Raw genomic sequence first — 57671 nt, 5'->3', positions numbered from 1 at the left:
ATACACGCACAACGATTCATGGGGATATATCAGTCATGACATGAACTTTAAGTCTCCCAAAGAGATCATCCAGTTACTTGCGACCGTAGCTTCCAAAGGCGGCAACCTTATGCTAAATGTAGGACCCGATGGAGACGGAAACATTCCTCCTTATTCTGTGAAATACCTAAGAGAAACGGGTAAATGGCTCCAAACAAATGGCGAAAGTATTTATGGAACTACATATGGCTTAATCCCCGCTCAACCCTGGGGTGTTACCACATCTGCGCCGGGCAAACTATACCTTCACGTACTAAATAATCCAAGAAACGGAAAAATCAGAATACCAGGCATAAATGTGGCAGTAAACAAAGTCTATCAGCTTGCAAACAAACAACCAGTTAAATGGATAAAACAAGGTAACGATATTATTGTCGACATGCCTAAATCCTTAAACGATCACAACACAGTGCTTACAGTACAGTTCAGTGGCAATCTTAACGATGGTTACGCTGCATCAATACCACAAGTTTCATTACAGTACGAATTCAACACAATAGATGCAGTAAATGCCGAAGTCAAAGGAAATGCAAAAATACAATCACTCACTTACAGTCATTATTTTGGCGACTGGAAACACACCACCTGCGTAACAAACATGAGCAGTCCGGAGGACGAAGCATCCTTTAAGTTTTCGGTGGCAGAACCCGGCGATTATAAAATATTACTGGAATATTCATGTCCGGAAGCAAGCAGTAAACAAGAAGGGCTAATGAGCTTTAACAACACAATCTATAAGTTTCAAACATTAAGAACATCAGAGTTCAGTGCAGGAAAACCCCTGTTATTTATTAAACATCCGGTTGCCATTGTTTCGGTTGATAAACCGGGTATTTATACCATAAAACTAACCCCGGATACTGATGGAAAGGCATTATTTAGTTTAAAATCTGTTATCCTGCAACCCGTATTGTAAAACAACTCTTGGCAGCTATATCTTGGTAAAGAAATTCAGGAATTCCTGTTTTTTTGTCCTGCTTAGGTTGATGACAGTGTTGTTGGTCATAACTACCTCCCCTCCTTCGCCCCGGATATAGTGTTTTATATAATCAAGGTTAATGATAAAGGATTTATGCGCTCTAAAAAATGAGTGGTCACCCAGTGCCTCTTCAAATGAGGAAAGTGTTTTACTTACTAAATGAACCTGCCCGTCGTTCATTATAATATTGGTATAACAACTTGTAGCTTCAAGATATAGTATTTCTTTTATCTTGATGAAGTGAAGTCCCTTACTGCTGGATAAGGCTAGCGTATCCATAATTCTGGTTTGTGTAAAGTGCTTAGCCATTTGAAACTGTTTCTTGGAAGCCGCGGTTTCATTGTCTAAAAACCTATCTACAGCATCCCTTAGTTCAGTTTTATCTATTGGCTTCAGCAAATAATCTAATGCATTTAACCTCAAAGCAGCAATTGCATACTGATCATATGCAGTAGTAAAAATTGTCTGAAAGTTAAACTCATCAAATTGCTCCAGTATATCCAAACCGCTCATTACAGGCATTTCTATGTCCATAAAAACGATATCCGGATGGCTTTCTTCAATAATTAATTTAGCCTCAGTACTTTTCTGACAAGTAGCAACCACCTCAATCTCTTTACAGCACTGATTTAACAGGTGCTGTAGCGTTATTATACCATGCTTCTCATCATCAACGATAATAGCTCTGATTGCGTTCATATCTAGATAGTTTTAGGTCTATAACTTTTAGTCCTTGCCAATAAATTTAATTCATTAATTCTTAAAACACGAAAACCAATTAGTAAACGGTAAGTTTTAACTATCAAATGGTTATCTCTTGAAAAAATTCTTTTACAAGTTTAATAAATCATGTTAAGATAAATATGAACAGCAGTACCCATTGCTTCATTGTGTTCGTTATACAGGTCCTCAATTACAATCTGACTGTCGCTACTCAACAGCTTCAGTCTGCTCGATGTAATATCTACCCCATAAGATTTATGTTTAAACTGACTTGGCATAAAAGATCCTGCAGCAACACGGCCAATGCCATTGTCTTTTATTGTGATATGTAATATGTTCTCATCATTTTTTTCTATCAATATTTCCAAAAGCCCCATCCCTTTTTTATTTCTTAACCCATGCCAAATGGCATTTTCAGCAAAGGGTTGCAAAATAAGCGGAGGTACTCTTAAAGATTCCGGATGGATATCCTTGCTGAACTTAATAATATACTCAAAACAATGCTCCAGGCGGACTGCTTCCAAATTCAGATAAAGCTTCAGGGTATCAAGCTCTTTATCCAGAGAAATAGCGGTGTGTTTAGAATTATCCAATATATTTCTCATCAGTTTAGAGAAGGTGGTAATGTACTCACTTGCCTCCTCCGTTTTATGTTCAATAACAAAGCTATTTATAGAGTTGAGCGTATTAAACATAAAATGGGGATTCATTTGAGATCTTAAAGCCTGCATCTCAGCATCTTTTAGCTTTCGTCTATATTGTTCTTCTAGCTTATGCTGATGAAACAAATACCTGTAAACGTAAACAATACCCAATATAATAAGCCCGAACATCAGGAACAAAAACCACTGCGTTTTATAAAATGGAGCTGGCAAATATACTTTTACCAATAGCCCTTTTGATTGCCAGTTCTCCATGTTGTCCCCAGCCTCAATTAATAAACTATAATCGCCGGGAGCAAGGTGTCTTAAAGACAATTCGGCCTTATTGCCTAAGTAATTCCATTTGGTCTCATCCTTAAATTTATAGCGGTATATTATTTTTCGCTTATCAATATATGTAAGTGAAGAGAAAAGCAGTTCCAGTTCTGTTTCCCCTTTCTTCAGCTCAATATTTGGATCATTGGTATTAATTGTTTTTCCATTTATCTTAATGCCACATAGTTCCAGTTTGTTTACCAATTGGGATCTTACAATTTTACTTACGTCAATAAAAGATAAACCATTCTCAACCCCAACAACAAGATTTCCATTTTTCAGTTTTCTAAATCCATAAATCAAATCGTCGCCTGGTAATCCATCTATTTGCGATATTCTGATTACTTTATCCGTATTCTTGTTGTAAACGTTCAACCCTTCCTCTGTCGCAAACCAAATATTTCCATTGTGGTCTTCTGTAATCCCTTCAACTCTATCATTTGCTACATCGTAGGTTTTAGTATTCAACAGCTTTTTTATCTCTCCCTTAGCATTAAGCAGGTTCCAACCCCCATATCCCGAAACCAGTACATTATTATTTGCTGCCGGGGCAATCCGGTTGTAATAATCGCCAGAAAACATAGAATGATTGGCATTTGCTTTAAACTTGCTTACCTCAGTAAAGGCCTTTTGCGATTCACTGTAAATGGTAATTCCGAAATCTTTTGGCATCCAGCCGATCAACCAGATCTTACCATCATTGTGAACATAGATATCATTCCACAAATTGTCCGACCAAAACTGCTTATCATTGGTCACCAAGCCATCCTGTTTTTCAAGAGAAGGCCATTTATAAACCTGAACCGGCTGTCCGGCAGGCAATACCCAAAGTTGTTTATTTTTATAAAGAATACATTTTCTTATTGCCCCATTTAAGGGTATTGCCAGCTTTTTAGCCTTTCCGTTATCAACTAGGAAAACACCAGTATTTGTACTTAAAAAAAGTTGACTGCCATTAAGGTGTAGGCTCTCGCATTTGGCATTTTCATCAGGTAGCGGCAGTCTGCGCCACCCCAATGCCTTATTGTAGATCCATAGTAAATTTTCCCTGCCACAGGTATAAATATCTCCATTGGGCATTTCAGCAATATCCACCAACATATTTCCCGGTTTTTGGAAATCAACGGGCAACATCTCATTACTTATCGAGGTGTACCGATTAAACAGCTTCACCAGCCCCTTATTTGTCGCTATCCAAATAACTTTGGTTTCGTTATTTACAATAACTTCATTAATGATCTGTCCTTGTGTTTTATAGAGCAATTTAGGTGTTAAGTCGGTATCGCTTATCAGATATACGAACTGATCTGAATACAATAACCTCTGGTTAACCCCATCAAATACTATTTTGCTTAATCCAATAATCCGGTCATCGTTGGGTAAAGACGGTAGTTGCTTAATCTCCTGCGTTACCAGATTATACTTTGCAAGCGATCCGTTAGTTGTACCAAAAAGGATTTCTTCTTTGTTGATTCGCAAAGCTGAAATATAGTTTAGGCTCCTTAATTTAGCATCGGGATGAATACTAAGTTTATCTGTACTCTTTTGCCAAACATATAGTCCGCGATTTGTAAACACCCAGATTTCGCCTTTTTGTATTTCTAAAAAAGCGATATTCCTCTTTATCTTATCAGGATTTTTATCGGTAAAGAATACCTTTCCCCTGGCACTGTTCGCATTATAATATTTAATGTTGTTAAAATCACTGCACCATATCTTATCCTCCGAATCAACAAAAATATTCTCAAAATGATCGTTGTTTGGATCGGTATCATGGTATTTATTGGCCACAACGACCTTTGGATTATCATAAAAGCTCTTTAATAAGCACAAGCCATTATAAAAATCATGATAATAAATAACGTCGTTCTTAACTAAAAGTGAGGTAATATTAGTAAGGGCTGCCGGATGCTCTAAGAAACGATAACCATCATATTGAGATAAGCCTCTCCTGGTTGCCAGATACAGATAACCATTTTTACTTAAAGTTAGCTGTCTCACAAAATCAGAGGGTAGTCCCTCATCAAATCTGATAATTTCATCCTTTAAATGACTTTGTGTCTTGCCATAAAAAGGCAAAATACAAAGCCACAATAAAATATAATTAACAGATGCTTTAATGCCCATTGTATATTAAACTTATCAATTTGCAACGTAATTTGCAAATGATCAGTTTATAACAATAAAGTCATCGTCTCTATTTGGCCACTGGGGGTTTCACTTCGGTTGTATCTTTTTCAAGAGTAGGCACAACATAGCCACCAAAATCCAGGGTCACTTTAGGAAATACCTTTTTAAGCGTTACCTCATCATCTTTAGTTATGCCTGTCTGATAGAGGTAAATACTATTTAACTCTTTTAAACCTTTTAACTGTTCAACTCCGGCAGCAGTAACTTTAGTACCAACAAGATTTACATATTGCAGATGACTTACCCCTTTAATCAACGTTACCCCTTTATCCGTAACCGCCGTTCTGCTTAAATTAAGACGGATCAGGTTATCGAGTTTGGCAATAGCCTGCATTCCTTTATCATCTAAAGCAGTATTGGCAAAATTAAGCCAAACCAATTGTTTATTTAATGGTTCTAAAAGCTTTAACACGTCAGCAGTTGCCTTTGCTGTCACAAAGCTGGCAGATAAATAATTACTGGTACTTAGCACAGGGATAACTACTACACCCGCCTGTTTAAGTTTCTCAATAGCAGCAGCGTCTGCTTTTCCAATTTCTTTTTCAGGAATATCTGCCAATTTATTTTCTTTTTTAGCAGCCCCGGTCTGGAAACTTAACAGAAGTGTCTTTTCCTTCTCCGATTGCTTAAAATCCTGCACCTTTTTGTTAAAGTCTGCCCCTTGCTTTACCCACCACTGCAGCAATTCAATCTCTTCAGCCGTAAGCTGGGGTTTTTCTTTTGGAGGCATATGATCTTCATTAGAAGGCGGTAAAAGCAATCTTTTAATCAGCTCGCTTTCTTCAGCACTTCCCGGAACCAATGTTTTACCATCCTCCCCCCCTTTTAATATAAAGTCCTTTCCGTCGAGTCTCAGCTTTCCTTTCTGTTTTTCTGCACCATGACAATTATAGCATCTGTTTTGCAACAGGGGTTGAACTATATGGGTATAGGCCATCGCCTGTTGTACATTTGCAATTGGTGGTATCGCAGCTTTTCCTTTCCCATCATCTTTTAACGCAGAACTGATATAATCAGATCCATGAGTAAGTGAGCCCCCATAATGCCCGGTAATGGTTATCAGAACAATTAGAACTACTGCTACCAGATTTAACAAGCCATCTTTAGCCTGCTTTTTGTACAAGGTATAAACAAGCAGCGAAATAACCGACACGCTAATGCCTAGCCATTGATGGATGCCAACCATATTGCTATCGTAATCTCCACTTTGCGACAATAAATAACCGCTTACTGATGAGAAAACAGCGCCCAGTCCTCCAAGTAAATAAATAAGAGGTACTGCCGGTCTTAATGCAGAAAACTTAACATTTGTAGTAAGCAGTTGAAAAAGACAGCCCAGCAATAAAATACCTATTGGTAAGTGAACAAGAATAGGATGAAACCGGCCGATAAGGTCGGGAATTGATAGTAATGTCATCTTTTACAACTGATAACGCTTGCGCAGCAGGTTCATCATATAAACATTTATCGCCCATTGGTCTGCCACGGGTTGTCGGGTGTAGGGTAAGGTCTGTAAGTAATCAGGTGGGCCAAATTCTGTTAAAATGGTCATCCTTTCTCCTTTCAATTTCTTACGTTCTATAACCTTATCCCACCATGCAAGATGTGCTTTTATAGCGCCATCCCATTCTGGCGCCCGCGGATCGTTAACCTGTGCTCCTTGCGGATGTCCAACTCTGGAATGAATATGACTTACCCTTTCAAGTGCAATATCAATAGTGGCTTTCTGATCGGCCAGCAGACTTTCATGTACCACACACCAGTGCGATATATCCAAAGTTAACCGCAAATCAGGATTTTTCTCAATAAAGTTTCTTGCAATAGGCGCACAGAAAAGCATTCGTCCACGATGCGTTTCATGATAAATCGGAACACCAGTTTCTTTGCTCTTCTTTGTAGTATAATCTATGAATAGCTTGTTCTCCTCATAGGTAAAATAATCTTTACCAGAATGACAATTCACATAAACAGGCTTCTGAAAGCTATTGCCTGTTGCTGCATCCAGATTTTTCTTAAAAGTATTTAAATGTGCTGTTGGCTCGCTCTGGCTGCCACCGCACAGAAAACCAACCTGTAGTCCATGTTTCTTTAATGCAGTAAATAAATTCGCCTGTGCTTTGCCGTCATCTCCCGGCCACCAAACCTCAATTCCCTCATACCCTTCCTTTTTTGCTAAAGCGCAAAACTCATCAGTAGTACCCGGAAAACCCCAATCGGTAGCCATAAATAACAATTCATAACCTGCCTTTGCTTTAACGTAAGGAATTTCCTGAGCAGCTATTTCGCCTAGTGGAATCAATAATCCGGCAGCTGTTGCCGTTGCAGTAGTTTTTAAAAAMKGWMGWSYGTYKTGKTGCATTTATAATTGCGGTAAAAGTTCTTTAAGTAAATTAATTAAGCAATAACATCATGGATAACCTTGCCTGCCACATCCGTAAGCCGGAACGGGCGACCCTGAAAAGGATAAGTGAATTTCTCATGATCAAAACCCAGTTGATTCAGTATGGTGGCCTGTATATCAAAGGCATCTACCTTACCGCTTATGCCGCTATATCCGATCTCATCAGTTTCTCCATGGGTAAAACCTTTTTTAACGCCACCTCCGGCCATCCAAATGGTAAAGGCATCCGTATGATGGTCTCTTCCATTATAAGGGTTCTGAACCCCGTTACGGTTCTCCATCATTGGCGTACGGCCAAACTCACCACCCCAAACAACCAGGGTTTCTTCGAGTAAGCCTCGCTGTTTCAAATCCAGCAATAATGCTGTAATAGGTTTATCAATACTGCGACATTTATTCTTCAATCCTATATTTAAAGAATTGTTAGGCCCATCGCCATGCGCATCCCAGCCCCAGTCAAATAACTGCACATACCTTACCCCTTTTTCTACTAATTTACGGGCAAGCAGAACATTATTTGCAAAGCAAGATTTGCCTGGTTGAGTTCCATACATTTCATGGATGTATTCAGGTTCATCATTAATATTCATCACCTCTGGTGCTGAAATCTGCATCCGGTAAGCCATCTCATATTGCGATATACGCGATAATATCTCAGGATCATTATAAGCGGCGTACTCTTGCTCGTTAGATGCATTAATGGCATCTATAGAAGCCTTACGCAAATCACGGCTCATTCCATGAGGGTCTTTGATAAACAGTACCGGGTCTCCCTCACTTCTGCATTGTACCCCCTGGTATACAGAAGGCAAAAACCCACTGCCCCATATGCTTTTACCGGCATCAGGAAAGCTTCCACCGCTGGTAAGCACCACAAACCCCGGAAGGTTCTGATTTTCGGTACCTAATCCATAAGTTGCCCAGCTGCCCATACTTGGCCTGCCCAAACGAGGGCTCCCTGTGTGGATTAATAACTGTGCAGGAGCATGGTTAAACTGATCTGTCGAAACTGCCTTTAAAAAACTAACGTCATCTACCATTGTAGAGAAATGCGGAAGGTTATCGCTAACCCATGCTCTGCTTTGGCCATGCTGTGCAAACTTTGCCTGCGGACCAAGCATTTTAGGCACTCCGGTAATAAAAGCAAATTTCTTACCTGCCAGCAAAGATTGCGGACAATCCTGTCCATCCATCTTCATCAGTTCCGGCTTATAGTCAAATAATTCCAGCTGAGAAGGCGCACCTGCCATATGCAGGTAAATTACACTCTTGGCTTTACCTAAAAAAGGTGGCGCCTTTGGCAATAAAGGATGCACCGGATCATACAAAATGTCATTATTGGTTTTACCCCCTAAACCACAGCTGCCTAACAAGGCGCCCATGGCCACCGCCCCAAGTCCCATTGCACTTTCTTTAAGGAAATGCCTGCGTGTAAAAGCCCTAAGTTCAGTTTCCTGAGCTTCCTTTACCAGGCGATGTGCGTTCAATTCATCTCTTGTCATTACAATTAGTTTTTTGTTACCGCTTCATCCAAATTCAACATTGCATTTGCCACAACCACCAGAGCAGCCGTTTCCGGATATTTATCCGTTTGCTGGCCTCCCAGAATTTGCTTTGCCTTATCCGGGTGCACTTTATAGTCATTTAGTGCAGTCAGATAAAGATTATCTAACACCTTAAGTTTAGCACCTGATATAGGCTTATACATCATCCACTCATATCCTTTGGCTATTTGGCTTTTTATTTCTTTTCCACCCTCCTTCTTCATTCTTAAAGCAAAATATTTAGCCATATCTATATACGCCGAATCGTTAAGCGTAACCAATGCCTGCAAAGGTGTATTCGTTCTGATCCTTCGTGGACTACAAACTACTCTTTGCGCACCATCAAAAGCAATCATAGAGGGGTATGGCGAACTTCTTTTCCAATAAGTATAAATCGCTCTTCTGAATTGATCTTCACCTGTAGCATTATTCCAGGTCGCTCCAYKSTMWKSCGAKYTYMRAATACCATTTGGCTGCCATGGCATTACACCGGGGCCATACATCTTGGCACTTAATATTCCACTCACAGAAAGGTGCTGGTCTCTGATCTGCTCTGCGGTTAGCCTCATTCTCGATCCACGTGCATAATACTTATTAAACAGATCTTTCTTTTTTGTATCCTCAGTAACTTTTGAATCTTGTCTGTATGTTGCACTCATCACCATTTCCTTAATCAACCGCTTCATGCTCCATTTATAATCGTTCATGAGTTGCCACGACAAATGATCCAGCAATTCTTTGTGAGTAGGGTTCATTCCCTGCGTGCCCATATCTTCAAGTGTTTCTACAATACCAGTCCCAAACAGCTGCTCCCATAAGCGGTTGGCCATCGTTCTTGACAGCAAGGGGTTCCTTTTATCAGTAAGCCACATGGCAAGCCCTAATCTGTTTTTTGGGGCATTGGCCGGCATGGCATAGGCTAAAGATTTAGGAACGCCTGCGTGTACTTCTGCTCCTGGTGTAATCCATGCGCCACGCTTAAACACAAATGTTTTACGCGATCTGTCAGACGGATTCTCGACCATAATAGGTATCGATTGTACATTGGCATTCAACAGCGTCCAGAACGATGCTTTATTTTCTTCATAACCTGGTTTACCTTTCCCAGGAAACTGTGGCGAAAAGCGGAACCAATCAAAATATACAATAACCTCGTCCTTATTAGTTGATGTTGGATTAGTATAAGTTAGGTAAACATCATGCACGCCTGTTTGAACCTTAAAATCAACAGCCAGATTACGGTAGCCAGGGCCCTCAGGAACTTTCCACGAGGCAATTACCGGTCCGCCAGGTTTATCTAACCTTAATTGCATACTTCCACCCGGCTTCCCAGATGAATATCGATAGATCAGCTGATCAACCTTATTAAGGTTCACCGCAGGAATCCTTGCTACAGCATTATTTTTAAAGAACAGTGCGATGTTGTTATTACCTATAATCGCATTTACCATACTATCAGCGATAACAGAGTTGATAACCGGTTGACCCGTTTTTAAGAATTTATGAATCTCTTTTGATTTCTCAGGCGACACATTGACCTTTAACCATTCAGTTAATGAAGTCAATTTTGTTTGTAAGGAATCGTCATACTGTCTTAACAAAGGATATTCCGACGAAATATCTTCATCCCTTGTATTGTTAAAATAGGCCATGAATTTATAAAATTCATCATGCTTAAAGGGATCATACGGATGGCTGTGACATTGTACACACGCAAATGTTGTACTCAGCAATCCTTCCCAGGTAGTATTAACACGATCCAACACCGCAGCAACCCTAAACTCTTCATTATTTGTACCACCCTCATCATTGGTCATGGTATTTCTTTGAAATGCTGTAGCTATATATTGTGCGTCCGTAGGATCTGTAAAAAAATCACCTGCTATCTGTTCAGTAACAAATTCATTGTAAGGCATATCCCTATTAAATGCACGGATTACCCAATCGCGGTACTGCCAGATGTTTCTACCAACATCAGCCTCGTAGCCTTTAGTATCTGCATATCTGGCAACATCTAACCACATGGATGCCCATTTCTCTCCAAAACGTTGAGAGGCCATTAATGAATCTACTAAGATTTGATAGGCTTTATCGCCATCTTTGGCTGCTAAGTATTGTTCTGCAAGTTTTTTTGGAGGTGCCATACCGATCAGATCCAGACTGGCTCTTCTTAATAAAGTTGGTCTGTCAGCCTCGGCAGATGGTTTTAATTCCTGTTCATCCAGTTTTTCAAGGATGAACTTATCAATATCATTCTTAGCCCAGTCGCCACTGACATCTGGTATTTCTACCTCTTTTACTGGCAAATAAGCCCAATGGTCACCCCATTTTGCACCTTGTTTTATCCACCTTTTAAAAATGTCTATCTCATCTTCATTGAGTGCTTCATGTTTGTAAGGCATGCGCTCTTCAGGATCTTTGCTTAGCAAGCGTTTTATCAGCTCACTTCCATCGGGATCTCCAGGAATAATAGCAGGCTTACCACTTTTAGTAGCAGCAATTGCTTCTTCATGGAATAACAAGCTAAATCCTCCTTGTTTTTTCACGCCTCCGTGACAGGAAATACATTTTTTGTTAATAATAGGTTTTACTTCAGTATTGAAATCCACTTTCTTATCATACGACATCAGCAGTGAACATACAATCACTACAGCAAAAAGGACAAGCAGGACCAATAGTTTCTTGTTGCGAAAAAATTTCATAACGACATTACAATATTTGGCTTCAGTGTGTTAATGTAAATTACCTATTATTTCACATAAAAACCTAACAGCCAGTGCAAAAGTTTCTAACAAGAGGAATCAAAAACAAGCAAAAAACCCTTTTAATTAGCAAAACAAACCTTTGCGCAAAATTTTCAATGTCGATGCAACTTTTTCAAAAATTTGGCCTAATGATTAAAAGCGAATCCAAAGGGGGTATCGTCGTCATCCTGAGTTTATCTCAGGATCTCGCAATCACTATTCAAAACCTACCTAAAATTTAATATTCTGTATTCTCACGGCATTCAGAATAGCAAGCAGTGCCACACCCACATCAGCTATCACCGCTTCCCACAATGTAGCCACACCACCGGCACCTAAAATCAATACAGCAACCTTCACAATCATAGCCAGAGCGATGTTTTGCCAAACTATACTGCGTGTAATCTTACCAATCTTTATTGCAGTTACAATTTTTGATGGCTGATCGTTCTGTATTACAATATCGGCAGTTTCGATGGTAGCATCACTCCCCAATCCACCCATAGCAATTCCGGCATCCGCCAATGCCACAACAGGCGCATCGTTTACACCATCACCAATAAAAGCAATCTTTAAATTCTTATCCTTAAGCGCTTGCACTTTCTCCACCTTATTTTCAGGTAAAAGATCACCAAATGCCTCATCAATACCTAAAAAGGCAGCCACCCTGCTCACCACACTTTGCTTATCACCACTTAGCATTACTGTTTTTATACCCAAGGCATGCATATCCGTAATGGCCTGTTTCGCATCTTCTTTTACTTCATCCGCAATAGTGATATAACCGGCATATATCTTATCAATGGCTACAACTACTACACTATCGGTAATGTCATTGATGGCATTATCATAAGCTATATTAAACTTTTTAAGCAATTTCGCATTACCTGCAAGCACTTCCCTGCCATCAATAATTCCTTTTAAACCATGACCGGCAATCTCTTCAACCTGCGCTATTTTTATTCCTGAGATTCCATTTCCAGCATATTCCTTAACTGCTACAGCAATTGGATGGGTTGATTTACTTTCAAGTGCAGCAGCTATCCTTACAAATTCTTTTTCATTATATCCGTTAGCCACAACTACCTTTTGCACATCAAAAACTCCTTTGGTAAGCGTTCCTGTTTTATCCATTACTACCGTATTTACAGTAGTAATTACATCCAGAAAATTAGACCCTTTAAACAATATACCATTCTTAGATGCCAGGCCAATCCCGCCAAAATACCCCAGGGGGATAGAAACCACCAATGCACAAGGACAACTAATTACCAGGAATACCAGCCCCCTGTACAACCAATCGCTAAAGTTATAATCGGCTACAAAAAAATAAGGGACTGCAACCACAAGAACAGCCAATAAAAACACTATTGGAGTATACACTTTGGCAAAGCGCGAAATGAATAATTGTGTTTGAGATTTCCTGGCCGTAGCGTCTTGCACCATTTCAAGAATTTTACTCAGCTTACTATCTTTAAACAAGGCGGTAACCTTTAATTCGGCAAGTTGATTCAGGTTAATCATACCGGCAAGCACAGATTCCCCTTTTTCTTTATTATCCGGCCTGCTTTCGCCAGTCAGGGCAGCAGTATTAAATGTTGCCTTATCCGATGTCAACACCCCATCAAGCGCTACCTTTTCTCCCGGTTTAACCTGTATAATTTCATCAATTTGAACCTCAGCAGGCAGCACATTAACTACCTTTCCATCTCTAATCACATCCACACTCTCCGGCCTGATATCCAGCAAAGCCTTAATACTCCGTTTTGCGTTACTAACTGCCGAGTCCTGAAACCATTCTCCTATAGAATAGAATACCATTACGGCAACACCCTCACTATAAGATCCAATTGCAAAGGCTCCAATAGTAGCCACACTCATCAGAAAAAACTCATTAAAAAAATCAAGTCGTATTGCTTTTCGAAATGCCAGGGCAAGCACGTCATATCCCGCCAATAAATAAGCAGGAATAAAAACTGCTAATTGAATAACATTGCTAAACACAATCCCGAACCCATACTCCAACACCATCATAACAATGATAACAGCCAGCGCTGTTAATAATGGCCAATGTCCTATTATTCCTGACGGTTCCTCGGCGCCATGGTTGTGCCCGTCATCATCAGCATGTTCGTGTTGATGGTTCTCTTTATGGGCGTGTGTTGCTGCTTTTTTGGGTTCCTCAACCGCACAGCAATCCTTATGATGATTTGATAATTGCATAACTCTAAATATATAGCCAAAGGTACAGGCTACAGCTATGCAATGCTATTGCAAAGGTATAGAAGGATTACACTGATCGCATATTCCTTTAATAATGAGGTTCATCTCCTGACGAAAGAAATTAATAGGCAGTGAGATATCTGGTATTTTGGTATTTGGAAGACAAAATGTTTCCTTACATGTATTGCAATAAAAATGAACATGAAGGTCATGATGGTTTTTTCCATCACAATCTTCTTCGCATAAAGCATATTTTGTGGCACCGGTGCCGTCCTCAATACTATGCACAAGCCCCTTTTCTTCAAATGTTTTCAATGTCCGATAAAGCGTAATCCTATCCGATGGAGCCATCCCTCTTTCGAGATCGTTTAAACTGATGGCCGCATTTTGCCTGGTTAAAAACTCCAGCACTAACAAACGCATAGCGGTGGGATTCACATCTTTTACCTTTAATTTATTCTCAATGTCTATTATCATAAGCCTTGCACTTTTTATTGAAAATCATGTTATTTATGATCGTCGTTCACTTCAAGCCAATGGCCATCCGGATCTTTAAAATAAACTTGTTTTATACCATCAACCCTTAAAGTAACTGCCTTACGTGTTCCCGCCCAGTCTTCAAATTCAATTTTCTTAACATTTAGCAGCGTAATGAACTTGTCCACAGAAGGCACACTAAAACATAAATGTTCATTCTTATCATGCTCCACGCCTGCTTTTGCACCTTGAATTAAATGCAGGTGTCCGGCTGGACCTATCGAGAACCAAGTATGTCTGCCGTCTTTAAATGGCTCAGGTATGATTTCCAGATCAAAAACATCTTTATAAAATGCTGTAGACTTAGCCAGATCAGTAACATACACTGCAATATGATTTAGAACTGCTCCTTGTTGCTTCTTTTCTGCTTGCGCCATTGACTTTTGGAACGGGGTTAACATTATCAGACTTAAAACGATTATTGTAAGGGTTTTCATATAGAATGATTAGGATTTCTTGAACAAGATGGTTAAAATTCTTGGAATATCTGTTCTGTTATTGTCATCAAAATACTCCTCAACATCAACCAATGTCAGTCCATGCTTTTTACCAGCCTGAATAAAATCAGATATATTATGGTTAAAACAATCTACAATCTGCTTGCCGTCTTCCGTGTCAAATCTGGCTTTAGTACCTGTATATTGCTTAAAAGGGTGCAGTTCACCGATGTACACATAACCCTCAGGATTTAAAGATTTAGATACCTGATTAAAAACATAATCCAGGTTATCGATGTGTTCTAATATCAAACTAAAAGTCACCAGATCATATAAGCCATCTCTAAAATTCCAGCGGGCAGTAATATCTGCTTGTTTAAACTCAACCCTGTTAGATGTTATTTTATCTTTTGCTCTGGCAAGCATTTGATCTGAAAGATCAACCGCTGTAATCATTGCGGCTTTTCCAATCAGCCATTCTGTATTTTTCCCTGTTCCACAACCAATCTCCAAAACTTTATTAAATGGAACACGGGCAAGGCATAATTTTAACGCCAAACCCTCCAGATCTCTTGTTTTATTATCGTTAGTATCGTATTGCGCAGCCCAGATGTTATAAGCTTGTTTAGTATTCATAAAGCAAAAATAATAAAAATCCCTCTTTTTCTTAAGCTATTGGTATTCGCTGCTGTTGAATTTCGTATCCAGCCAGTCTATATGCCTAGTCAGGAAATTTTTCAGGTATGCAACTTCTCCTTCATATGATCCCGACACCTGGAGCTCTAAATACGACTGCTTCTTTAAAATATCCCATGTGGTAAAATTCCTGACCTGCGAAACTGCCAGTTTCTTAGAAAGCGGTATTGTTGCATCAGGCAATGTTTTTATTTTGGCTTTCAGCTCGTTCCATCGTTCTCTTATTCTCTGCCTGAAGGCAGGATCCTCCATTAATCTCTTAAACCATATCTTAGGTTCAAAGGCTGAATTAGACATTAACCCATTTACCTGATCACCCAAGCGATTATCGTTATTTGCCGCCTTATCAAAATCCCACACAGGTCCAACATAAATCTTATCGTCGTTACGTTTTTTAAACATATAGGTGCTCCTAAATGCGTCGGGATTACCAATTACTTCATTTACAATATAAAAATCGACATAGCTATTTACGTCAAAATACTTTCTGTAACCATTTACCGGATCGGTAAAATCAGCCGAATACAAAGCGTCTTCCAGTTTCTGGAAGTGGTTTTTGATATAATCCTTTTGCTCCTTATTGATCTTATCTTCATCAGGATACTTAATTACAAAAGGCATATTCTTTTCTGTCTTAAAATATACTGGCTCGCCACTAGCAAATAAGTCCTGCTCTATCAAATATCCTCCTGTAAGATCAGGCAAGGCGGTGGTACCATCAGGTTGCTCTTCAATATCAACCAGTCCCTTGCCTTCTTTAATCTGTTCAGTTAGCTGATAATTACCAATAAACAATCCGTTTAAATATACTTCAACATATCTCGAATTTGTAGTAAAAGCACGCCCCATATTTCTGCTCAGTGTAAAAGCGAGTTCATTGCGCATCAAAGTTTTGTCGGCATAATTAGCTAAAAGCGTCCAATTCTTACTTTCTGCCATACCCAGCAGACCTGCTTTTTTATCGAGTTTAATGCGATAAGGCTTCTTAGGCATATCATACCAAGTCGAATTGCCCCTTCCCTTTATTTCCGTCTTACCTTCGTAAACTACATCTTTAAAATTGCTGACTAACTTTAAGGAACCCGTTACATAAGTATCCTTACTGGTGATAGGAACATTATTTGTATTGATGTAAAGTGCCGCAATACCATTATCAGTGAACTTAACAACATAGGTCTTTTTGGAATTATCTTCAGCTACTACACTGTAACTTACCAAACGTGTAAAGTCATTAACCGTTGTATCGCTTTTCTGGGTTACCTCGCCAACAACGATCTTTGCCCCGTCATAAGTAAAAGACGGTATCAGCTTACTGATATCCGTTCCGGCAAATGCCCTGGCATATATGGTATCGCCTACAATCTCGCCGTTAACATCATTTACCAGAACATGGTTCTTCTTGGCGCTAAAGCTAAATGTTTTTAACTGCTTGTCGGTTTTTGGTATTACCTGCGGATCCTCATGCTTATCATCCTTCTTACAGGAAGAAATGACCACAAGCGCTGATACAAAAAAAATCCATTTGCACCAGTTCTTACCGGATTTTAAAGTTATACAGATCATAAGCCTTAGTATATTTGGCTAATCAAGATAAAGATTATTTCTGATAACTACTCAGATATAGAAGCCCTTATGAAACACCGCTAAACCCTAATACTTAAAATATCATGAATAGCGTGTTTTGCATTAGGAAACTGAAATACAAAACCTGCTTCAAGCAAACGCTTCGGTGCTACCCACCTGCTCTTTAAAACCAATTCTGTTTCTGAACCTATCAGAAACATACCAATTTCCAATAACCACTGCGGACTAGGCAATCCAAAAGGAATACCGTAAGCCTTGCGGATCAAGCGCATCAGCTCCATATTTTTAACTGCCTGCGGGGCAACACAATTAACCACACCTACAAGTTCTCCGTTATTTGACAACCATTCCGTGCATCTGGCTACATCATGTTCATGAATCCATGAAACGTATTGCTGTCCGTCGCCCTGACGTCCACCTAAACCGAATTTAACAAGGTTAAGCAGACGAGGGAACACACTGTCATTTCTACCCAAAACAATCCCCATCCGCAAGGCAACTTTACGTGTTAAAGCTGTTTCTGTTTCAAAGAATGAAGCTTCCCATTGTTTACAAACATCTATAGAAAAGCCATAACCAATTTCTCCTGTATATTCATCCTGTTGATGGTCTTCCGCATGGCGATAAATTGTGGCAGAAGTTACATTGATCCAAAGTTTTGGAGGGTTGGTCATTTCGGCTATTACTTTATTTAACAGTCTGGTGGGTACTGTTCTTGAGGCGATGATCTCTTCCCTGTTCTTTTCATTATAACGGCAGTTTACATTTTTCCCGCAAAGGTTGATGAGCATATCTGCATCCTTAAGGGTTTCGGTCCACGGCCCTCCAGTTCTTCCGTCCCATAAAACTGTTTCCACATTATCTTCAGCAGCTTTATTTTTTCTGCTGAGGATCACCACCTGTCTGGCAATAGTTTTATAGTAGTTGGCTAAAACATTACCCAGATAACCGTTACCCCCAGCCAGAACTATTTTTGCGTATTTCATATTCTTTAGATAAAAAGGATCAGTAAAAGAACAATTATTCTGTACAGCACCCAGGTTAAGGTAGGCATATATCCTAACTTTAAAATGCCCATTCGCCTAAAGTGTTCCAGGAACATAACACCGGCCACCCCCATAAAATAAGCAGCATAAAAAAGCGCAGGCAACGCCAAAAAATTAGCCATCAACAAAGCAGGCAACAGCAATAAAGAACCTGCAAAAGATATCGTCATCATATTTCCCAGGTACGCCCACTTTTTATCCCATGCCATGATGCTTACCACCACTGCCTGAAAAATAATTTGTCCGCCACAAATAAAATACTCTCTGTAAGCACCCCCAACAGGCATCAGCTCTTTTAATAAACCTGCATAATGTGTAAGTATAAAACTGGCCATAAACCAGGTGAATACTAAATATGCAATGCGATACCTCAATTTAAAAGTAGGCTGGATTGCAAAGCTATCTTTTGTAATTTCCGCAGGGATAATTACTTTTCTGTTGTAAGATACAAAAGCGTATACCTTACTCATTATCCAGATAAAAGGTTTAAGAGAAAATAATGGGCCCAACAGGGGGATTGAATTTGCAAGCACTTTAAACAGGCTGTTTATGCCATAAGTTACCTGCCCTGTTTCGGTATCAACCAGTGCAATTTCATTAACTGCCCGCTGCTGGTCCACATATGGACAAACATTTTGCGGCATGTTCTGATAAGGTTGCGCTCCTGTCGGTTCAAGCATTCCAACCTTAGTAAAGCCTTTGGTATACAGCTTGCACATAGGGCATTCTGCATCAAAAAGGATCAAGTGGTTTTTTAAGCTTTTCATAAATCAAATGTAAGAACAAATTATTAAACTTTCAAAACTTATTGAAAGTTTAATTTCAAAAGTCAATACTATTACTTGAACCTAATTAAAATTCAAAAATCGATGACATCGAAAATTCTTTGCAATATTATACTTCGATTCCTAATAAATTAGACCATTTCATTTCTGTCGACAAAAAACTTCAGAAGACTGGAGTTCCGATTTTATCAGTATTTACAGCAGATCATTTCCTGAATGGAATTTATAAAGATTAAAAACGAATTAAAGCTCAACAGGAATAAGTAACAACAGATTTCAATATTACAATTTACCGGAAAGTTCTTTTGCTTTTTCGTAATTCGCTGTGCCTTGGGGAATTTTGGATAACCAAATTAAGGCCTCTTTTTTGTTGTCTTGTTTGATATAACTCAATGCCACATAATAGGCAGCGTCATATTTAAACGCTGACTCTCCTTCGTACAATTTCTTAAGCACAGTTCTTGCCTCATGTTCCTGGGAATTCTTTATCAGTGTAATAGAAAAATAATAAGACAACAGTGGATCCTGCGGGTTACTCATATATTCTCTTTGCATGATCTTACGTGCAGCGGTGTAATCGCCAGAGTTATATAGTTCAGCCGCTTTATTAAGCACTCCGGCACTTTCACCACGCTCTGTTACCGACATTTGTTTGCTGATCTCATATTTATCATACAGGCCTGAAGACCATGGTGCCCAAATAAACAAACCAACACCTAAAACTACAACGATACCAATCCATATGATAAAAGTTTTATAGTTTGCTTTCTTAAGAGGAGTCCCTGCTTGTTTGCCTTCTTTTGAAAAATCTGTACTAGCCATTAACGAGTTATAATAAAATACTGAAATAAGATTATTTAGCCTGCTTTAAAACCAATGCTCCCAATGGGGGGATATTTAAAGAGATAGAATACTCCCGGCCATGGCAGTTCTCTTTTAATGGTAATAAAACTGCTTCATTCAACTTTCCACTTCCAAAAAACTCCTCGGCATCCGTATTGAATATTTCTTTCCATTTAGCCTTAAACGGCAAACCTACAAGGTAGTTTTCGCGGAAAACAGGAGTAAGATTCAGAATTACAATAAGCGTATCTTTTGCTTTTAACCCTTTCCTAAGGTAAATGTAAACGGAATGCTGGGCATCATCGGCATTGATCCATTCAAAGCCCTCGTGCGAAAAGCTGTGTTCGTATAGCGCCGGTTCAGATTTGTATAGCTTATTGATGGCCCTAACGGTTTTCTGCATTCCTAAATGAGGAGGATGCTGCAATAGGTGCCAATCTAATGAATTCTTAAAATCCCATTCATGTGTTTGAGCAAACTCATTACCCATAAAAAGTAACTTGGTACCCGGTTGGGTAAACATATAAGCATACAGCACACGCAGGTTGGCAAATTTTTGCCACTCATCGCCTGGCATTTTATAAATCATTGAAGATTTGCCATGCACTACCTCATCATGAGAAAAAGGTAGCATAAAGTTTTCACTAAAAGCGTAAGTAATGCTAAAAGTGAGTTGATGATGATGATATTTCCTGTTAAGCGGATCGTTTTTAAAATATTTTAACGTATCGTTCATCCAGCCCATCATCCATTTCATTCCGAAACCAAGACCGCCGGCAAATACAGGATGTGTTACCCCCGGATAGGTACTGCTTTCTTCCGCAATGGTATGTACCCCCTCAAAGGCACCATACACGGCTTCATTAAGGTCTTTAAGGAATAATGTTGCACCAAGGTTCTCACTTCCGCCAAACTCGTTGGTAGCGGCTTCTTCGGCCTTTCTGGAGAAATCAAAGTAAAGCATGGATGCCACAGCGTCTACACGTAGTCCATCTGCGTGGAATTTATCCAACCAGTACATTGCATTACTGATCAGGAAAGACCTTACCTCGTTTCTGTCGTAATTAAAGATGTATGATTTCCAATCGGGATGAAACCCTTTGCGCATATCGGCATGCTCATACAAATGGGTCCCATCAAATTTGAAAAGCCCATGAGCATCGCCGGGAAAATGCGAAGGAACCCAATCCAGTATAACCCCGATATTGTTTTTATGCAGTTCCTCGATCAAAAACATGAGCTCCTGCGGAGTTCCATGTCTGGAGCTTGCTGCAAAATAACCTGTAATCTGATATCCCCATGATGGGTAATACGGATACTCCATAATAGGCATCAGCTCTACATGGGTAAAGCCCATGTCCAATACATAAGGCACCAGGCTTACGGCTATTTCTTTGTAGGTTAATACCCTTTTTGGTTCTGATGGATCGCGCTGCCACGAGCCAAGATGTACTTCATAAACCGACATAGGTGTATTCAGTGCATTTGCTTTTGGGCGCTTATTTAGCCATGTTTTATCCTTCCAGGTGTAATCTGTATCCCATACAATAGAAGCGGTTCTTGGTGGATGCTCCCATTTGGTAGCAAAGGGATCGCCTTTTTCTATATCGCTGCCATCAAAACCTTTAATGGCGTATTTATAGACTTCGCCTTTACCGATGTTTGGGATAAAACCCTCCCATATGCCAGAGGAATCTAATCGCCTGTTAAGCTGGTGCGATGTTTTGTTCCATTGGTTAAAATTTCCGGTAACATTTACTGCCTGGGCATTAGGTGCCCAGACAGCAAAGTAAGTTCCATCCGTTTTATTGTGTTGTATTAGGTGTGCACCAAATTTCTCATACAACCGAAAATGCTTGCCTGAAATAAATAATGAGATATCAAAATCGCTAAATAAACTGTAGGCAAGCACTTCCATTAATTATAGATTTTTATTGTGGTGAAATTCTTATTTGATTTAAAACGCAAGCAATTACGCTCATCCAAAGTATAATCGGTGATTTCATGATCATCAACCGTGATTTTATTTACGTTGAACGGCAAGCCCACAATATTGTAATTATACAGCTCGTAATTAGGAGTATACAACCCACTTCTCGACTGCTCAATGGTTAGTGCGTACTGCGTTCCTTTGACACTGAATTTTTTCTCTGAATAGATGTCCTGCTCATAGGCAAATGTATCACCATGATCTTCGTACAAGAACGAATTCACTTCATAATCAGAAAAATAAACGTTAAGCAATACCTCATCAATGTCCTTTTCTCCAACATATTGCATTACAGGATATTCCGGAATTACGGAACCTGCTCTAACAAATAGGGGCATATGATCTAAAGGTGTAGCAATACTGTGCTCGCTCTCTCCGGTTAATACTTCATGCGTCCAGAAGTTATACCATTTTCCTTTTGGCAGATAAACCATACGGGAGGCTGCACCTTGCTCTAAAACAGGGCAAACCAATATTTTATCACCAAATGTAAACTCATCCTGGCGGTAACCGTTGCTGATATTTTCTTGCTCAAGCATTACCAATGGTCTTAAAATTGGGAAACCATAACGGTGATGCTCCCAGAATACCGAATACAGATAAGGAAGCAACCTGTATCTTAATTCAATGTATGTTCTGTTGATACTGGTATATGGCTCTCCAAAACTCCATGGTTCTCTTTCAGCTGTATCGCCGGCAGAGTGTGCACGCATAAACGGAGAGAAGGTTCCTAACTGGATCCATCTTGTAAATAATTCCGGATCTGGCTCTCCACTGAAACCTCCTATATCGGTTCCGCAAAAAGGTACACCTGAAACGGACATACGCTGACATTGGATGTTACCAATTTTTAAATGTTCCCATGTAGCTACGTTATCACCCGTCCACACACAACCATAACGCTGCATACCAGAATACCCCGCACGGGTAATGGTAAACGGACGTTTATTGCGCATTAGCTTTTTCAAGCCATCGTAAGTTGAGCGTACCATTTGCATACCATAAACATTATGGGCTTTACGGTGCGAACCCCTATAGCCATCGTAGTTATGTCTTACATCGTTAGGGAATGTTCCCGAACCAAATACTGCCGGCTCGTTCATATCGTTCCATACTCCTGCAACGCCTATATCTACTAATTCTTTGTATAAGTTACCCCACCACTCTCTTACGTTTGGGTTGGTAAAATCAGGGAACTGACATCTTCCCGGCCAAACATGGCCTTCCATAAAATAGTCGTCGCTACGGCGACAGAAATAGTTGTTTTCCTTACCTTCTTTAAATACCCAGTAGTTATCATCAACTTTAATACCCGGATCTATCATTACAACGGTTTTGAAACCATCGTTTGCCAATTCCTTGATCATCCTTTTAGGATCAGGGAAATGACTTTTGTTCCAGGTAAAGCAACGGTAGCCATCCATATAATCTATATCCAGATAAATGGCATCGCAAGGGATATTACGGGACCTAAAGCCTTCTGCTATTTCTTTAACCTTCTTTTCAGGATAATAGCTCCACCTGCACTGGTGGTAACCCAAGGCCCATTTTGGAGGCATTGGGTGCGTTCCTGTTAAGGTTTGATATCTTTTTACCACGTCCATCATGTGCGGTCCATGGATGTAATAGTATTGCAATTCACCACCATCGGCCCAGAAGCTGGTTTTCGAGTTGTCTTCTCTTCCAAAGTCGAAATAAGAACGGAAGGTATTATCGAAGAAAATACCATAAGCCGCCTGCTCGTTTACACCAACGTAAAATGGAATGGTACGGTACAAAGGATCCTGATCCCAACCAAACGAGTATGCATCGGTATTCCAGTTTTGGAAATGACGCCCTCTAAGGTTCATGTTTCCTGATTTATCGCCAAGACCAAAGAAGTTTTCTTCTGACCCACATTTTTTAGTGGCATATACATAGTAGCCACCAAATTCTATATTTTCTTCCCAATGCATTGGTGTAGCATCTTCACTCATCACCTTCTGGTTCAGATTATCTGTGAAAGAGATGTGGAAATCGCCCTTTCTTACTTTACAGGTAACGGTATTGGTTGATATCGCGTAATATTCTGGCAGTTCTTCGAATTTAAAGGTGGTTACCTTTTGGTCCACCACCGGAACCGCATAAGAGAAATCATCCAGAAAAACACCATGTGGTGCCAGTCTAACTCTGATAATTTCGTCGCTTACTATTCTAATTTCAACTTTAGCATCCCCATCAGCAAAGAAAAACTTATTTCCAACTGTAGTAACACTTTGTACCGGACTAAGGTATTTTTTAACTATTGGTTTTATATCCGTTACCGGATTGTTTAAATGCTGAACTTGCTCCTCAACAATTTCCTTTGTGATTATATTATTTATTGTTTCTTTATTTTCTTCCATGAAAAATCGCTTTAGTAAAAATTTGCCCCCCTTTTGATCATGTAATAGATCGTGTATTCTGTACATACTAAAGTGTTAAATTTTCTATTAAAACCAAAGGATTATTATCATATAAAAATATGCGCATAAAAAAGGCCCTGACATTACTGTCAGGGCTCTTTTATAAAACTAATTAATTGATGAAGAGCTGTGTTAATTTGATTTTATGGGTTAAATGTAAATCCTATGTAGTAAAGTGCGCCTATTGAAGGGTTACCATAGGAAGTAAAGTAATATTTATTTAATATGTTTGAGCCTCCAAGTTTAACCATTGATTTTACTGAAGGTATTTTTAAGTTAACCTGTGCATCAATTGTATTGAATGAAGGAACATCTCCTGAAGCAAATGATGAGTTCCAGTAAAACTTATCTTGCCAGCGGTAATTAACATTAAAACCAAAGTTTTTAATGATCTCTTTGTTACCAAGACCTAAATTATAACGAATCTCTGGAGTGTTAAAATCATTGATATAATCTGTAGGAAGGTCACCTAATTTGTTGTAAGATACGTTACCACTTAAGTTATAACCGCCTATTAAATAATCCAAGCCCAACGCGCCTCCGTAAGAAGTTACTTTACCAGTTGCATTTACAGGTACGCCAAATTTAGAGAAGGAGTTGTCGTCGTTTTGCTGAAAAACATCCACTGCTGTAATGAAATTTTTATAGGTATTGTAGTAAGCGTAGGCATCTATCAGGAACCTTGAACCTAACAATCCTTTATAACCTACTTCGTAAGCCTGAACACTCTCAGGACGAACTCCCCTTGGATCAAAATTATATTGTTTTAACAAAGTGGGATTAGGTGCACCGGCTGCTACAGAACCTAAGAATGCACGATAACTTACATCTGTGTAAGGAATATCTGTGGTAAGCATGTTATACTTATTGAGCATACTTGGGATACCACCGATAAGTCTTTGTCTGCCACCTGCTACTGACAAATCAATGTACTGATTCTGGGTAGTTGGATTCCGATAACCGGTTTGGTATGATACCCTGATATTATTGTCTGGAGCGACTGTAAGCACTCCTGATATTCTTGGTGTAAAACGACCGTCAAAGTTGGAGCTTTTATCATATCTGCCAGATACAGCCAGTTTGAATTTATCATCAAACATTTTTTTAGCGATCTGGGCAAATGCACCATATTCATTTATATCAATTTTATCGTTAAGGTCGTCAAAAATAGTTCCTCCTGAACGCAATTGGTAAATGCGGTATGAACCCCCAACCTGTAATTCAACTACGTTATTAAGCGCATTTGAGAAATTATACATGCCCTCATAGTGGTATAGATTGGTTTTATCGTCGAATTTCGCACCTTTTCCTGATGAAATGGTATTATTCATGATGTTCTCTTTCACCGCGTCAAACTGTGGGGTGCCAGGCATTAGCCTCCCCTGATCTGCAACTCCCCGTGCTGCAGCATGAGCTGCTTCATCAGAACCTCCTTTAAGAAGTGCGGTGGAATACGCAAGGGCATATTGTGCATACCATCCCGATAAAGGGTTTGTTGCAGGGCCCTGACTTGGGCGATATGCTTCATTAATGAATGATCCAAGGATCGAAGAAATATAAGAATCACCTGAACGCTCCTGAGTAGTATATCCTCTAACAAAGAAGTCCTGCCCTTTCAGCTCCAGTTTATATTGTCCGATGCTAAAATTGCGTAGAGAATAACGATCCGACCCGGTATATACGGATGTACCTGTACCCCAGTTGATCTGCGCAATAGCCTCTATTGTAGGGGTAAAGCGATAATGAAGGGAGCCTGAGGTTTTCAATGATTTTGTGTCATAATCCACCAGATTAACTTCATTGTATCCCGTTCTGGAAACATCCTGATTGGCTATTGCATTGTTTTTAACTCCTTTCACAACTCCCAGATAAGGAATTGCTGGTGCTAACCCTGCAAATGGAGAACCCGGAGCCGTTATCGTAGCTACATACTGATCGAAGTTGTAATTAGGGAAGGTGTTTATCAAGGCTGTCATCCCAGCAAAACCTGCAGGTGACTGGCTTTGAAAACCTGCCTGCAGACTTCTTGCTACCGTTAATAGATTCGCATTGATCTCATCACCATAAACGTTTATACCATCATAATTAGGATCTGAGGCTCTATCACCAGATTTAAAAGTACGTCCTGTACGATCAAAGTTGCTATAGTTATCCGCCTGCCAGTCTTTTGCCTGAAGGAATGAGAAAGTAGCTTTTACAGCGAACTTATTATTCCAGGCTTTTGCCAAACGTACATCCAACTGGTTATACTGCTGATTTCCGGTATTGTTATCATTTACATGATTAATTCCTGACTTATAAGAAAAGCTTGCTCCCTGGTAATCAAAAGGGCTTTTTGAGGTCATCAGCATGGTACCGCTGATGCCACCCGCACCGTATAGCGCTGAAGATGCTCCCGGCAATAACTCTACATTATCCAGATCAAGATCTGAAATGCCTATAATATTTCCTACAGAGAAATTTAATCCTGGTGCCTGATTGTCCATTCCATCAACAAGCTGATTAAAACGGGTATTGCCATTTGAATTAAAACCTCTGGTATTTATAGATTTAAAAGTTAAACTCTGCGCACTGATCTCAACGCCTTTCATATTGGTTAGCGCGTCATAAAATGAAGGTGCAGAAAGCTCTTTTAATACGGCGGGACCCATTCGCTCTACAGACACAGGAGATTCCAGAATTCGTTCCGGAGTTCTGGATGCCGAGATGACTACCTCCTGACCTAAAACGGTGGCAGTTTCTATCTCAAAGTCCAGATTCGAAGTATTTCCGGTAACTTCTTTCTCAATGGGAGCATATCCAACATAAGAAATAACGATTGTAAATGGAGCGGCTTGCTTAACAGTAAGTGTGTATTTACCACTCATATTAGTGGCTGTGGCTATTGTAGTTCCTTTGACAGTAATCCCAACACCTGGTATTGGTTCCTTAGTGGCTTTATCAGAAACAGAACCGCTAATGGTTACATTTTGAGCCTGCGCTACCAAACCGGTAATACATAGCAATAAAAATGCAAAGATTGCTTTAGTAAAAATTTTATTCATGCAGTTAATTTATATAAGGTTAATTTATTATAAATATAATACATTTATTTAATTTTCCAAATCCAATTTTGATGAATATTTCATTACCAAAATCTGATTTTGATTGCAATTGATTTAACTTTTATGCTAACTTGCAAAGTCAATTTAAATTCAAGGGAAGTAGTAACCAAATACTTTCATTTATGTTTTAGATGCGCCTTTAACTAAGCTATGATGAATAAAATAAAAGCCCTCATTTGCATTGTTATCCCAATACTATTAACATATGCTCTCAATACAAAATTCGGCGATACTCCTCCTCTTCTCAAGTTCCTGAATCCCTTTACCGGTTTTTGGCAAAACGCAGAAAAAACAACAGTAAATCCAAATAGAAAAATAACCCTAAAAGCTACGTATCAGAATGTTGATATCGCATTCGACGACAGGATGATTCCGCATATTTTTGCGCAAAACGATCACGATGTTTATTATGCTCAGGGTTACGTAACGGCAATGCATCGTTTATGGCAAATGGACTTCCAAACACGTTTTGCTGCCGGACGCATATCTGAAGTGGTAGGTAAAAAAGCCATAGAGCTTGATAAATATCAACGTCGCATGGGTATGGTTTACGGTGCAGAGAAATCCATGGAAGGAATGATGGCCGATCCTAAATCAAAAGAAATGATACTGGCCTATACCGCCGGTATCAATGATTATATCCATTCTTTATCTCAGGCAAGTCTACCGATTGAATATAAGTTATTGGATTTTAAGCCTGAAGACTGGACCCCTTTAAAGTGTGCATTGCTGTTAAAACAGATGTCGGCAGTATTGGCAATGGGTTCCGACGAATTTTATATGACCAATATCAGAAAGAAATTTGGTACTGATGTGGTTAAGGATTTATTTCCCGACTACCCTTTTAAAGAAGATCCAATTATCCCTGTGGGCACCAAGTGGGATTTTAATCCGCTGCCAGTACCTACTCCGCCTGCTGATGCCGTAAAGGAAATGGTAACAGGAAATGTAGAAACCAAACAAAAAGAAGAAGGAATTGGAAGTAATAACTGGGCCATATCAGGCGCAAAAACAAAATCAGGTTACCCGATTTTAGCCAATGATCCTCATCTTGATTTAACCCTTCCTTCTATCTGGTATCAGATTCAGCTTCACGCTCCTGGATTAAATAGCTATGGCGTATCACTACCGGGAGCACCTGGCGTAATTATAGGCTTTAACCAAAATATTGCCTGGGGAGTTACCAATGTGGCCGCAGATGTACTGGATTTTTATGAGATCAAATTCAAAGACAATACCCATAAAAGCTACTGGTATAATAATGAGTGGAAAAATACGAGCACCCGACTCGAAAAGATTCTGATAAGGGGTGGTAAAACTGAAATCGATACGGTGTATTATACCCATCAAGGTCCGGTAGTTTATCTGCAAAAGCCCGAAAAGTTTTCTAAAGCACAGAATATTCCTATTGGTAATGCACTAAGGTGGATTGCTCATGATAAATCTAATGAGCTTAAAACTTTCTATTTACTAAACCGCGGCAAAAACTATAACGATTACCGCCAAGCACTTACTTATTATACCGCTCCGGCGCAAAACTTTGTATTCGCTTCAGTTGACAATGATATTGCCATTACCGCAAATGGCAAGTTCCCGCTAAAGTGGAAAGATCAGGGTAAATTTATCATGGACGGCTCTGATCCTAAAAATGATTGGCAAGGGTGGATTCCTGCTTCTCAAAACCCTACCGTTAAAAACCCTCCAAGAAATTTTGTGAGCTCGGCCAATCAATCATCAACCGATCAAACTTATCCTTATTACATTAACTGGGAGTTTAGTCCGTATGAGCGGGCAAAACGCATAAACGACAGGTTAGCGGTTATGACTAACGCTACTGCCGACAGCATCAGAACGATGCAAACTGACACTTACAGCATTCATGCTCAGAATATTTTACCGGCTATTTTACCTTTGGTAGATGGCAGTAAGTTAAATGCAACACAAAAAGAAGGATTCTCTTTGGTATCAGCCTGGAATAAACACTATGATGCAAAAGAAGTTGCAGCAAGTATTTTTGACCTGTGGACCAAACGCATTCAATACAACATCTGGGACGATGAATTTAGTATTGATGGTGTTCCAATGCGCTATCCTTCCAGAGATAGAACTGTACAACTGATTTTAACGCAGCCAGATTCTAAATGGGTCGATAATATCAAGACACCAGAGAAAGAAACGCTAAGCGATCTTGTAAATGAAGCTTTTAAGTATTCATGTGATAGTCTGGAACGTAAATACGGTCCTATTGGCGAAAGATGGCAATGGGCGAACTTTAAGCATAGCAATGTTCCACATCTGGCAAAAATACCGGGATTTGGTTCTAAAACCTTAATGATTGGTGGTGGTAAAATGACCATAGATGCATTAAGCGAAAGCAACGGTCCATCCTGGCGAATGGTTGTTGAATTAGGGAAAACACCTAAGGGACATGGCGTATTTCCGGGTGGACAATCGGGCAACCCCGGCAGTAAATTCTATGACAATATGATCGATACCTGGGCCAACGGAGAACTATATGATCTTTTCTTTATGCAATCTGTTGATGACCCATCGGCCAAAATAATCTCTAAATTAAAAATATCCAAAAAATAGCATCATGGTATTTATTGTAATTTTAATAGCCTCTTATTTACTTCAAATGGTTTTACCCTGGTGGATAATCGTAGTGATTTCGTTTGCAACATGCGGTTTAATCGGCAAAACAGGAAGAATATCTCTTTGGTCGCCATTTTTTGCGATCCTACTCTTATGGACAGGAATGGCTTTATTCAGAAGCCTACCTAACAACAATATTTTAGCGCTAAGAGTAGCGGGTATGCTTGGTGTAAATTCATGGATATTGGTACTTGCATTAAGCGCTTTGTTAGGTGCATTTATAGCCGCAGTAAGCGGCTTTTGTGGTTATCATTTCAGAAAAGCTGTGCTAATCAAGAAAACCAATTCTTAATTAAATCTTTGTTGTGTATTTTTGCACACGTGAAAGATTTAATCAGGCAAATTTTCTCTATTGAGACTAAAGAACAGTTTGAAAAAGTATCCCTTGAAGTATTTATGCATCAGGCCAAAAATTGTTCAGTGTATCGTGAATACATCTCTCATTTAAGGATTAAGCCTGAAGAGATTACTTCATCGGATCGTATTCCTTACTTACCGATCAGCTTTTTTAAAAGCCATGAGGTATTAAGCTCTGCTGACGAAACTGAAATTGTTTTTAGCAGTTCAGGCACCACCGGCATGTCACAAAGCAGACATTTGGTTACCGACGTTCAAGTATACGAGCAAAGCTTTAACCTTGCTTTTGAACAGTTTTACAGCAAACCCGAACAAACTTGTTTCCTTGCACTACTCCCTTCTTACCTGGAACGTGATGGGTCATCTTTGATCTACATGGTTGACGCGCTGCTAAAACAAAGCAAACATAAAGACAGTGGCTACTTCTTGCACAATCATGATGATTTGTTTCAAAAACTAAAGGAGCTGCAAGCCTCTGACCAGAAAACAATTCTAATTGGCGTTACCTATGCCCTGCTTGATTTTGTTGAGCAGTACAAAATAGATTTCCCCGAACTGATTGTTATGGAAACAGGTGGCATGAAAGGAAAAAGAAAAGAAATGGTGAGAGAAGAACTGCACGAAATACTTCAGAATGGCTTTGGTATAAATGCCATCCATAGCGAATACGGTATGACAGAGCTTTTATCGCAAGCCTATTCTTACGGAAATGGAATATTTAATTGCCCACCCTGGATGAAGATTAACCTTAGGGATACCAATGATCCTTTAAGTCTTATCGCAAACAACAAAACAGGAGGAATCAATGTTATCGATCTTGCAAACATCAATTCCTGTTCTTTTATAGCGACCCAGGATCTGGGCCGCCTATTTGAAGATGGATCTTTTGAGGTTTTAGGCCGTTTTGACAATGCTGATATCAGAGGCTGCAACCTGTTGGTTAATTAGCTAGCTGATTATCTCGCAATTATCAGATAGTAATTCTTTTTGCCTTTTTGTACGATGATAAATTGATCATTCAATAGGTTTTCCGTATTAAAAACAGCCTGAGCATCACCAACCTTTTCTTTATTTACAGATACTCCGCCACCTTGTATCAATTTCTTCGCCTCGCCTTTAGAAGCAAAAACACTCGATTTTTCGGCAAGCAGTGTAGCGGCATCAATTCCTTGTTCCAGTTCCGATTTTGAAATTTCGAACTGAGGGATACCTTCAAATATCTCTAAAACCTGGGTATCATTTAGGGTTTTGAAAAACGCTAATGAACCGTTTCCGAATAAAAACTCAGAAGTTTTAATTGCAGTTTCCAATGCCTCAACAGAATGCGTTCTGATGGTTATGTCCTCGGCCAATGCCTTTTGAAGAACGCGCAAGTGCGGTGCAGTGTCGTGCTCTGTTTCAAGGCTTTCTATTTCCTCACGCGATTTAAGCGTAAAAATCCTGATCCATTTTTTAGTATCATCATCAGAAGCATTAAGCCAAAACTGATAGAATTTGTAAGGCGACGTTTTTGCTGGGTCTAACCATACCGCTCCGCTTTCAGTTTTACCAAACTTTGTACCATCAGCTTTTTTGATCAGGTTTGTAGTCACGGCAAATGCAGTACCCCCATCCTTTCTTCTGATAAGTTCTGTTCCGGTAACAATATTGCCCCACTGGTCTGAACCACCCATTTGCACCAGGCAATTGTGGTGTTTCCACAAATAGTAAAAGTCATAACCCTGGATCAACTGGTAGCAGAACTCGGTAAAAGAAAGTCCGGAATCACCTTCCAGTCTTCTTTTAACACTATCTTTTGCCATCATGTAATTTACAGTAATGTGTTTACCTACATCCCTGATAAAAGTAAACAGGTTCATATCTTTAAACCAGTCATTATTGTTCACCATCACCGCACCATTACCTGCAGCTTCAAATGTCAAAAACTTAGAAAGTTGTTTTTTCATCCCGGCAAGATTATGCTCCACTATGGCCTCGGTTTGAAGATTTCTTTCGTCAGATTTACCAGAAGGATCACCTACCATACCGGTAGCTCCGCCTACTAATGCATATGGCTTATGGCCGGCACGTTGAAAATGAATAAGCGTCATGATCTGAGTCAAATGTCCTACATGCAGTGAATCAGCAGTAGGGTCAAATCCTATATAACCTGAGGTCATTCCTTCATTCAATTTATCTTCAGTACCCGGCATGATGTCCTGTAACATGCCTCTCCAGCGTAGCTCTTCAACGAAATTGGTCATTCTTATATCCTTTTGCCGCAAATATAGGAAAACCTATGTTATCCTTTAAATTCAATACGCCTCAAAAACGCTTAAACTGAACAAAATTAGCTACTTTTAGGGCAATGAACTTTTTGTCGCATTTTTATTTTGAAAGAGACAATCATGATGCAAACATGGTAATCGGGGTTGTTTTGCCTGATTTCGTAAAGAACGCACAGAAAGACAGCAACTTATATCCGCTAAAAGAAAAACATCTATTTGAATCTGATGCTGATGAAAATTCTATCCTTATTGGATGGAGCCGGCACATTGCAGTAGATGCTGTTTTTCATTCCTCAGCGTTTTTTAAATTCCATACCAACACCTTAAAACAGATCATCTTACCTGCACTTAAAGACAGTCCGGTTAAGCCCTTTTTCTTAGCCCATATTGGTCTTGAGCTGGTGCTAGATCATTTGTTAACCATCCATGGAACGGTAAATATCAATACCTTTTACGAGCAATTAGGCCAGGCCAATAAACAAGCAATAGATTCTTTTCTAAAAAAAAGTGGTGTACCAGATACAACTGTATTCTTTAAATTCCTGAACAGCTTTATTTCGAGCAGATACCTTTTTAGTTACCAAAAGATCGAAAACATATCTTATGCCCTGAACCGCATTTGTATGCGCCTGTGGGATAGCCCATTTACAGAGTCACAACTTGCATTATTAACAGATAAACTCTCTGTTTTTAAGACCAGTATTGAAGATGATTACATGTCAATATTCAGCGATGTGGAGCAACATTTAAACGCTGGTAATCACTAGAATCCTGAACATAAAAAATATTTCATATAAATCTCAATTAGCTCCTGAAGCTAATTTGTATCTTCGCTCCTATGTCACTATTTGATATAAAAGATAAAATGGATGCATTGGTTAAGGAGCTTAACCAACACAGTTACAATTACTATGTATTGGCAATGCCTACCATTGCAGATTATGAGTTCGATAAAAAACTTGAGGAACTTGGTAAGCTGGAAAAAGAGCATCCGGAATTTGCAGACCCCGACTCTCCTACCCTGAAAGTTGGAGGCGAAATCACCAAAACATTTACCACTGTAAAGCACAGGTGGCCAATGCTTTCATTGGGCAATACTTATAATGAGCAGGATCTTCGTGATTTTGATGAGCGGGTAAGAAAAACGATTGGCGAAAGTTTTGAATACGTTTGCGAACTCAAATTCGACGGCCTTTCCATTAGCCTTACCTATGAAGATACCAAGCTTGTAAGGGCAGTTACCCGCGGAGACGGAACCAAAGGCGATGATGTAACCACCAATGTTAAAACCATTAACAACATCCCTCATAAATTAAAAAACGAAGAGGTACCTCCTCTGTTTGAGATTAGAGGTGAAATCTTTATGCACCGCGCAGCCTTTGAGCGCTTAAATAAAGAACGCGAGGAGCTCGGTGAGATCCAATATGCCAATCCAAGAAATTTTGCCGCGGGAACCGTAAAAATGCAGGATTCAAAAGAAGTAGCCAGACGCCCCCTTGATTGCTTCCTGTATTCACTAAATACGGATAAGAATTATTTTAAAACACATTGGGAAAGCCTGCAGACTTTAAAAACCTGGGGATTCAATGTAAGTACCAATTCCGAACTGGTTAGCAATATTGATGATGTATTGTTGTTCATTAAACACTGGGAAACCGAGCGCTTCAAACTATCATACGATATTGATGGCATTGTAATTAAAGTGAACAGCTATGCACAGCAACAGGAATTAGGCTTTACAGCTAAATCTCCACGCTGGGCCATTTCATTTAAATTCAAAGCAGAAGAAGTAGAGACCATACTGGAAAAGGTAACCTATCAGGTTGGCCGCACAGGTGCCGTTACTCCTGTAGCCAATTTAAAACCGGTACAGCTTGCCGGCACTACGGTAAAGAGAGCTACCCTGCACAATGCCAATGAGATTGAAAGATTGGATTTGCACGAGGGAGATAGTGTATTTGTAGAAAAAGGCGGAGAAATTATTCCTAAAATAATTAATGTGAACCTGGATAAGCGCAAAGCTGGTGCACTTAAAATTATTTATCCTTCAGTTTGTCCTGAATGCCAATCAACCCTGATTAGAAAAGAGGGTGAAGTTGCCTATTACTGTCCTAATGACGAAGCCTGTCCGCCACAAATTGTAGGCAAGATCCAACATTTTATTGGCAGGAAAGCAATGAATATCGATGGCCTCGGCGACGAAACCATAGAAACATTTTACCAAAAGGGACTGGTAAAACACATCAGCGATCTGTATACACTTCATGAAAAAGCTGAGGAACTGAAAACTTTAGAGCGCTTTGGAGAGCGTTCGATTGAAAATATGCTCAAGGGCATCGAGCAGTCTAAACAGATGCCTTTTGAAAAAGTATTGTTTGGATTGGGTATCAGATATGTAGGTGAAACTGTGGCCAAAAAATTAGCTTTCGGTGCTAAAGATATCGACAAATTGTCGACAGCCAGTCTCGAAGAGCTAACCGCAATAGATGAAATCGGGCAACGTATTGCAGAAAGCATCATTGAATATTTTGGAAATCCGGAACATTTACATCAAATTGGGCTTTTAAAATCCTACGGACTTCAATTTGAAGCTATAGAAAATGAAATTGCTTTACAAAGTGACAAATTAACTGGAAAAACATTTGTAATTTCGGGCGTTTTTGAAAATTATAGCAGAGAAGAACTTAAGGACCTGATAGAAAGCAATGGTGGCAAAATCTTAAGCGGCATTTCGGCCAAGCTTAACTACTTGCTTGCCGGCGACAATATGGGTCCGTCTAAACTGGATAAAGCGAAAAAACTGAATGTACCACTGATTTCAGAGGGTGATTTATTAGAGATGTTGAAATAATAACTAAACAATGAACAAATTTCATGGAACGGGTGTAGCATTGGTTACACCATTTAATGCAGATGGGTCAGTAGATTTTGACGGGCTGAAAAACCTGATCAACTACCTGATCGAAGGAAAGGTAGAATACCTGGTATCATTAGGTACAACAGGAGAAGCATCAACACTCAATAAGGACGAAAAAAAGAAGATCTGGGAATTTACAGCAGAAATAAATAATGGCCGTTTACCACTAATTGCCGGTATTGGCGGCAACGACACAAATGTTATTGCGCAAAACATAAAAGATTTTGAAGTAAATGGTTACGACGCCATTTTATCTGCCAGCCCATACTATAATAAACCAACTCAGGAAGGCATTTACCAGCACTATAAAGCACTTAGCGAGTCGAGCTCACTGCCAATTTTGCTATATAACGTTCCGGGACGCACAGGAAGCAATATCAGCGCTGAAACGACCTGTCGTCTTGCTACAGATTTAAAGAACATTATTGCCATTAAAGAGGCTTCTGGAAACTTTGATCAGTTTAATCAGATCATGAGAGATAAACCAGCCGACTTTATGTTGATTTCTGGAGATGATCCTGTTGCCATGCCAATGATATCATTAGGTGCTGTAGGTGTAATTTCTGTAATCGGAAATGCATTGCCAAAGCAACTGTCTGACATGATTAGATTATGCCTGGCTGGTGACTTTGCTAAAGCACTTCCTTTGCACCTTAGCTTAATCGAGTTTACCAGGCTAATGTTTGTAGAAGGTAACCCGGCAGGCGCTAAAGCAGCCTTAAAACATTTTGGCGTATGCGATGATAACCTTAGACTTCCCTTGGTTCAAGTATCACCAGCTATACGTGAGGCAATTATTGCCGAATCGAAAAAGATTACAGCTTAGCACATTAAATCGTCATCTCTCCTATCGAGATGACGAAAAGTTTTAAAACATAACCCAAAAAAAAGCGTCCCGAATTATCGCGACGCTTTTTTTATTCATCAAAACAAAAATAAAGTGGTTCTAACCTTTATTTTTTGTTTCTTGAATCTCCAAACGAATCGTTTGAGCTAAGTTCTTAAGATCTTGCATACCTTTACGTACACGAGTACCTGCAGCGCTGTTCGCCTTGTTGTAGAATTTGTCGGCATCAGCTTCTAAAGCTGCTACAAGCTCTTTTACTTCATTAAATTTTTTCATCGTTAATTTACTCCTTTTAGGTTTTTAAGGTTTTGATTAATACTCTATTACTAAAGTAAGATGTTTATTTTACAAAAAAAACTTTTGGATTAATAAAAAAGTGCCTAAAACACTGTTTTTTTCCACATTACAGGGGGTTATACACAATTAATCCACCTAAAAACAAATTATTCAATTGAAAATCAGATAATTACAAAACAACACTTAATTAAAAAGCCCCTCCAATATACTTAGAGGGGCTTTTTAATTAAGTGGATTTTATGCTATTGAGAATTGATTCTCTTTGTAGTATCCGCTTTTCAATTTATCTGAAACCTCGCTAAAGGCATCTAATGTACGTTGTACGTCTTCCATTGTATGCACAGCAGTTGGTATTAACCTAAGCTCTATTAGCCCTTTGGGGATAACTGGATACACTACAATAGAGCAGAATATTCCGTAGTTCTCACGTAGGTCCATTGTAAGTGCAGTGGCATCCAACAGTTCACCTTTTAAGAATACCGGAGTAACCATAGTATTTGTTACGCCTAAATCGAATCCCCGCTCCCTAAGACCTTTCTGCAATGTATTAGCTACATTCCATAATTTCTCTCTAAGTTCCGGATTGTTCTTTAACAGCTCCAGTCTTTTCAACAAACCAATAACCATTGGCATTGGTAATGCTTTGGCAAAAGTCTGAGAACGCATATTGTAACGGAAGAAATTAGTCATGTCTTCTGTAGAAGCAACAAATGCTCCTATACCGGCCATAGATTTAGCGAAAGTACCAAAGTAAACATCTACCCCATCAATACAATTTTGCGCTTCATGAGTACCTGCGCCAGTAGCTCCCATCGTACCAAAACCATGCGCATCATCAATTAATAAACGGAAGTTGAATTCTTTTTTAAGGTCAACAAGTTCTTTTAATTTTCCTTGCGCGCCCGACATACCAAAAACACCTTCAGTAATGACCAATATACCGCCACCACTTTGCTCAACAAGCCTGGTTGCTCTTTCAAGCTGCTTGCGTGCGCTATCAATATCGTTATGTTTATATACAAAACGCTTACCCATATGCAAACGTAGTCCGTCAATAATACATGCGTGAGATTCAGCATCATAAACAATAACATCATTCCTATCCACAAGGCTATCAATGATGGAAACCATTCCCTGATACCCGTAATTTAATAAGAAAGCGTCTGGTTTACCCACAAATGCCGCAAGTTCCTGCTCCAGTTGTTCATGGTATTTAGAGTTACCCGACATCATGCGGGCACCCATAGGATAAGCCATTCCAAATTCTGCTGCTCCCTTTAAATCAGCTTCCCTTACTTCAGGGTGATTAGCTAAACCTAAATAGTTATTTAAACTCCACACTAAATGTTCTTTACCTCGGAAGTTCATGTGAGGGGCAATGTCTCCTTCTAATTTAGGAAATGAGAAATATCCATGTGACCATTTGTGATGTTGCCCAAGCGGGCCCATATGCTTTGTTATCTTTTCAAAAATATCCAATGTTATATGTATTAAGTTTTTTTATTTTTTTTGCAAATTTAAGGTTAATATGACTGATACGCAACATCAGTATGTATCAAGGCAAATACGCTATTATTATGCCAAAAAAGCCCTAACATATTCATTTGTTAAGGCTTTCTATTTTTTTTATGTTAATAATTAATCAACATTATCATGAAGGAATGAGTTATTTGGTCTGATTTCAGTAGATCCATCTTCGTCATTACTTAAAGTAAATCTTGAAACCTGAGACTCAGATGAGTGCTGAACCTGCTGTAACTGCATTTGCTTACGCTTATAAGCCGGCTCATTCTCTAACTCCTGCAAACCATTACTGGTTCTTAGCTTCATACTCAGATCTTTTAACCTTAAAATCCTTTCTTTCGATTTTTTAAGCTGATCTTCTATTGACTCATCATTTTTGTCATCATCTGCTCCTGCTTCCTGAACTTCTTCTCTATGAGGCTCAACATCATTATTGAATACCGAGGCAGGGGTTTCAAATACAAAATCAGTTTCTGCAAGCTTAATTTCGAATTCAAAGCCAGATGACTCTTGTTGAGTTTCCTGAGTAGGTTCTTCTTCAATTAAAGTGTGTCTTACAACTGTATTTTCAGGTTCATCAGCTTTTCTGGCTTTATTGATATTAAATAAATCACCGAAAAGATCAGATTGTTTTATTTCTTCTTTGGCTTTCATAGCCGGCTCCTGAACAGGAACATCAGCTTTAGGCTGTATGAAAGAGTTAACAGGCTCTACCGGACGCACCATTGGCGCTTCCTCAGGAGTTAATAAAGAGATTTTTTTAACGTTCTTTTTATCTTCTTCGCGCTGTTCCTTAGTTTGGAAACCAGTAGCAATAATAGTGACAGATAACCTTTCACCGAGGTTCTCATCAATACAGTTACCCCAGATCAGATCGGCAGAAAGACCGGCTTTATCCTGGATATAATCAGTTATGATCGTTACCTCATCCATTGTTACTTCCTGTACGCCTGAACTGATATTTAATAAGATATATCTTGCGCCTTCAATCTCATTGTCTTTCAACAATGGAGAGGCCAAAGCACCTTCAACAGCATTTAACGCTCTGTTTTCGCCTTCGCATGCAAAACTACCCATTATAGATACACCGCTATCTTTCATAACAGTACGCACATCTTTAAAATCCACGTTGATGTATCCCGGTACAGTTATAATCTCAGCAATTCCTTTTGCAGCAGTGGTTAAAATATCATCTGCCTGGGCAAATGCGGAACCTAAAGTAAGGTTACCAAATATTTCACGCAACCTGTCGTTAGAAATAACCAGGTAAGAATCTACATATTTTTTTAGCTCATCTAAACCATCGTTAGCCTGCATTTTACGTCTTTTACCTTCAAAGGAGAAAGGCGTAGTAATAATGGCTACCGTTAAAATATCTAATTCTTTTGCAGCTTTAGCAATGATCGGGCTGGCGCCTGTTCCGGTTCCTCCACCCATTCCTGCCGTAATGAACAACATTTTTGTAGTGTTGCCCAACATCTGCTTAATATCATCTATATTCTCTATGGCTGAATTTTTACCAACTTCAGGAATAGAGCCTGCACCCATACCTTCAGTTAAACTTGCACCAAGTTGAACCTTATTAGGAATAGGACTAAACTCCAAAGCCTGCGCATCAGTATTACAAATGATAAAGTCAACACCTGTAATTCCAGAACGGTACATATGGTTTACCGCATTACCTCCACCGCCACCAACACCAATTACCTTGATGATTGACGACTTATCTTTTAACATTTCAAACTGCATATCTTTATGAATCAGTTATTTAAAAATTCGTTTTTCCTGTTCATCTCTCTATGTAATATTAACACTTTTTTAACAGGCGTTTTCCACAACTGTTAAGAATGTGGAAAAATCGTGTTTTGTTGAAAAATATTACGGTTTTATATAATCTTCATCGCTTACATTCATGTCATCCTTGATGAAATCTTTTGTTTTAGCCAGAAGTTTATCAAATAATCCACCACCTGAACGTTTTACTTTCTCTTTATCTTTTGGTCGCTCTACAAATACTCCCGGTTGCTTCATTTCTTCAAGCAGTTCCTCGGCTTTTTGTATACCTTTAATTAATAAACCAACACTGGTAGCATACATTGGGCTTTTCAAATCATCATAGATGGTTTTAGGCATATCTTCATATTTAGACAAGTGCTCATTCGGATATCCAACACGGCAATCTAATCCGGTTACATATTCAACCAACTGCGACAAGTGCTTCAACAACGCGCCACCACCAGTAATCACTACTCCTCCGATTAGTTTTTTCTCATATCCTGAAGATTTGATTTCGTAATAAACATGCTCAATAATTTCCTCCATACGGGCCTGGATTACGTAAGCAAGATTCTTCACTGAAATCTCTTTAGGTTCTCTTCCTCTTAATCCCGGAACACAAATAATCTCGTTCTCTTTATTCTCTTCTGCAAGTGCCGAACCAAAACGGGTTTTCAACAATTCTGCCTGGTTTCTCATCACAGAACATCCTTCTCTGATATCTTCAGTTACGCTATTACCACCAAAAGGAATAACAGCAGTATGACGGATAATTCCTTCATGGAAAATAGCGATATCGGTAGTACCACCACCTATATCTACCAAAGCCACGCCCGCCTCTTTCTCTTCATCGCTCAACACCGATTCAGAAGAAGCTAATGGCTCCAGTATTAATTCCTGAGTTTGTAACCCGGCATTGGTTACGCATCTCATTATATTTTTTACCGCAGTTACCTGACCGGAAATGATATGGAAGTTTGCTTCCAAACGCACTCCTGCCATTCCAATAGGATCTTTAATACCCGGCTCATTGTCGATAGTAAACTCTTGTGGCAATACATGAATAATTTCTTCTCCTGGGGGCATAACCAGTTTGAACATATCATCAATCAGCTTGTCAATATCCTTCTTTCCTATCTCATTATTTAACTCTCTTCTGGTCAAAATACCTCTGTGTTGTAAACTTTTGATATGCTGGCCAGCAATACCTACATTAACAACGCGGATTTCGACGTTCGATTGCCCGCTTGCAAGTTCTACCGCCTGAGCTATCCCCTGAACTGTTTTCTGGATATTGGATACCACGCCACGTGTTACCCCTGCGGATTCTGCTTTTCCTATACCTAATACTTCTATTTTTCCGTGTTGTGTTCTGCGACCAACGATCACACAGATCTTAGTAGTACCAATATCCAACCCTACTACGATTGGAGACTGAGTGGTTAATTTTTCTTTGCCCATAACTATATTGATTTGTTGAGTTTATTATTCTTGTTTTTCCTGGTATCTGTTTTAATTATCATCCTTTAGTTCTTCAGGCATCTCTTCGCGAACCATCGTATCTATCGGCTTCCTTTTCAGAGAATCTAACCTGGCAACCTCTGATAAAGAATCAATCTTGTTCTTTTCGCAAACAACCTGATTGGTATATTTTATATTGATGGTCTTATAGGTGTCCCATCCCACCTTTGGCATTGCCTTATCGTAAAACGCGTGCAAATTCCTCATCTTAACTTCCAGTGAATCTGCTGTTCCCAAAATGATCCGCTGGTTGCCTACTCTTGGCACCAACTGTATATCATTTTTATCATCTACAATCAATTGCTCAATCTGCTCATTCCATAATGTGTCCTGTTCGATATAGAATGCCGTTTTATACAGATCCTTAGCCAGTTTAGTAATCAAAGTATCAACCTTACCACTAAAGTGCTCCATTATTTTTCCGTTAGCGACCAATACACTGGCAGTAAAATTTGGAGAAATAGGCATTTTCAATCCATTCCTGTCGATATAAAAATCCTGATCACTTGCATTTATGACCCTTAATATCGGCTGGCGTTGTTTAACATTAATATGAATTACCCCATTCATATCAGCATAAACTGTTGCAAAAGCGATGTAGGGATTGGCCTTTAATTTTTGCTCTATTTCCTCCAGATTGATCTGCTCCAGTTTCTTTCCAATCAATACACCCTGGCTCTGTTTTAAAATTGCATCTACTTCTTCCCTTTCAATAAAGTTATCCGCTCCCGGAATTAAGATTTTAATATTGGTACAAGTCACAGTATCTTTCTTAATGCTCACAAAACTCATGAGCACTATAATTCCGGCCAGACTAACTATCCAGGCAAAACCTTTAAGTACCGATCTCCAATTTATCCTCTTAAACATTTGTCAACAGGGTTTTTAACGGTTGTATCAATGTATCTATATCACCAGCACCTACAGTTAAAAGTAACTCAGGCTGCTTGTTCTTTATGTGTTCCACAACTAAATCTTTTCCACATATCTCTTTGTCTTTCAACGTGATCTTATCTAACAAATACTGCGAATTAATCCCTTGCAAGGGCAATTCCCTGGCCGGATATATTTCCAACAGTATCAATTCGTCTGCAGTGCTTAAAACTTGTGCAAAATCATCTGCAAAGTCGCGGGTGCGGGTAAACAAATGCGGCTGAAAGATCACTGTCAGTTTCTTATCAGGATACAATTGTCTTACCGCATTAAAGCAGGCCCTTAATTCTTCAGGATGATGGGCATAGTCATCTATATAAATATGCTTCGGAGAATTTACGATATACTCAAATCTTCTCTTTACACCCTTAAAATTAGCTACGGCAGTTTTTATCTTATCAGGATCAATACCCAGTTTCAAAGCAACAGCAATTGCTGCCACCGTATTTTCTACATTATGCGTTCCTGGAAGCATCAGGCTTATCCCCTCAATCAAATGATCGGCATCCTCATAATCGAACACAAAACTTGCCTGCTCCACCCTGATGTTTTTGGCCTTAACCTGCGAATCCAGATCCGCACTATAACTTATCGAACCGGCAATAGGCAAGCCTTTTTTGGCAAATAGTGTACCTTCAGGTTTTAGCTGACCGGCAAACAACTGAAACGACTCTTGCAATTGCGAAGCATCACCATAAATATCCAGGTGATCTGCATCCATAGAGGTGATTACCGAGATATCCGGATGCAGCGTCAAAAATGAACGATCATATTCATCAGCCTCCACCACAACGACATTGTTACTGCCAATTAAAAAGTTACTGTTATAATTCGTAGCTATGCCACCTAAAAATGCAGTACATCCATAACCTGTGTCCGTTAAAATATGCGCAACTACCGATGAAGTAGTGGTTTTACCGTGCGTACCTGCTACAGCAATACAGAACTGGCCTTTGCTAATGATCCCCAAAACCTCTGAGCGCTTTTTAAGTTTAAAACCATGCCCCTTATAATAATTCAATATTTCCGAATTCTTAGGGATAGCAGGCGTATAAACTACCAGTGTTTCTTTATCATCCGCAGTAAAGCAATTAGGCAAAGTGTCCTCATTGTCCACATAAGATATCAAAACACCCTCCTGCTCAAGAGCAGTTGTAAGGTTGGTCTTTGTCTTATCGTAACCGCAAACAATGCACTTTCTCTTCACAAAATAACGGGCAAGGGCACTCATCCCAATTCCACCGATACCAACAAAATAAACTCTTTTTATATTGTCCAGTTCCATTACTCCTGCCCCCCCTTTCCAGCTAAATTTAAAACCTGTTGTGCAATCAGATTATCGGCATCAGGCAAAGCCATCTCGCCAATATGTTCAGAAAATGTTTTACACCGCTCTTTATCTTTCAGCAACGATAGGGCTTCAGGTACCAGCGTATCTTCGGCTGAGTGATCTGTTATTAACAGCGCTGCATTGTTTTTCACCAAAGCCAGGGCATTTTTAGTCTGATGATCTTCAGCCACATTTGGCGAAGGAACCAGGATAACCGGTTTTTTAATCAAACACAATTCTGCAATAGTACCGGCACCGGCTCTTGATATAATAAGATCGGCAGCGGCATAAGCCATATCCATCTTGTTCAGGAATTCCAGAATGCGCACATTCGGATGGAAATTCAAACCTAAACGCTCCACAATTCCTTTATAATAAAACTTACCGGTTTGCCATACCACCTGTACATCTTCCTTCAATAGTTCAGGCAAATGTTTTTCAATGCTTTTATTTAACGTACCTGCACCCAGACTGCCACCTGTAACCAATATTGTTTTCTTAAGCGGGTCAAGCTTTAGCAATTCTGCTCCTGCATGGTGCTTATTTAAAATATCAACAACATCTTTTCTTACCGGATTTCCGGTTTTTAGTATATTAGCAGCAGGGAAAAACTGATCCATACCGTCAAAAGCCACACAAACTTTAGCTGCTTTTTTACCCAGCCATTTATTGGTTATACCTGCATATGAGTTTTGCTCCTGTATCAGGTAAGGAATATTTTTTAGTGATGCCGCATATAATATCGGCCCTGATGCATAACCACCAACACCTACTACAACATCGGGTTTAAATTCAGAGATCAGCTGCATGGCCTTTTTAACACTTCCTAAAAGCTTAAATGGAAGGCCAAGGTTTTTAATAATAGATCCTCTTTGAATACCACTGATGTTTAAACCCACAATCTTATATCCGGCAGCAGGAACCTTTTCCATTTCCATTCTTCCGGTTGCACCAACAAATAATATTTCGCAGGCCGGCTCCATACGCTTAAGCGCATTGGCAATAGATATGGCCGGAAAAATATGTCCGCCAGTACCGCCACCTGAAATAATTACCCTTGTTGGTTTCATCATCTTATTTTATGCCATTGCAGGTATTTCACCTACAATTACTTTTTTACTATTATTTTCTTCAACATCCTTGCTCACACTCAATATTATTCCAAATGCAATACTGGTAAATAACAAAGAGGTTCCCCCCATACTCACCAGCGGTAAAGGCACACCGGTAACCGGGCCCAAACCAACAGCAACAGCCATATTTGCAAAGGCTTGTATGGTTAAACTAAAACTTAAACCTGCCGCCAGCAATGCCCCAAATGCTTTGGGTGCCCTGGTTACAATCTTTATACATCGATAAAGCAGTACCAGATAAAGCGACATTACAATTATCCCCCCTATAGTTCCATACTCTTCAATGATCATTGCAAACACAAAATCTGAATACGGGTGAGGCAAAAAGTTCTTTTCAATGCTATTCCCCGGACCTTTACCAAAAACCCCGCCAGAGGCCAAAGCAATTTTGGAATGGTCAGACTGAAATGTCTTATCAGAGTTCTGGCGCTCAGGATGCATATAAGTTTCAATACGCGATTTATACACTTCCCTACGTGGACCTAAAAAGGCTACAAAAAGTAACAGTACAAAACCACCGGCACATACCATCATGATCTGCTTAATACTGATACGGCCAATAATCAACAGCAAAATACTTACACCAAAAAGCATTAATGCGGTCGACATATTTGCCCATGCAATCAACACAAACACCACGCAAACAGAGCCCATAATCGGTATAAATGCCTCCTTAACGTCCTTAATATTCTCTTGTTTCCTGGTCAGCATCCTGGCCAGAAACGTAATCAAAGCCAGTTTGGCCAAATCCGAGGTCTGAAACGTTAAACCGATCAGCGGTATCTTAACCCATCTGGAAGCATCATTTACGTTTGCGCCAAAGATCAGCGTATACACCAGCAACGGAATCGTAATTACCATCAATACTTTAGAAATTCCGGCATAGTACCTGTAATCCAAAAGGTGGGCTATATAAATCATAGCAATACCTATCAGCACAAATATCACGTGTTTGGTAAGCAATAATTTTTCCACTCCTACACCACGCTTAAATGCCAGAGTACTGGTAGAGCTGTATACTACCAAAATGGAAATAAGCGACAACAAAATGATGATCAGCCAAATCCAGCGATCCCCTTTTGTCTTGTCCAGAAGTTTATTTATTGCAACCATAGTCTACAATTCTTTAACGGCACTCTTAAATTGATTGCCTCTGTCTTCGTAATTTTTAAACAAATCAAAGCTTGCACATGCTGGCGAAAGCAATACCGTATCTCCTTTTTTAGCAAGGTGATAGGCTACCTGTACCGCTTCATGAGCAGAAAAAGTATTCACTATAATCTCCACATCATCTTCAAAAGCCTCATGAATACGTTTATTGTCTTTCCCCAAACATACAATGGCTTTCACCTTTTGGTGCACCATATCCTTAAGCATATTGTAATCATTACCCTTATCAACGCCTCCCATAATCAGAATCACGTCAGTTCCAACACTCTCCAAAGCGTACCAGGTCGAATTCACATTAGTGGCTTTAGAATCATTGATGTAATCCACCCCCGAAATCTTTGCCACATGCTCCAACCTGTGTTCAATATTCTTAAAATCTCCCATACTTTCGCGGATGGAAGTATTTCGAATGTCTAATACTTTGGCTACTATGCCCGAAGCCATAGAGTTGTAAATATTATGCTTGCCCTGAAGGGCTAACTCTGAAATAGACATGGTTAGTTCGTCGTTTAGGTGTATATTTATGTGTATGTTATTGCTTTCCAGGTATGCTCCGCTCTCAATTTTTTTACGAATAGAGAAAGGATACATTTTTGAACTCACGTTCGTTGTTTTTAAAACTTTTAAAGTTTCAGGGTCATCAGCGCAGTAAATGAAAACATCATCTGCTGTCTGGTTTTGGGTGATGCGCATTTTTGATGCTGCATAATTACCCAGTTTATAATCGTACCTGTCCAAGTGATCAGGTGTAATGTTCAATAATACCGCTATATCGGCTTTAAACTCATGCATGTCATCGAGCATAAAGCTTGAAAGCTCCAGCACATACCAATCATAATCGGCCGTTGCCACCAAAGCCGCAAAGCTATGTCCAACATTACCGCCAAGGCCTACATTAAACCCCGCTTTCCTCAGCGTATGGTAGGTAAGCATGGTAGTGGTTGTTTTACCATTTGAGCCGGTAATACAAATGGTTTTTGCATTGGTATACCGTTTTGCAAACTCAATTTCCGAAACCACCGGAATCCCCTTTTTCTTAATCTCCTTAATAATCGGAGCGGTATCAGGTATTCCCGGACTTTTTATCACTTCAACTGCATCCAATATCTTTTCAGCAGTATGTTGTTTCTCTTCAAAAGGGACACGCAATTCCTCTAAAATCTCTTTATACTGGGTGGCGATAGCACCAAAGTCCGACACAAAAACATCAAAACCCTGTTTCTGCGCCAGCATTGCCGCTCCAACCCCACTCTCTCCCGCACCAAGAATTACAATTCTATCCTTTTCCATTACCGCAGTTTTAAAGTGACTAAAGTGATGATGGCCAATAAGATTCCAATGATCCAAAACCGGGTTACGATTTTAGCCTCATGGTACCCTTTCTTTTGATAATGATGGTGTAAGGGCGACATCAGGAAAACCCTTCTGCCCTCGCCAAACCGCTTTCTGGTATATTTAAAATAGCTTACCTGAATAATTACAGATAAATTTTCTATCAGAAAAACCCCACATAAAACCGGGATCAATAATTCTTTCCTAATCATGATGGCAAAAACGGCAATGATACCGCCAATGGCCAAACTTCCTGTATCACCCATAAATACCTGGGCAGGATAAGAGTTGTACCATAAAAAGCCCACACAAGCCCCTACAAAAGCACCCGCAAAAATCATCAGCTCACCCGAATTCGGGATATACATAATGTTCAGGTAATCCGCAATCACGGTGTTACCAGACACGTAGGCCAACAGCCCCAGTGTTAAACCAATAATAGCCGAAGTACCCGTGGCCAGCCCATCAATACCGTCGGTAATATTGGCACCGTTGGATACCGCAATTACAATTACAATTACAAATAACAGAAAAACTACAAAAGCATATTTTTCATAACCAGGGCCTAAAAACTTAAGCACCTTGGCATAATCCATCTCATTATTTTTGTAGAAAGGAACATTCGTAAGTGTCGACTTAACATCCTGAGTATAATAAAAACTCTCTCCCTTTTGTCTCAAAACCATTGGTGCAGTAGTCTTTGCACCGATACCGGTTGTCACTTTGGTATTTGCGGTCTCATCAACAGTCTGCCTTACCACAATATTCGGGTTAAAGTACATTGTCCAACCAACAATAAGTGCCAGTCCAAATTGTCCAACAACCTTAAAACGACCTGCTAGTCCTTCTTTATTTTTTCTAAAAACCTTAATATAATCGTCAACAAAACCTATAACCCCCATCCAAATAGTGGTTACAATCATCAGGATCACATAAATATTGGTAAGATTGGCAAACAACAACGTAGGCACCAATATGCCCAGCAAAATGATAATACCCCCCATAGTAGGTGTACCCTGTTTTTGCATTTGTCCTTCCAGGCCAAGGTTCCTAACTGTTTCACCCACCTGCATTTTGTGCAGGTAATTAATCAATCTTCTACCGTAAACAGTAGTAATGATCAATGAGATAATTACAGCCAAAGAGGTACGGAAGGTGATGTATTGAAACAACCTCAATCCTGGAAATTCATAATTCTGATTCAGATACTCGAATAAATAATACAACATTAGCTCATCAAGTTAAATTGTTCCATCAATACCTCTTTATCATCAAAATGATGTCTAACACCATTTATTTCCTGATACTTCTCATGCCCCTTACCTGCCAGTAAAATAATATCACCAGGTTTGGCCAAATGACAGGCCGTTTTAATTGCCTCTTTCCTGTCCACTATGCTTAGTGTTTTTCTTTTATTTGTTGGCGAAACACCTTTTTCCATATCCTCCACTATCGTTTGCGGGTTTTCCGTTCTCGGATTATCCGAAGTTAAAATCACCTTATCACTCCAATCACAGGCTACCTGCGCCATAATAGGTCGTTTAGTTTTGTCCCTATCGCCCCCACAGCCAATTATCGTAATTACCTGTTCGGTACCTTTTCTTATGTCCTGTATGGTGCTCAATACATTTTGTACTGCATCTGGAGTATGTGCATAATCTATTATTCCAATTATGTTCCGGGTAGAAGTGATGTACTCAAACCTGCCTTCAGCCCCAGTCAGCCTGCTCAATACAGTCAGTACAGAAAGCTGATCCTGCTCTAATAACATCGCCGTGCCATATACCGCAAGCAAATTATAAGCATTAAAAGAACCCACCAGTTTAAAGAACACATCAGCCCCGTCAATATCCAAATGCAAACCGCTAAAGCTATTCTCAATCACCTTTGCTTTAAAATCAGCAAGCTGTTTAAGCGCATAGGTCTTTTTCGATGCTTTAGTGTTCTGAAGCATCACCATTCCGTTTTTGTCATCAAGATTAGTTAATGCAAAAGCCGATTTTGGCAGCACATCAAAAAATGCCTTTTTAGCTTTAATATAGTTGTCAAAGGTTAAGTGAAAATCCAAATGGTCGTGGGTAATGTTAGAAAACACCCCGCCCGAAAAGCTTAGGCCCTCAATTCTATGCTGAACCACCGCGTGCGAGCTGACTTCCATAAAGCAATAGCTGCAATCAGCCGCTACCATATCCTGTAAGAGACTGTTTAAAGCCAGCGGGTTTGGCGTAGTATGTGTAGCAGGGATCACCTCATCATTAATATGGTTCTCTACTGTCGAGATCAAACCAACCTTATAACCAAGCTCCCTGAATAATTTAAATAACAACGTAGCAATAGTAGTTTTACCATTAGTACCGGTAATACCAATTAACTGCAGTTTAGAAGAAGGATTTCCGTAAAAATTAGCAGCCATAATACCCAGTGCAGCAGCACTGTTTTCAACCTCCACATAGGTTACCAGCTCATTTTTAACCTCAGGTATCGTCTCACAAACGATAACACTTGCACCTGCGTCAATAGTAGCCGGGATAAAAGCATGGCCGTCGGACAAAGTACCCTTAACAGCAAAAAACACAACATCCTTAACAACCTGACGTGAATCAAACACCAAAGCGCTAACCTCCCTGTTGGTTGATCCAACCAGGTTTGTTATTGCTACCCCATATAAAACTTCCTGCAACTGCATCCTATTGTAATTCAAGTTGAACTAATAATCCTCTTCCAATTCTATTTCCGGCAGGTATAGATTGCGCTACAACCTTACCACCGCCTTTTACCCTTGTTTTTAAACCCGCATTACCCAACAGGTATAAAGCATCCTTTAAACCCATCCCTTTTACATCAGGCATTACCCCTTTTATGGCAGCATGCTCTTCGTAAGGAACACCGTTATTGGTATCAATACCACTTACAGATTTATCTGCATAAAGCGCCTTAATACCCAGGGCTTTGTAAATCTTTTTAACCGCTTTGCTCTCACCAACTTTTGCTTCCGGAGCTTTGGTATTACCTACCAGGTGATTTGGAATGTCGTTGTACATCTCCATATCGCTGGCATAAATGCGATCGGCAATTTCCTTAAATACCGGCCCTGCAACTGCCGCACCATAGTATCCATTTTTAGGACCGTTAATGGCCACCATAATAGAGTATTTAGGTTTATCAGCAGGGAAATAACCGCAAAAAGAAGCCTGATAGCTCTTCTTGGCTTTATAACCTTTATTACCATCAGCCACCTGAGCAGTACCGGTTTTACCGGCTACCCTGTACAATGGCGATCCCATCAGCTTACCGGTACCTTTAGTGACTACCGATTCTAGCATTGCCTGTAATTTTTTAACCGTTTTTTCAGAGCAAACCCTTTCCGAGATCACCCTTGCGCTAAACTGCTCAACCGGATTTCCCAGTCTGCGAATCTCCTTAACAAAAATTGGCGCGATATACTTGCCATCATTAGCAATGGCATTATAAAAGGTCAGCATTTGCAAAGGCGTAATCTGCATTTCATAACCATAAGCCATTTGAGGCAGGGTCATGTTTTTATTCCAGCTTTTAAACGAAGGATTTTTTATTACAGGTTTAGTTTCTCCCGGTATCTGCAATCCAAGTCTTTCATTCATATGAATATCATACAGGTGATCTGTAAACTGCGATGGATTATCCTGATAAGCCGCATTAACCAGTTTAGCCACAGCTGTATTTGCCGATTGCTCAAAGGCCTTCATTACCGTAACCGTTCCAATACCACCATGTGAATCTTTAATGGTATGTCCCGGAATTCTGTAATACCCATCTCCTGTAGCTACCATGGTATTGGTATCTACTTTATTATCTTCCAGCAGCGCCATGTACGAAGCCAGTTTAAAGGTCGATCCAGGATCCTGACTGCCACCAATGGCATAGTTAAACTTCTCTTCGTAAACACCTTCTTTAACCCTTGTGTAATTGGCAACCGCCCTTACCTCGCCGGTAGTCACCTCCATCAATATCACCGTTCCGTGATCCGCATCGCTTATTTTCAACTGTTTTTCCAACGCGCTTTGCGCCAGATCCTGCATGTTAATGTCAATAGTCGAAATAATATCAGCGCCCTCTTTAGGTGCCACCTCAGCTTCATCATTAACAGGCATCCAAACACCACCAGATATTCTCTGAACAAGTCTTTTTCCGCTTTCGCCATTAATGTATTCACCATAAGCACCTTCTAAACCAACCCCATTGCTTACATTTTCATTTTTATACCCAATAGTCCTTGCGGCCAGGTATTTAAACGGCTTAATTCTTTTATTTTGCTGAACAGCAATTAAACCACCGGTATACTTCCCTACATTATATAAAGGAAACGTTCTGATCGTTTTCAATTCCTGATACCCAACTTTGCGCTTGATCAATAAATATCGGGCACTATCACGCCTGGCCGAGCGTAAATACCTCGAGTATTCTTTAGGCGTTTTATCTTTAAAGAACTGAGATAACTTTTGTGCAAGCGAATCCACCTTACTATCAAACACTTCACTATCAGCAATACCACCAGCAAACATATCCATACGGAGCTCATACTCAGGAATAGAAGTTGCAAGCAAGCTTCCATCGTTTGAGTAGATATTTCCACGCGCTGCTTCCACATTGATATACTTTGTAGAGAGACTATCGGCCATGGCACGCCATTTATGTCCCTCCACAAACTGTACATCGCATAGTCTGATCAGTACTGCCACGGCAAACAGTACAATCAGTCCGAAAGACAGATAAACACGTAATAATATGTTAGCTCTAATATTCATTACTGCTTATTACAATTTTTTTAGGCGGCTCTGTTAATTCTTTAATTCCCAGTGTATCCACCTTTTTAGCAACCTCTGTTAGTTTACTTTTGAACATCAAATCAGCCTTAAGCGATTTGTATTCCCAGCTCATTTCTTTTACTTCCTTACTTAACTGATCAATATTTCTGATGTTTTTAATGGCCATATGGCTATTCGCGATATACAGCATTCCCAAAACCGACAGAAATATCAAAAACGGCAACATCTCTGTTGCAGCTTCCTTACTCACTACCCCCTCAGTAAATAACTTTTTAAAGAACTGATTTTCAGATACAGGCTCTTTCTTCTTAATCCTGATATCTAATTCCTCTTCTTCTTCAGGCTCTTCGTCTATATGTTCTCTAAACCTGTTATTCATAACTTCTCTCCAATCCTTAATTTCGCACTTCTGGATCTGCTATTGCGTTCCAGCTCAGCTTGATCAGCCATTACAGCTTTCCTTGTTATTACTTTAAAAGGCTTTTGTTCGTTACCAAAAAAGTCTTTATCCACCTCACCTTTAAACTTTCCTTTGGCCAGATAATTCTTTACTGGCCTGTCTTCCAAAGAATGGTAAGACATCACCACCAGACGTCCACCACTCTTTAGCACATCAGCAGTCTGTGCCAGAAAATTCTCCAACACTTCTATCTCGGCATTCACCTCGATGCGCAGGGCCTGAAAAACCTGCGCCATATATTTATTTTCTTTTCCCTTTGGAATATGTGCCGCAACTGCCTTTTTAAAATCGGCCAGTGTTTCTATCGGGCGTTCTATACGACCAGTCACTACAGCCTTAGCCAGCGACTTCGCATTTTTTACCTCGCCATAAATCCCGAATATCCGGTGCAGCTTTTCTTCAGTATAAGTATTCAATACCTCCGCAGCAGTAAGCTTACCCTGTTTATCCATCCGCATATCTAATGTAGACTCAAACCTGGTTGAGAACCCTCTATCCGGTTCATTAAACTGATGAGAAGAAACACCAAGATCAGCCAAAATGCCATCAACAGCTTTAAAGCCCAATAAGCGAAGGTTATTTTTAAGGAATGCAAAATTCTGATCAATGAAATGAAAGCGAGGATCATCTATCTTATTTCTTTGCGCATCCGGATCCTGATCAAAAGCAATCAGCACACCGTCTTTACCCAAATGTTTAAGGATCTCCCTGGAGTGTCCGCCACCGCCAAATGTCACGTCAACATAAACACCATCAGGTTTAATATTCAAACCATCAATACATTCCTGCAACAATACCGGAACATGGTAATTATTTTCCATCTTCCCTCCTGTTCTTATCCCCCATCACTTCAGCAGCAAGCAGCGCAAAGTCAGCAGGATCTTTATCAAATAATGCTTCGTATGATTTTTTCGACCAAACCTCAATCTTATCAAACTGACAAGCCAGCACCAGTTCTGTATTAATTTCAATACCTACCGATTCCAGTAATGAGTTAGGCAAATTAACCCTGCCGGTTGCATCCAGCGTCAATTCTGTAGCACCGCGGGTAAATAATCTTATAAATTCTCTGTTTTTTTGTTCGTACGGATTCAGCTTACTCAAGTCCTCCACTATCTTTTCCCATACTTTTTTAGGGTAGATCACCAGGTGCTTCTCAAAACCCCTGTTAACCACAAGTCCCTCTTGCTCAACATTAGGCAATTGTTTTTTCAGGCTCGAAGGGACCATCAAGCGGCCTTTCGCGTCTAATTTACAATCAAATTCTCCTAATAACTGAACCATTATAATATGTGCACTTTTTATGTAGTGTAAAAATAGGTACTTCTACCACTTTTTACCACATTCTACCACAAAAAGTTTTCCACATATTATTTCTCTACCACTTTCCCCCATATTTAGCCTAAAAAGGCCATAAATCATGGTGGGAGGAAGTGGTAAACAAAACAGGCGTTTCGCAAAAACGAAACGCCTGTCCTTAAAATTAGTCAGGTATACTAGTCATTTATAGCCTTAACACCTGGCAATTCTTTACCTTCCATATACTCAAGCAATGCTCCACCACCGGTAGATACATAACTTACTTCATCTTCTAAATTAAACTTCGCAATTGCAGCAGCAGAATCACCACCACCAATTAAAGAGAAAGCGCCGTTTTCTTTGGTAGCTGCAACAACTGCATCAGCAATTGCACGCGTACCCACCTCAAAATTAGCMAKWTCRRAARMACCCATCGGGCCGTTCCACAATAGTGTTTTAGAGTCTTTAATGATGTTCGAGAACAATTCAGCTGTTTTCGGGCCGATATCTAATCCCATCCAGTCAGCAGGAATTTGTCCAGAATCAACCGTACCTTTTTCTGCGTCATTGTCAAATTTATCAGCAATAACAGTATCTACAGGCAACACAAGGTTCACACCTTTAGCTTTAGCTTTCTCCAATAGCTCCAGGCAAAGTGCCATTCTATCTTCTTCCAATAAAGAAGTACCAATTTCACCACCTTGTGCTTTAGCAAAAGTATAAGCCATACCACCACCTATAATCAGGTTATCTACTTTTTCAAGCAAACTTTCAATTAATAAGATCTTGTCAGAAACCTTAGCACCACCCATAATAGCGGTAAAAGGTCTAACAGCGCCATGATTTACTTTTTCAGCATTTTTCAATTCTTCAGCCATTAAATAACCGAAGTATTTAGCGTTGGGGAAAAACTCAGCAACAATAGCAGTCGATGCATGCGCACGGTGTGCAGTACCAAAAGCATCGTTTACATATACGTTTCCAAGTTTAGATAACTTTTCAGCAAAGGCTTTATCGCCTTTTTCTTCTTCTTTATAAAAACGTAAGTTCTCTAATAAAAGAACTTGTCCCGGAACTAGATTTTTAGCTTTTTCTACGGCTTCAGCACCGATACAATCATTAGCAAATTTCACCTCCAGATCCAGCATTCTCGAAAGGTCACCTAAAATATGTTTCAAAGAATTTTTATCATCCGGACCATCTTTTGGTCTGCCAAGGTGAGACATTAGAATAACACTACCGCCATCATTTAAAATTTTATTGATTGTAGGTAGCGCTGCACGCATTCTTTTATCATCAGTAATATTAAAATCTTTATCCAAAGGGACATTAAAGTCAACTCTGACTAAAGCTTTCTTATCTGCAAAGTTGCATTGATCTATTGTTCTCATTTTTTAAAATTATTGTTTTGTAATGGTTGGTTCTAAATTTAAGCTGTCAAATACGCCGAACTGGCGACCAGCCAAATATAAGAAGCATTACCCATTATTCTTTATAATTTTTTGCACCACATCTACCAAACGTGCCGAGTAGCCCGATTCATTATCGTACCAGCCAACCACCTTTACCAGGTCGCCCACTATAGAAGTAAGCTGACTATCAAAGATGCACGAATGCGGATTGTCTAAAATATCAACGGAAACAATCGGATCCTCAGTATACTCCAATATCTCGCTCATCTCTTTTTCAGAAGCTTTTTTAAAGGCCGCATTGATCTCTTCAATGGTGGTCTCCTTTTTAAGGATACAGGTAAAATCTGTTAAAGAGCCATTTAAAACGGGAACCCTGATACCCGCACCACCCAATTTACCATCCAGATGAGGGAATATATGGGTAATGGCTTTTGCAGCTCCTGTACTGGTAGGGATTATAGATGCCGATGCCGCTCTTGCCCTGCGTAAATCTTTATGCGGAGCATCATGCAGGTTTTGATCGCCCGTCATAGAGTGTACCGTGGTGATGTAACCATCCAGAATCCCCCAGTTGTCGTCGAGTATCTTAACCATTGGCGCCACGTTATTGGTGGTACATGAGGCATTCGAAAGCACTTCCGATTTCAAATCTACTTCAGCATCATTTACACCCAATACTACCATTTGCACACCTTTATCACCGCATGGTGCCGATATCAGCACCTGTTTAGCGCCTGCTTTCAAATGAAGATCAGCACCTGCCTTGCTGGCAAACTTACCTGTCGACTCCAACACCATGTCAATCCCCAGATCAGTCCATGGCAGTTTTTCAGGATTAGGCTCAGCATAAACAAAGATCTTCTTTCCATTAATGATCAGGCTGTCATTTTCAAATTTCACAGTACCTTTAAAACCTCTGTGTACGGTATCATATTTAAAAAGGTGAGCCAAAGTAGCCGGATCTCCCAGATCATTGATGGCGACAACGTTGATGTTTTTTTCGATAGCAGTACGCAAAAAGATCCGCCCAATCCTACCAAAACCATTAATTGCGATATTCATTTTACTCGTTTTGTTCTGGGGGCAAAAGTACCTATATTCTTATTAGCACTGGTATAATTTTCGTATGGAATATTAAAAATTACGCAGGCATTATGCAATAAATCACTCGTCATCTTGAGGCACCTCGACAACCGTCATCCTAAGCTTCCCTCATCTCGATGATAGGATCTATTAATTCAGGAGATGATTATTTTTTATTGGTTACTATAATTGTTCTTCCATCTACTTTAAAATGGACGCCGCCGGTTTCTTCAAGCTTTTGAAGCAGGGTGCCCATGTTGGCAAAGCGGGATACCGAATCGTTCACTTTTTCTGATTGCAATGGATCTTTAAAAATTACTTCTACGTTGTACCAGCGCGCTACTTTACGCATTACCGAACCCATTTCTTCGCTGTTAAAACTGAACTTGCCGTTTTTCCAAAGGATGGCGTCTTGGGCGTCTACTTTTTTGACCTTGATAGCGGTGCCAATTAATATTGCCTGATCTCCTGGTTTGAGGATTATGCCTTGATTGATCCGGGATCCTGAACCAGGTTCAGGATGACGACCGCCTAAAGAAACGCGCACGGACCCCTCCAAAAGGGTGGTTTTAGCAATACCTTCATCAGCGTAACTGCTGATATTGAAGTGCGTACCCAGCACTTCTACTTCCTGGTCGGTACTGCTTACAATAAATGGATGTGCTTTATCTTTTGCTACCTCAAAGTAGGCTTCTCCGCTTAGTTCAACTTTTCGGCTACCTAATTCTTGAAAAGTTGATGGGAATGAGAGATTAGAAGCAGCGTTTAGCCATACTTTGGTGCCATCCATCAACGTGATTTGGTATTGTCCGCCACGAGGAGTAGCAACGCTCGTCATCTCGACCTTTCTGTCATCTCCACCCGCAGGGAGGGATCCCTTGTCTGTACTATTCAAGCGCCCTCTCTCTTCTTTCGAGAGGACGGCTGTGTTATCATTATAGATCAAACCCGAAGCGCCAACCACTACCCCGGTTTTAGCATTGCTTAAACTTATCGTTTTACCATTAGCTAAAGTTAAGATCGCCGCGTTTTTACCCGGGGCAATATCCAGAGACCCTGAAACGAGTTCAGGGTGTCGGACTTTTTCAACATAGTGGGCTTTATAAAGGGACAGGCCTGCCCCAACTATCAAAAGAATTGCAGCTGCCGCAGCTATGCGAGGCCATAACCTAACCGGCTCTTTAACTCTGCTTAGCTGAGCATGCTCTTGTATACGGCCAAGCATTCTGTTTTCTATTTCCTCTTTTATACCCAATACCTTTTCGTC

At 39.8% G+C, this 57671-nt stretch carries 42 protein-coding genes and 1 pseudogene (1 of these 43 running past the window's edge); 7 read left to right on the top strand and 36 right to left on the bottom strand.

Going from position 1 to position 57671, the window contains the following annotated elements; all coding sequences use genetic code 11:
* Positions 1-955: the 3' portion of an alpha-L-fucosidase gene (locus N824_RS05920; RefSeq protein ID WP_048904225.1), read on the top strand. 833 nt of this gene lie to the left of the window's left edge; 955 of the gene's 1788 nt are visible here — the last part of the coding sequence; its start codon lies beyond the left edge, outside the window; the stop codon is at positions 953-955.
* A 15-nt stretch (positions 956-970) separates the two neighbouring features.
* Here the strand turns inward: N824_RS05920 and N824_RS05915 are convergent, their stop codons facing one another.
* The 17 genes from N824_RS05915 to N824_RS05835 form a co-directional block, all read right to left on the bottom strand.
* Positions 971-1717: a LytTR family DNA-binding domain-containing protein gene (locus tag N824_RS05915; protein WP_048904224.1), complete on the bottom strand. Its 747-nt coding sequence runs from the start codon at positions 1715-1717 to the stop codon at positions 971-973.
* A 140-nt stretch (positions 1718-1857) separates the two neighbouring features.
* Positions 1858-4845 carry a histidine kinase gene (locus N824_RS05910; RefSeq protein WP_048904223.1) on the bottom strand — a complete coding sequence of 996 codons (2988 nt, stop codon included), beginning with the start codon at positions 4843-4845 and terminating at the stop codon, positions 1858-1860.
* Between the two features lie 70 nt (positions 4846-4915).
* Positions 4916-6325 carry a c-type cytochrome domain-containing protein gene (locus tag N824_RS05905; RefSeq protein WP_048904222.1) on the bottom strand — a complete coding sequence of 470 codons (1410 nt, stop codon included), beginning with the start codon at positions 6323-6325 and terminating at the stop codon, positions 4916-4918.
* 3 nt (positions 6326-6328) lie between these two features.
* The gene (locus tag N824_RS05900) at positions 6329-7267 is read right to left on the bottom strand and encodes a sugar phosphate isomerase/epimerase (protein ID WP_152541999.1); all 939 of its coding nucleotides are present in this window, start codon (positions 7265-7267) and stop codon (positions 6329-6331) included.
* A gap of 35 nt (positions 7268-7302) precedes the next feature.
* Positions 7303-8811 carry a DUF1501 domain-containing protein gene (locus tag N824_RS05895; RefSeq protein WP_048904221.1) on the bottom strand — a complete coding sequence of 503 codons (1509 nt, stop codon included), beginning with the start codon at positions 8809-8811 and terminating at the stop codon, positions 7303-7305.
* 5 nt (positions 8812-8816) lie between these two features.
* Entirely contained in the window at positions 8817-11555 is a 2739-nt protein-coding gene (locus tag N824_RS05890; RefSeq protein ID WP_048904220.1) for a DUF1553 domain-containing protein, read from the bottom strand.
* A 273-nt stretch (positions 11556-11828) separates the two neighbouring features.
* The gene (locus N824_RS05885) at positions 11829-13820 is read right to left on the bottom strand and encodes a heavy metal translocating P-type ATPase (protein ID WP_048904219.1); all 1992 of its coding nucleotides are present in this window, start codon (positions 13818-13820) and stop codon (positions 11829-11831) included.
* A 45-nt stretch (positions 13821-13865) separates the two neighbouring features.
* Complete coding sequence (locus N824_RS05880) at positions 13866-14297, bottom strand: Fur family transcriptional regulator (protein ID WP_048904218.1); 432 nt, start codon at positions 14295-14297, stop codon at positions 13866-13868.
* A 29-nt stretch (positions 14298-14326) separates the two neighbouring features.
* A complete protein-coding gene (locus tag N824_RS05875; protein WP_235207002.1) occupies positions 14327-14794 on the bottom strand; it encodes a VOC family protein in 468 nt (155 codons plus the stop codon).
* A 9-nt stretch (positions 14795-14803) separates the two neighbouring features.
* Positions 14804-15430: a class I SAM-dependent methyltransferase gene (locus N824_RS05870; RefSeq protein ID WP_048904217.1), complete on the bottom strand. Its 627-nt coding sequence runs from the start codon at positions 15428-15430 to the stop codon at positions 14804-14806.
* A 36-nt stretch (positions 15431-15466) separates the two neighbouring features.
* Positions 15467-17053, bottom strand: a complete 1587-nt coding sequence (locus N824_RS05865) for a CotH kinase family protein (RefSeq protein WP_048904216.1) — start codon at positions 17051-17053, stop codon at positions 15467-15469.
* A gap of 80 nt (positions 17054-17133) precedes the next feature.
* Positions 17134-18060: a TIGR01777 family oxidoreductase gene (locus N824_RS05860; RefSeq protein ID WP_048904215.1), complete on the bottom strand. Its 927-nt coding sequence runs from the start codon at positions 18058-18060 to the stop codon at positions 17134-17136.
* Between the two features lie 5 nt (positions 18061-18065).
* Entirely contained in the window at positions 18066-18887 is an 822-nt protein-coding gene (locus N824_RS05855) for a hypothetical protein (protein ID WP_048904214.1), read from the bottom strand.
* Between the two features lie 300 nt (positions 18888-19187).
* Positions 19188-19727 (bottom strand): tol-pal system YbgF family protein, encoded by a 540-nt coding sequence (locus N824_RS05850; protein WP_048904213.1) that lies wholly within the window; start codon positions 19725-19727, stop codon positions 19188-19190.
* Positions 19728-19758: 31 nt separating this feature from the next.
* The gene (gene glgB / locus N824_RS05845; RefSeq protein ID WP_048904212.1) at positions 19759-21666 is read right to left on the bottom strand and encodes a 1,4-alpha-glucan branching protein GlgB; all 1908 of its coding nucleotides are present in this window, start codon (positions 21664-21666) and stop codon (positions 19759-19761) included.
* The gene (locus tag N824_RS05840; RefSeq protein ID WP_048904700.1) at positions 21666-24122 is read right to left on the bottom strand and encodes a glycoside hydrolase family 31 protein; all 2457 of its coding nucleotides are present in this window, start codon (positions 24120-24122) and stop codon (positions 21666-21668) included. The genes glgB and N824_RS05840 overlap by 1 nt, the downstream gene beginning before the upstream one ends.
* A 203-nt stretch (positions 24123-24325) precedes the next feature.
* The gene (locus N824_RS05835) at positions 24326-27226 is read right to left on the bottom strand and encodes a TonB-dependent receptor (protein WP_048904211.1); all 2901 of its coding nucleotides are present in this window, start codon (positions 27224-27226) and stop codon (positions 24326-24328) included.
* A 210-nt stretch (positions 27227-27436) separates the two neighbouring features.
* On the opposite strand from N824_RS05835, the gene N824_RS05830 reads away from it, so the two are divergent.
* Genes N824_RS05830 through N824_RS05820 form a run of 3 tightly spaced genes read left to right on the top strand, consistent with a single transcriptional unit; the run spans position 27437 to position 31246 of the window.
* The gene (locus N824_RS05830) at positions 27437-29878 is read left to right on the top strand and encodes a penicillin acylase family protein (protein WP_306413880.1); all 2442 of its coding nucleotides are present in this window, start codon (positions 27437-27439) and stop codon (positions 29876-29878) included.
* 4 nt (positions 29879-29882) lie between these two features.
* The gene (locus tag N824_RS05825; RefSeq protein ID WP_048904209.1) at positions 29883-30233 is read left to right on the top strand and encodes a hypothetical protein; all 351 of its coding nucleotides are present in this window, start codon (positions 29883-29885) and stop codon (positions 30231-30233) included.
* A gap of 29 nt (positions 30234-30262) precedes the next feature.
* Positions 30263-31246, top strand: a complete 984-nt coding sequence (locus N824_RS05820; protein ID WP_048904208.1) for an acyltransferase — start codon at positions 30263-30265, stop codon at positions 31244-31246.
* Between the two features lie 8 nt (positions 31247-31254).
* Here the strand turns inward: N824_RS05820 and tyrS are convergent, their stop codons facing one another.
* A complete protein-coding gene (gene tyrS / locus N824_RS05815) occupies positions 31255-32541 on the bottom strand; it encodes a tyrosine--tRNA ligase (RefSeq protein ID WP_048904207.1) in 1287 nt (428 codons plus the stop codon).
* Positions 32542-32645: 104 nt separating this feature from the next.
* Between tyrS and N824_RS05810 the strand changes: the two genes are divergently transcribed.
* The 3 genes from N824_RS05810 (at position 32646) to dapA (ending at position 36308) form a co-directional block, all read left to right on the top strand.
* Entirely contained in the window at positions 32646-33332 is a 687-nt protein-coding gene (locus N824_RS05810; protein WP_048904206.1) for a hypothetical protein, read from the top strand.
* Positions 33333-33403: 71 nt separating this feature from the next.
* On the top strand, positions 33404-35416 hold the full coding sequence (gene ligA, locus N824_RS05805; protein WP_048904205.1) for an NAD-dependent DNA ligase LigA: 2013 nt from the start codon (positions 33404-33406) through the stop codon (positions 35414-35416).
* A 10-nt stretch (positions 35417-35426) separates the two neighbouring features.
* A complete protein-coding gene (gene dapA / locus N824_RS05800) occupies positions 35427-36308 on the top strand; it encodes a 4-hydroxy-tetrahydrodipicolinate synthase (RefSeq protein WP_048904204.1) in 882 nt (293 codons plus the stop codon).
* A gap of 120 nt (positions 36309-36428) precedes the next feature.
* On the opposite strand, the gene N824_RS05795 is transcribed toward dapA, so the two are convergent.
* The 18 genes and pseudogenes from N824_RS05795 to N824_RS05710 all read right to left on the bottom strand — a co-directional run.
* Positions 36429-36605, bottom strand: a complete 177-nt coding sequence (locus N824_RS05795) for a hypothetical protein (protein WP_048904203.1) — start codon at positions 36603-36605, stop codon at positions 36429-36431.
* Between the two features lie 258 nt (positions 36606-36863).
* Entirely contained in the window at positions 36864-38105 is a 1242-nt protein-coding gene (locus N824_RS05790; RefSeq protein WP_048904202.1) for an aminotransferase class I/II-fold pyridoxal phosphate-dependent enzyme, read from the bottom strand.
* A gap of 159 nt (positions 38106-38264) precedes the next feature.
* Positions 38265-39899: a cell division protein FtsZ gene (gene ftsZ, locus N824_RS05785; protein WP_048904201.1), complete on the bottom strand. Its 1635-nt coding sequence runs from the start codon at positions 39897-39899 to the stop codon at positions 38265-38267.
* Positions 39900-40028: 129 nt separating this feature from the next.
* Complete coding sequence (gene ftsA, locus N824_RS05780; RefSeq protein WP_048904200.1) at positions 40029-41387, bottom strand: cell division protein FtsA; 1359 nt, start codon at positions 41385-41387, stop codon at positions 40029-40031.
* Between the two features lie 51 nt (positions 41388-41438).
* The gene (locus tag N824_RS05775; protein ID WP_048904199.1) at positions 41439-42317 is read right to left on the bottom strand and encodes a cell division protein FtsQ/DivIB; all 879 of its coding nucleotides are present in this window, start codon (positions 42315-42317) and stop codon (positions 41439-41441) included.
* Positions 42310-43665 carry a UDP-N-acetylmuramate--L-alanine ligase gene (gene murC, locus N824_RS05770; protein WP_048904198.1) on the bottom strand — a complete coding sequence of 452 codons (1356 nt, stop codon included), beginning with the start codon at positions 43663-43665 and terminating at the stop codon, positions 42310-42312. The genes N824_RS05775 and murC overlap by 8 nt, the downstream gene beginning before the upstream one ends.
* Complete coding sequence (murG, locus tag N824_RS05765) at positions 43665-44780, bottom strand: undecaprenyldiphospho-muramoylpentapeptide beta-N-acetylglucosaminyltransferase (RefSeq protein ID WP_048904197.1); 1116 nt, start codon at positions 44778-44780, stop codon at positions 43665-43667. Before murG ends, murC begins: the two co-directional genes overlap by 1 nt.
* 9 nt (positions 44781-44789) lie before the next feature.
* Positions 44790-45956, bottom strand: a complete 1167-nt coding sequence (locus tag N824_RS05760) for an FtsW/RodA/SpoVE family cell cycle protein (protein WP_052334066.1) — start codon at positions 45954-45956, stop codon at positions 44790-44792.
* A 3-nt stretch (positions 45957-45959) separates the two neighbouring features.
* A complete protein-coding gene (gene murD, locus N824_RS05755; RefSeq protein ID WP_048904196.1) occupies positions 45960-47303 on the bottom strand; it encodes a UDP-N-acetylmuramoyl-L-alanine--D-glutamate ligase in 1344 nt (447 codons plus the stop codon).
* Positions 47303-48574: a phospho-N-acetylmuramoyl-pentapeptide-transferase gene (gene mraY / locus N824_RS05750; protein WP_048904195.1), complete on the bottom strand. Its 1272-nt coding sequence runs from the start codon at positions 48572-48574 to the stop codon at positions 47303-47305. The genes murD and mraY overlap by 1 nt, the downstream gene beginning before the upstream one ends.
* Positions 48574-50031 carry a UDP-N-acetylmuramoyl-L-alanyl-D-glutamate--2,6-diaminopimelate ligase gene (locus N824_RS05745; RefSeq protein ID WP_048904194.1) on the bottom strand — a complete coding sequence of 486 codons (1458 nt, stop codon included), beginning with the start codon at positions 50029-50031 and terminating at the stop codon, positions 48574-48576. The genes mraY and N824_RS05745 overlap by 1 nt, the downstream gene beginning before the upstream one ends.
* Before the next feature lies 1 nt (position 50032).
* Positions 50033-52129 (bottom strand): penicillin-binding protein, encoded by a 2097-nt coding sequence (locus tag N824_RS05740; protein WP_048904193.1) that lies wholly within the window; start codon positions 52127-52129, stop codon positions 50033-50035.
* Positions 52119-52529, bottom strand: a complete 411-nt coding sequence (locus N824_RS05735) for an FtsL-like putative cell division protein (protein WP_048904192.1) — start codon at positions 52527-52529, stop codon at positions 52119-52121. Before N824_RS05735 ends, N824_RS05740 begins: the two co-directional genes overlap by 11 nt.
* Positions 52526-53431: a 16S rRNA (cytosine(1402)-N(4))-methyltransferase RsmH gene (gene rsmH, locus N824_RS05730; RefSeq protein ID WP_048904191.1), complete on the bottom strand. Its 906-nt coding sequence runs from the start codon at positions 53429-53431 to the stop codon at positions 52526-52528. Before rsmH ends, N824_RS05735 begins: the two co-directional genes overlap by 4 nt.
* A complete protein-coding gene (mraZ, locus tag N824_RS05725; protein ID WP_048904190.1) occupies positions 53421-53894 on the bottom strand; it encodes a division/cell wall cluster transcriptional repressor MraZ in 474 nt (157 codons plus the stop codon). The genes rsmH and mraZ overlap by 11 nt, the downstream gene beginning before the upstream one ends.
* Before the next feature lie 212 nt (positions 53895-54106).
* Positions 54107-55300 (bottom strand): annotated as a pseudogene (pgk, locus tag N824_RS05720) (phosphoglycerate kinase).
* An 87-nt stretch (positions 55301-55387) separates the two neighbouring features.
* Positions 55388-56383: a type I glyceraldehyde-3-phosphate dehydrogenase gene (gene gap / locus N824_RS05715; RefSeq protein ID WP_048904188.1), complete on the bottom strand. Its 996-nt coding sequence runs from the start codon at positions 56381-56383 to the stop codon at positions 55388-55390.
* Positions 56384-56570: 187 nt separating this feature from the next.
* A partial coding sequence (locus N824_RS05710) for a FecR family protein (RefSeq protein WP_084498209.1) occupies positions 56571-57671 on the bottom strand: 1101 nt, incomplete at its 5' end.

Origin of the sequence: Pedobacter sp. V48, from assembly GCF_000523515.1 — a bacterium.
Taxonomy (GTDB): domain Bacteria; phylum Bacteroidota; class Bacteroidia; order Sphingobacteriales; family Sphingobacteriaceae; genus Pedobacter.
Note: the sequence above shows the minus strand (reverse complement) of the source record. Positions and strands in the feature narration are given on the sequence as shown.

Coding starts and splice junctions, on each gene's coding strand:
- N824_RS05875 (WP_235207002.1), bottom strand. CDS start 14,794: ATGAAAACCCTTACAATAATCGTTTTAAGTCTGATAATGTTAACCCCG.
- N824_RS05915 (WP_048904224.1), bottom strand. CDS start 1,717: ATGAACGCAATCAGAGCTATTATCGTTGATGATGAGAAGCATGGTATA.
- N824_RS05735 (WP_048904192.1), bottom strand. CDS start 52,529: ATGAATAACAGGTTTAGAGAACATATAGACGAAGAGCCTGAAGAAGAA.
- N824_RS05905 (WP_048904222.1), bottom strand. CDS start 6,325: ATGACATTACTATCAATTCCCGACCTTATCGGCCGGTTTCATCCTATT.
- N824_RS05740 (WP_048904193.1), bottom strand. CDS start 52,129: ATGAATATTAGAGCTAACATATTATTACGTGTTTATCTGTCTTTCGGA.
- mraY (WP_048904195.1), bottom strand. CDS start 48,574: ATGTTGTATTATTTATTCGAGTATCTGAATCAGAATTATGAATTTCCA.
- tyrS (WP_048904207.1), bottom strand. CDS start 32,541: ATGACCAATTTCGTTGAAGAGCTACGCTGGAGAGGCATGTTACAGGAC.
- murC (WP_048904198.1), bottom strand. CDS start 43,665: ATGGAACTGGACAATATAAAAAGAGTTTATTTTGTTGGTATCGGTGGA.
- gap (WP_048904188.1), bottom strand. CDS start 56,383: ATGAATATCGCAATTAATGGTTTTGGTAGGATTGGGCGGATCTTTTTG.
- N824_RS05835 (WP_048904211.1), bottom strand. CDS start 27,226: ATGAATAAAATTTTTACTAAAGCAATCTTTGCATTTTTATTGCTATGT.
- N824_RS05895 (WP_048904221.1), bottom strand. CDS start 8,811: ATGACAAGAGATGAATTGAACGCACATCGCCTGGTAAAGGAAGCTCAG.
- murG (WP_048904197.1), bottom strand. CDS start 44,780: ATGAAACCAACAAGGGTAATTATTTCAGGTGGCGGTACTGGCGGACAT.
- N824_RS05855 (WP_048904214.1), bottom strand. CDS start 18,887: ATGAAAAGCTTAAAAAACCACTTGATCCTTTTTGATGCAGAATGCCCT.
- N824_RS05810 (WP_048904206.1), top strand. CDS start 32,646: ATGAACTTTTTGTCGCATTTTTATTTTGAAAGAGACAATCATGATGCA.
- mraZ (WP_048904190.1), bottom strand. CDS start 53,894: ATGGTTCAGTTATTAGGAGAATTTGATTGTAAATTAGACGCGAAAGGC.
- dapA (WP_048904204.1), top strand. CDS start 35,427: ATGAACAAATTTCATGGAACGGGTGTAGCATTGGTTACACCATTTAAT.
- N824_RS05795 (WP_048904203.1), bottom strand. CDS start 36,605: ATGAAAAAATTTAATGAAGTAAAAGAGCTTGTAGCAGCTTTAGAAGCT.
- N824_RS05910 (WP_048904223.1), bottom strand. CDS start 4,845: ATGGGCATTAAAGCATCTGTTAATTATATTTTATTGTGGCTTTGTATT.
- N824_RS05840 (WP_048904700.1), bottom strand. CDS start 24,122: ATGGAAGAAAATAAAGAAACAATAAATAATATAATCACAAAGGAAATT.
- N824_RS05870 (WP_048904217.1), bottom strand. CDS start 15,430: ATGAATACTAAACAAGCTTATAACATCTGGGCTGCGCAATACGATACT.
- N824_RS05885 (WP_048904219.1), bottom strand. CDS start 13,820: ATGCAATTATCAAATCATCATAAGGATTGCTGTGCGGTTGAGGAACCC.
- N824_RS05860 (WP_048904215.1), bottom strand. CDS start 18,060: ATGAAATACGCAAAAATAGTTCTGGCTGGGGGTAACGGTTATCTGGGT.
- N824_RS05865 (WP_048904216.1), bottom strand. CDS start 17,053: ATGATCTGTATAACTTTAAAATCCGGTAAGAACTGGTGCAAATGGATT.
- N824_RS05830 (WP_306413880.1), top strand. CDS start 27,437: ATGATGAATAAAATAAAAGCCCTCATTTGCATTGTTATCCCAATACTA.
- N824_RS05775 (WP_048904199.1), bottom strand. CDS start 42,317: ATGTTTAAGAGGATAAATTGGAGATCGGTACTTAAAGGTTTTGCCTGG.
- ftsA (WP_048904200.1), bottom strand. CDS start 41,387: ATGGGCAAAGAAAAATTAACCACTCAGTCTCCAATCGTAGTAGGGTTG.
- N824_RS05825 (WP_048904209.1), top strand. CDS start 29,883: ATGGTATTTATTGTAATTTTAATAGCCTCTTATTTACTTCAAATGGTT.
- N824_RS05850 (WP_048904213.1), bottom strand. CDS start 19,727: ATGGCTAGTACAGATTTTTCAAAAGAAGGCAAACAAGCAGGGACTCCT.
- glgB (WP_048904212.1), bottom strand. CDS start 21,666: ATGGAAGTGCTTGCCTACAGTTTATTTAGCGATTTTGATATCTCATTA.
- ftsZ (WP_048904201.1), bottom strand. CDS start 39,899: ATGCAGTTTGAAATGTTAAAAGATAAGTCGTCAATCATCAAGGTAATT.
- N824_RS05745 (WP_048904194.1), bottom strand. CDS start 50,031: ATGCAGTTGCAGGAAGTTTTATATGGGGTAGCAATAACAAACCTGGTT.
- murD (WP_048904196.1), bottom strand. CDS start 47,303: ATGGAAAAGGATAGAATTGTAATTCTTGGTGCGGGAGAGAGTGGGGTT.
- ligA (WP_048904205.1), top strand. CDS start 33,404: ATGTCACTATTTGATATAAAAGATAAAATGGATGCATTGGTTAAGGAG.
- N824_RS05880 (WP_048904218.1), bottom strand. CDS start 14,297: ATGATAATAGACATTGAGAATAAATTAAAGGTAAAAGATGTGAATCCC.
- N824_RS05760 (WP_052334066.1), bottom strand. CDS start 45,956: ATGGTTGCAATAAATAAACTTCTGGACAAGACAAAAGGGGATCGCTGG.
- rsmH (WP_048904191.1), bottom strand. CDS start 53,431: ATGGAAAATAATTACCATGTTCCGGTATTGTTGCAGGAATGTATTGAT.